Source organism: Pseudomonas sp. SR18 (assembly GCF_023701505.1).
Taxonomy (GTDB): Bacteria; Pseudomonadota; Gammaproteobacteria; order Pseudomonadales; family Pseudomonadaceae; genus Aquipseudomonas; species Aquipseudomonas cyclaminis.
Genome location: NZ_JAMQAU010000020.1, coordinates 57672 through 109114, shown reverse-complemented (window position 1 = coordinate 109114; position 51443 = coordinate 57672). Strand labels below are relative to the sequence as shown.

Here is a 51443-nt window from a genome sequence, read left to right as displayed (position 1 = left end):
CCGAACTCAGTAGTGAAACGATGCATCGCCGATGGTAGTGTGGGGTTTCCCCATGTGAGAGTAGGTCATCGTCAAGATTAAATTCCAGAACCCCATTTGCGAAAGCAGATGGGGTTTTGTTTTGGGCGGCCGAAAAGTTCGCAAATGTTCGCTCGCGCAAAACATGAACGAAGTGCTGTGTCGCCACGGCGTCGATATTCCACGCCAAACCTCGGCGCGCTGGGTGATCCACTGTGACGAAACGCGGGTCCAGATGATGATAGAACTGGGTCGAGAGTCGACCAGCCAATCCTGGATGTGGATGCAAGCCAACGGGCAGCCGAATCAGCCCGTTATCATGTTTGACTACTCGACTAACCGGGCGCACGAGGTTCCGTAGCGCTTGCTCGAAAGCTATCGTGGCTACCTGATGACCGAGAACGCCTTGGCTGTGTAATCCGGTGTCGAACGTTTAGGCTGTTGGGCACATGCGCGACGCAAGGTTGTCGAGGCGCAAAATATGCGTGGCTGCCGACAGCGTCTTCGGTTGAGGATTGCGAAGCTTTATTGTCCTGGAACGGCTCGCCGGTATCGCAACGTGCTGTCCATCTTGATGGTCGGCAGGGTTTACTTTGAATTCAAAGAACGAGCGGAGCAGCGATCATGAAGTACGACGATAAACTGATTGAAGAAGCCGTGCTTGCCCTGTTGGTAACCTGGTTCCGACTCGGATACCTGACTTCATACCACGGCAATACGGTAGGTGAGGTTGACCATATTCAAGTCAAGGTTCGCTCGTTTGCTTATGTGTGCTGATAGGGGTGAGAAGGGGAGGCTAAGTCATCACAAGACTCTCGCGGTTCCTAAGCGCGCTCACTGGCTTTTAAGGTTTGTAACTATCTTGGGGTTGGTTTCCGCCTGGTCCGGTCTTCTGAGCGCTTATGCGGCCCCCTGGCGACATGTTTTTACTTTTTTGCAGACGAAAAAAAAGACCTTGAAATTCAAGGTCTTTCTTTAAGATGGTGCCCCGAGGGAGACTCGAACTCCCACTCCTTTCGAAAACGGATTTTGAATCCGCCGCGTCTACCAATTCCGCCATCAGGGCTCAATGGCGGCGAAGTATAGAGATGAGATTACCGTTGGTCAATCACGTTTCATGGTCTATTTTCACTATTTCCGCTAGACTTCCGGGCCCTGCTAGACGAACCCCATCATGCGCGTTGCTGACTTTACTTTTGAACTGCCTGATTCGCTGATCGCTCGCCACCCTTTGGCCGAGCGTCGCGCCAGTCGACTGCTGACCCTGGACGGGGTCAGCGGTGCCCTCGCACACCGTCAATTCACTGATTTGCTTGAGCATTTACGCCCAGGTGACTTGATGGTGTTCAACAATACCCGGGTGATTCCGGCAAGGCTGTTTGGCCAGAAGGCTTCCGGCGGAAAGCTGGAGATTCTGGTGGAGCGTGTGCTCGACACTCATCGCGTCCTGGCCCATGTGCGCTCCAGTAAATCGCCGAAGCCAGGTTCAAGCATCCTCATCGACGGCGGTGGCGAAGCTGAAATGGTCGCGCGTCATGACGCACTGTTCGAACTCAAGTTCGCCGAAGAAGTGTTGCCCCTGTTGGAGCGTGTCGGCCATATGCCGTTGCCTCCGTACATCGACCGCCCTGATGAAGATTCGGACCGTGAGCGTTATCAGACGGTTTACTCCCAGCGCCTCGGTGCAGTAGCTGCGCCGACTGCCGGGCTGCATTTTGATCAGCCGTTGTTGGACGCGATTGCCGCCAAGGGCGTCGAGACCGCCTATGTGACCCTGCACGTGGGGGCCGGCACGTTTCAGCCGGTGCGTGTGGATAACATCGAAGACCATCATATGCACAGCGAATGGCTGGAAGTCAGTCAGGCTGTGGTCGATGCAGCCGCTGCGTGCAAGGCGCGTGGAGGGCGTGTGGTGGCGGTGGGCACCACCAGCGTGCGCTCCCTGGAAAGTGCGGCACGCGACGGCGTACTCAAGCCATTCAGTGGCGACACCGATATCTTTATTTTCCCAGGCCGGCCGTTCCATGTGGTCGACTGCCTGGTGACCAACTTCCATTTGCCGGAATCCACGCTATTGATGCTGGTGTCGGCATTTGCCGGTTATCCCGAAACCATGGCCGCTTACCAGGCTGCCATCGACAATGGATACCGTTTTTTCAGCTACGGTGATGCGATGTTTATCACCCGCAATCCGGAGCCACGCGGCCCAGAGGGAACCTTATGAGTCGTATGTCGTTTGAATTATTGGCCACCGACGGCAAGGCCCGTCGTGGTCGCCTGACCTTCCCGCGCGGCACCGTAGAGACCCCGGCGTTCATGCCGGTTGGCACCTACGGCACCGTCAAGGGCATGCTGCCTCGCGACATCGTCGCCACCGGTGCCGAAATCATCCTCGGCAACACCTTCCACCTATGGCTGCGCCCGGGCACGGAAGTGATCAAGAAGCATGGCGACCTGCATGACTTCATGAAGTGGCAAGGCCCGATCCTCACCGACTCCGGTGGTTTCCAGGTGTTCAGCCTGGGCGCCATGCGCAAGATCAAGGAAGAGGGCGTGACCTTCGCCTCGCCGGTGGACGGCTCCAAAGTATTCATGGGGCCCGAAGAGTCCATGCAGGTGCAGCGTGACCTGGGCTCCGACATTGTGATGATCTTCGACGAATGCACGCCGTACCCGGCCGACGAAGACGTCGCACGAATTTCCATGGAGCTGTCCCTGCGTTGGGCCCAGCGTTCGAAGAACGCCCACGGGGACAACACTGCCGCGCTGTTCGGTATCGTCCAGGGCGGCATGCACGAAAGCCTGCGTAAACGCTCGCTGGAAGGCCTCGACAAGATCGGCTTCGATGGTCTGGCCATCGGCGGTTTGTCGGTAGGCGAACCCAAGCACGAGATGATCAAGGTGCTGGACTACTTGCCAGGCCTGATGCCTGCTGACAAACCTCGTTACCTTATGGGCGTTGGCAAACCGGAAGATCTCGTAGAGGGTGTGCGCCGCGGTGTGGACATGTTCGATTGCGTGATGCCAACCCGTAATGCCCGCAATGGGCATCTGTTCATCGATACAGGCGTGCTGAAGATCCGTAACGCGTTCCATCGCCATGATGATTCGCCGCTGGATCCCACCTGTGATTGCTACACCTGCCAGAACTTCTCCCGTGCTTATCTGCACCATCTGGACAAATGCGGGGAAATGCTGGGTAGCATGTTGAATACCATCCACAATTTGCGTCATTACCAAGTCCTGATGGCTGGTTTGCGCGAGGCTATTCAACAGGGTACATTGGCCGCCTTCGTCGATGCCTTCTATGCCAAGCGCGGGCTCCCTGTGCCGCCCTTGGACTGAGTTTCCCGACCCTAAGATTCACTATTTGCAACTGGAGTGCTAAATGAGCTTTTTTATCTCTAACGCCATGGCTGACGCCGCTGCGCCTGCCGCTGCCGGTCCTATGGGCGGTGGTTTCGAGTGGATTTTCCTGGTCGGCTTCCTGGTCATCTTCTACCTGATGATCTGGCGTCCACAGGCCAAGCGCGCCAAAGAGCAGAAAAACCTGCTCGGCAGCCTGCAAAAAGGTGACGAAGTTGTGACCACTGGCGGCATCGCCGGCAAGATCACCAAGGTTTCCGACGCTTTCGTGGTTCTGGAAGTCTCCGACACCGTAGAAATGAAGTTCCAGAAAGGCGCCATCGCCGCCACGCTGCCAAAAGGCACGCTCAAAGCGATCTGAGTAACAACCTTTACCAATCGACGGGGCGCGCAAGGCGCCCCGCGTTATAAGCGGGCGGCGTGATGCTGAACAAATACCCTCTGTGGAAATACGTACTGATCCTGGCGGTGCTGGCGATCGGTTTTATTTATTCCGCTCCCAATCTCTATCCTGATGACCCGGCGATCCAGATCACTGGCGCCAGCACTTCGTTGCAGGTCAACCAGGCTGATCTGGACCGCGCGAGCAAAGCGCTCACCGATGCGGGTATCCAGGTTAAAGCGGCAACATTGGCAGCTGGTGCGAAGGGCGGCTTGTTGCGCCTGACCAAGCAAGAAGACCAATTGCCGGCAAAAGATGTCGTGCGCAAGGCCATGGGTGACGACTACGTCGTTGCACTGAACCTGGCACAGACCACGCCACAATGGCTGCGCAGCATTGGCGCGCACCCGATGAAGCTGGGTCTGGACTTGTCCGGTGGTGTGCACTTCCTGTTGGAAGTTGACATGGACAAAGCCCTCGACGCGCGCCTGAAAGTCTACGAAGGCGACGTGAAGAGCCTGCTGCGTAAAGAGAAGCTGCGTTATCGCAGCCTGCCGCAGCTTAACGGTGCCATCCAGCTGGGCTTCTCCGATGAAGCTTCCCGCGAACAGGCCCGTGCGCTGATCCGCAAGAACTTCAACGATTTCGACATCGTACCGGCTGACCTGAATGGTCAGGCTGTACTGCGTCTGGCGATGAGCCCGGCCAAGATCGCGGAAATCCGCGAGTACTCCATCAAGCAGAACTTGACCACGGTACGTAACCGCGTCAACGAGCTGGGTGTGGCTGAGCCGATCGTTCAGCGCCAGGGCGCAAACCGCATCGTGGTTGAGCTGCCAGGCGTGCAGGACACGGCTGAAGCCAAGCGTATCCTGGGTAAAACCGCCAACCTGGAATTCCGCCTTGCGGCTGAGCCAGGTGCTTCTCGCGCCACTTCCGAGGAATTCGAATTCCGCGAAGGCAACCGTCCACCGGCGCAGATCGAGCGTGGCTTGATCATCACCGGTGACCAGGTAACTGACGCCAAGGCCGGTTTCGGCGAGCACGGCACGCCTGAGGTGAACATCCGCCTGGATGGTCATGGCGGCGAACTGATGAGCCGCGCCACGCGCAGCAACGTCGGTCGCAGCATGGCGGTGATCTTCATCGAGCAGCGCCCTGTCACCACCTACACCAAGCAGGTCGTCAACGGCGTCGAGAAAGACGTGCCGGTGCAGACCTTCAAGGAAGAGAAGAAGATCATCAGCCTTGCGACTATTCAGTCGCCGCTGGGTGCTCAGTTCCGTATCACTGGCCTGAACGGCCAGGGTGAATCCTCGGAGCTGGCACTGCTGCTGCGTGCCGGTGGCCTGGCGGCACCGATGTACTTCGCTGAAGAACGTACCATCGGCCCGAGCCTGGGTGCGGACAACATCACCAAAGGCGTGGATGCTGCGCTGTGGGGCATGTTGTTCGTCTCGCTGTTCATCATCGCCATCTACCGCTTCTTCGGCGTCATCGCCACCGTCGCTTTGGCGGGCAACATGGTGATGCTGCTGGCTCTGATGTCGCTGCTGGGCGCAACACTGACCCTGCCGGGCATTGCCGGTATCGTGCTCACCATGGGTATGGCGGTTGACGCCAACGTACTGATCTTCTCGCGGATTCGTGAAGAGATCGCGGCGGGCATGACCGTACAGCGCGCAATCAACGAAGGCTTCGGCCGGGCATTTACTGCAATTCTCGACTCCAACTTGACCACTCTGTTGGTCGGCGGGATTCTCTTTGCGATGGGCACCGGCCCGGTCAAAGGTTTTGCGGTAACTATGTCCCTCGGTATCTTTACCTCGATGTTCACGGCCATCATGGTGACCCGCGCAATGGTCAACCTGATCTTTGGCGGGCGTGACTTCAAGAAGTTGTGGATTTAAGGGGCTGCCATGTTACGTACAATCAACTTCATGGGCGTTCGCAATATTGCGTTCGGCGCCACCGTGCTCCTTACCGTTCTGGCGTTGTTCAGCTGGTTCCATAAGGGCCTGAACTACGGTCTGGACTTTACCGGCGGTACGCTCATCGAGCTGACCTACGAGAAGCCGGCCGACGTTACCCTGGTGCGCAACGAACTGGTCAAGGCTGGTTATCACGAAGCCGTCGTGCAGAGCTTTGGTGCGACCACCGACCTGCTGGTGCGCATGCCAGGCGAAGACCCGCAATTGGGTCACCAGGTTGCCGAGGCCTTGCAGAAGGTTGGCGGCGATAACCCGGCATCGGTCAAGCGCGTCGAGTTCGTTGGTCCGCAAGTGGGTGAAGAACTGCGCGACCAGGGCGGCCTCGGCATGCTGATGGCGCTGGTCGGCATCATGATCTACCTGGCGTTCCGCTTTCAGTGGAAGTTCGGTGTCGGCGCCATTGTTTCGCTGATCCACGACGTGATCGTGACTGTGGGTATTCTGGCGTACTTCCAGATCACCTTCGACCTGACCGTACTGGCTGCTGTGCTGGCGATCATTGGTTACTCCCTCAACGACACCATCGTGGTATTCGACCGGGTTCGTGAGAACTTCCGAGTACTGCGCAAGGCGACGTTGATCGAGAACATCAACATCTCCACGACCCAGACGCTGCTGCGGACCATGGCGACTTCGATCTCCACCTTGTTGGCGATCGCTGCGCTGATGATCTTCGGTGGCGACAACCTGTGGGGCTTCTCCCTGGCGCTGTTCATTGGCGTTCTGGCGGGTACCTACTCGTCGATCTACATCGCCAACGTGGTGCTGATCTGGCTGAACCTCAACAGCGAAGACTTGATCCCTCCGGCCGCGACTGGCAAGGAGGTCGACGACCGCCCTTGATGGGTGCTTGTTGATCTGCTGTTACAAGAAAGGCACGAGTATTGAACTCGTGCCTTTTTTTTTGCTCCAAGGCTGGGTATAGCGCGGATCTTTCGGTCCGTTTGTGATGGTCAGGAGGTTCAACGTGAACAAGTCGTTACTGGTTGGTGCGGTATTGGGTGCTGTCGGTGTGACTGCCGGGGGTGCTGTCGCCACCTACAGCCTGGTAAAAAGCGGCCCTGAGTATGCGCAAGTGCTGGCAGTGCAGCCGGTAAAAACCCAGATCAAGACCCCTCGTGAAGTCTGCAAGGACGTCGCCGTGACGCGTCAGCGTCCGGTACAGGACCAGCATCAGATTGCCGGTACCGTGGTTGGCGCCCTGGCGGGTGGCTTGCTGGGTAACCAGATCGGTGGGGGTAACGGTAAGAAGCTGGCCACTGTAGCCGGTGCCGTCGGCGGTGGTTACGCCGGTAACAAGGTTCAGGAAGGCATGCAGAACCGTGATACCTACACCACCACGCAAACCCGTTGTAACACCGTCAACGATATCAGCGACAAGGTTGTTGGTTATGACGTGCGTTACAACCTTGACGGCAAGGAAGGTTCGGTGCGCATGGATCGTGATCCGGGTGGTCAGATTCCAGTGGACAAAGAGGGTCGTCTGATCCTCGGTCAGAACCAGCAGTAATCTGAGTCTGGCACAGGCCTCAACGCTTGTGAGCTTCAAAGTGTGGGAGGGGGCTTGCCCCCGATAGCGGTGGATCAGTCAGCCAGTTATTTGCTGACCCACTGCAATCGGGGGCAAGTCCCCTCCCACATTTGTTAAGTGTTGCTGCTGATGCATGGGTCTGGCTCAAATCCCGGGCATAAAAAAGCACCCCCTTGGGGTGCTTTTTTGTGCTCGCTCGCTTAGCGCTTCAGCGAAGCCGGTAGGTGCGGTTGGATCGCCGTCAGCACTGCCTTGAAGCATTTGGTGTTGCCGGCAACGACGTGGCCTTTTTCCAGGAAGTCGTGACCGCCGGTGAAGTCGCTCACCAAACCGCCGGCTTCCTGGATCAGCAGGGCGCCTGCAGCCATATCCCACTCGGACAGGCCCGACTCCCAGAACGCATCAAAACGACCGGCGGCAACATAAGCCAGATCCAGGCTTGCGGCGCCGGCGCGACGGATACCGGCGGTCTGGCCCACAAGGGCGCGGAACATGCCCAGGTAGTTTTCCAGGTTGTCCATTTGGTCGTCACGGAACGGGAAGCCGGTACCCAGGAGGGCGCCGTCCAGGCTGGTGCGGCCGCTGACACGCAGGCGGCGACCGTTCAACTGGGCGCCACGGCCACGGCTGGCGGTGAATTCTTCCTGGCGAACCGGGTCCAGGACGACGGCATGTTCCAGGCGACCACGGTATTTGCACGCGATGCTGACGGCAAAGTGCGGGATGCCGCGCAGGAAGTTGGTGGTGCCATCCAGTGGGTCGATGATCCACAGGTAGTCTTCGCCTTCGCCGCTGCCTTTGTGCAGGCCGGTTTCCTCGCCGAGGATGCCGTGGGTAGGGTAGGCCTTGCGCAACGCGTCGATGATTTTCTGTTCGGCGGCGCGGTCCACCTCGGATACATAATCCTTGGCGTCTTTTTCGTCGACCTTGATGGTATCCAGGCGCTCGATGGAGCGGAAGATCAATTCACTGGCGCTGCGGGCGGCGCGCAGCGCGATATTCAGCATGGGCTGCATGGATGTGTCACCTAAGGTTGTTAAAGAAAGCCGGGCATTCTAGCAGAAACTTTCTTCAGGTGAAGGACGACGTTAGCTTTCATGGCATAACCTTAGGCGGTTCTGTAAGATTTGCTCCCCTTTCCCGTGTCCGAGAGCGCCTCCCTTGCTGCAAAACATTCGTGTCGTCTTGGTCAATACCAGTCATCCCGGCAATATCGGTGGGGTGGCGCGAGCCATGAAAAACATGGGGCTGACGCGCCTGGTGCTGGTTGAGCCGCGCGTGTTTCCGCATCACGAGGCCGATGCCCGCGCATCCGGTGCCAATGACATCCTTGAAAAAGCCCAGGTCGTGGCCACCTTGGAGGATGCCTTGGTCGGCTGCAACCTGGTGCTCGGTACCAGCGCCCGTGACCGTCGTATCCCCTGGCCGCTGTTGGATCCCCGTGAGTGCGGCAACAAAGTGGTGGAAGAGGCGGCTGGTGGCGCAGAAATCGCTTTGGTGTTTGGTCGTGAAGACTCTGGCCTCACCAATGAGGAGCTGCAGCGATGTCACTACCACGTGCACATCCCATCAGACCCTGAGTTCAGTTCGCTGAACCTCGGGGCGGCGGTGCAGGTGCTGACTTACGAAGTGCGCATGGCGTGGCTGGCGGCTGCCGGCCAGCCAAGCAAAATGGAGAAGGAAGAGGTTGCTTCGACGAAGAGTGGCGAACTGGCCACCATGGACGAACTTGAGCGGTTCTATGAGCACCTGGAGCAAACCCTGGTGGCGATCGAATTCCTTGATCCTGAAAAACCACGGCACTTGATGGCGCGCCTGCGTCGGTTGTACGGACGCAGCTCGGTAAGTCGGGCGGAAATGAATATATTGCGTGGCATCCTCACGGAAACCCAGAAAGCGGCCCGTGGCGAGCTTCTTAAGCGGAAGGATTAAAAATGTTCGAGCGTTTGCGAGAAGATATCCAGAGTGTTTTCCACCGTGACCCGGCGGCGCGCAACGCCTTTGAAGTGCTGACCTGCTATCCGGGCATGCACGCTATCTGGATCCATCGCCTGTCCGGCGCCTTGTGGGGTATGGGCTGGAAATGGCTGGCGCGGCTGGTGTCGAACTTTGGTCGCTGGATGACCGGGATCGAGATTCACCCGGGGGCCACGGTGGGACGCCGCTTCTTTATCGACCATGGCATGGGCATTGTTATCGGCGAAACCGCTGAGATTGGTGACGACGTCACCCTGTACCAGGGCGTGACCCTGGGCGGCACCAGTTGGAACAAAGGTAAGCGCCACCCGACGCTCGAAGATGGCGTGGTGGTGGGGGCGGGGGCCAAGGTGCTGGGTCCTTTCACGGTGGGGGCTGGTGCCAAAGTCGGCTCCAACGCTGTGGTTACGAAGGCCGTGCCGGCCGGTGCCACCGTGGTGGGTATTCCCGGTCGGATCATTGTCAAGCCGGAAGTGGGCGATGAGCAGGAAGCCAAGCGCAAGGCCATGGCCGAGAAAATCGGCTTCGATGCCTACGGTGTCAGCGAAGACATGCCCGATCCGGTCGCTCGTGCCATTGGTCAGTTGCTCGACCATCTTCAAGCGGTGGACGGCAAGCTGGACGGTATGTGCGGCGCGCTGAAGGAGTTGGGCAGCCCGTACTGTGCCAAAGACTTGCCTTCACTGCGTGAAGAAGATTTTGCTGAAATCAAGGACGAAGCCGCTACCACCAAGGCAGGCTGAGCGCGGTCCCTTGTGGGAGCTGGCTTGCCTGCGATTGCGGTGGGCCAGCAGCCTATAAGTTAACTGACTAGGCTGCTATCGCTGGCAAGCCAGCTCCCACATTTGATCTCCATTGGCTCAGTGGTCTTGCAGCAGGCCTGGTTGCGCTGTTCGATCCCACCCCATCCTGCTATGATTCGCGCGCCCTTTTTACGGGTAATCCTGACTAAAGTACTAGGTCTTATAGTTGACTTAAATACTCGGGAATCGCATACTTGCCCACATTCTGAAACACCTTGGTAATTGTCCATGAGACTGACTACAAAAGGCCGATACGCGGTGACTGCCATGCTCGACCTGGCCTTGCACGCGCAAACTGGGCCGGTGTCCCTGGCTGATATCTCCGAGCGCCAAGGCATTTCCCTGTCCTATCTTGAGCAGCTGTTCGCCAAATTACGCCGTAGCAATCTGGTCTCCAGCGTGCGTGGGCCAGGTGGCGGCTATCAGCTGTCCCGCGATATGCAGGGCATCCAGGTGGCTCAGGTGATCGATGCGGTCAACGAATCCGTCGACGCGACCAAATGCCAAGGCTTGGGTGACTGCCACGCTGGCGACACCTGCCTGACACACCATCTGTGGTGTGACTTGAGCCTGCAGATCCATGAGTTTTTGAGTGGTATCAGCTTGGCTGATCTTGTGACTCGCCGTGAGGTGCAAGAAGTAGCCCAGCGTCAGGACCAGCGCCGTTGCAACACCAAGGCGCCGCGTCTGGACAAGATTGAAGCGTCCGCCGTCGAGTGACAGCCGAAGAGCTAACGGCACGCCAGCCAGCCTGATTTAGGAGAAAGTCCATGAAATTGCCGATTTACCTTGATTACTCAGCGACCACCCCGGTTGATCCGCGTGTCGCGCAAAAGATGAGTGAATGCCTGCTGGTTGACGGAAACTTCGGCAACCCGGCCTCCCGTTCCCACGTATTCGGCTGGAAAGCCGAGGAAGCGGTCGAGAACGCTCGTCGCCAGGTCGCTGACCTGGTCAATGCCGATCCGCGCGAAATCGTCTGGACTTCCGGTGCCACCGAGTCCGACAACCTGGCAATCAAGGGCGCGGCGCATTTCTATGCGACCAAAGGCAAGCACCTGATCACCACCAAGATTGAGCACAAGGCTGTCCTCGACACCATGCGCCAACTGGAGCGTGAAGGTTTCGAGGTTACCTACCTTGAGCCAACCACCGACGGTATCGTCACCCCGGCCATGATTGAAGCCGCGCTGCGTGAAGACACCATCCTGGTTTCCGTGATCCACGTGAACAACGAAATCGGCACCATCAACGACATCGCAGCCATCGGCGAACTGACCCGCTCCAAGGGCATTCTGCTGCATGTCGATGCTGCCCAGTCCACCGGCAAGGTCGACATCGACCTCTCCAAGCTTAAAGTCGACCTGATGTCGTTCTCGGCCCACAAGACCTACGGCCCTAAAGGCATCGGTGCCCTCTACGTAAGCCGCAAGCCGCGCGTACGTATCGAAGCCACCATGCACGGCGGCGGTCACGAGCGCGGCATGCGCTCGGGCACCCTGGCGACCCACCAGATCGTCGGCATGGGCGAAGCCTTCCGCGTGGCCAAGGAAGACATGGCTGCCGAAAACGTACGCATCAAGGCCCTGAGCGATCGCTTCTACAAGCAGGTCGAGAATCTTGAAGAGCTGTACATCAACGGCAGCATGACCGCCCGCGTACCGCACAACCTGAATTTGAGCTTCAACTACGTCGAAGGCGAGTCGCTGATCATGGCGCTCAAGGATCTGGCGGTTTCGTCCGGTTCGGCCTGCACCTCGGCCTCGCTTGAGCCTTCTTACGTACTGCGCGCCCTGGGCCGCAACGACGAGCTGGCACACAGCTCGATCCGCTTTACCTTCGGCCGCTTCACCACTGAAGAGCAAGTCGACTATGCCGCGCAGAAAGTCTGCGAAGCCGTCAACAAGCTGCGTGTTCTGTCGCCGCTGTGGGACATGTTCAAAGACGGTGTCGATATTTCCAAGATCGAGTGGGCGGCACACTAAATATAGAAGCCGCCACCCAAGCTCTGTAGGAACGTGGCGGTAAACGCAGACGTTTTTACAGGGTTCCAGAGCGGCCCTGATGAGTGAGGATTCAGTACCATGGCTTACAGCGAAAAGGTCATCGACCACTACGAAAACCCGCGCAACGTCGGCAAGATGAACGCGGAAGATCCTGATGTCGGCACCGGCATGGTCGGCGCCCCGGCGTGCGGCGATGTGATGCGCCTGCAGATCAAGGTCAACGAAGCTGGCGTTATCGAAGACGCCAAGTTCAAGACTTACGGCTGCGGCTCGGCCATCGCCTCCAGCTCCCTGGCGACCGAATGGATGAAAGGCAAGACCCTGGATGAGGCTGTGACTATCAGCAACACCCAGCTGGCCGAAGAACTGGCCCTGCCGCCAGTGAAAATCCACTGCTCCGTACTCGCTGAAGACGCCATCAAGGCGGCCGTTCGCGACTACAAGCAGAAGAAAGGCTTGATCTAAGCATTTGGCGACGAGTAAGGAGTCAACGATGGCTATCAGCATGACAGAAGCGGCAGCGCAGCACATTCGCCGCTCCCTGAATGGGCGCGGTAAAGGTGAGGGGATTCGTCTGGGTGTTCGCACCACGGGCTGTTCCGGCCTTGCCTACGTGCTGGAGTTTGTCGACGAGGTGGTAGAGGAAGACCAGGTGTTCGAAAGTCACGGCGAGAAAGTGATCATCGACCCTAAAAGCCTGACCTACCTGGACGGCACCGAACTCGATTTCGTCAAGGAAGGGTTGAACGAAGGTTTCAAGTTCAACAACCCCAACGTACGCGGTGAGTGTGGCTGCGGCGAAAGCTTCAACATCTGAGGCTACTCGTGGGTACTCCTTGTCATTTCGCTTTATTCGAGTTGCAGCCGAGTTTTCGGCTGGACCTTGAGCAGCTTGCCACGCGCTACCGAGAGTTGGCGCGTGGGGTGCACCCGGACCGCTTCGCTGACGCTTCCGAGCGTGAGCAACGCCAGGCCCTGGAACAGTCGGCCAGCCTCAACGAGGCCTATCAGACACTGAAAAACCCACCCAAGCGCGCGCGATACCTGCTTGCGATGAACGGTGGCGAGTTGCCGATTGAAGTCACGGTGCATGATCCTGACTTTCTGATGCAGCAGATGCAGTGGCGCGAAGAGCTCGAAGAACTGCACGACGAAGCCGACGTGGCCGGTGTCGCTGTCTTCAAGCGTCGTCTGAAAGTGGCCCAGGATGAGCTCAACGAAAGCTTCGCAGCCTGTTGGGATGATGCTGCGCAACGCGAGCAGGCCGAACGCCTGATGCGGCGCATGCAGTTCCTCGACAAGCTCACCTACGAAGTGCGCCAGCTAGAAGAGCGCCTCGACGATTAACCCAGTGCTGCCCGTGATGCACGCCTGATAGACAGATAAGACCTGATTACCATGGCATTACTGCAAATCGCCGAACCCGGCCAAAGCCCTCAGCCGCACCAGCGCCGCCTGGCGGTGGGGATTGACCTGGGCACCACCAATTCCCTGGTTGCTGCCTTGCGCAGTGGCCTGTCCGAACCGCTGCCCGACGCTGATGGCCAAGTCATCCTGCCCTCGGCCGTACGCTATCACGCGGATCGCACCGAAGTCGGTGAGTCGGCCAAGCTGGCGGCGTCTACCGATCCGCTTAACACCGTGCTGTCGGTCAAGCGCTTGATGGGTCGTGGATTGTCCGACGTCAAGCAGCTCGGCGACCAATTGCCGTACCGCTTTGTCGGTGGCGAATCGCACATGCCGTTCATCGACACCGTCCAGGGCCCAAAAAGCCCGGTGGAAGTGTCAGCCGATATCCTCAAGGTGCTGCGCCAGCGTGCAGAAACCACCTTGGGTGGCGAGCTGGTTGGCGCAGTGATCACGGTTCCCGCCTATTTCGATGACGCACAGCGCCAAGCCACCAAGGATGCGGCAAAACTCGCCGGCCTCAACGTGCTGCGCTTGCTCAACGAGCCGACTGCTGCGGCTGTGGCGTACGGTCTGGATCAGCACGCCGAAGGCCTGGTCGCCATTTACGATTTGGGCGGCGGCACGTTTGATATTTCGATCCTGCGCCTGACCGGCGGTGTGTTCGAAGTACTGGCCACCGGTGGCGACAGTGCCCTTGGCGGCGATGACTTTGACCATGCCATCGCAGGTTGGATCATTGCAAGTGCCGGCTTGTCCGCCGATCTGGATCCAGGCGCGCAGCGCAACCTGCTGCAAACCGCCTGTGCCGCTAAAGAAGCGCTGACTGACGCCTCCTCTGTTGACGTTTCCTACGGTAGCTGGTCGGCCCCGCTGACGCGGGATGCCTTTGACGCCTTGATCGAGCCAATGGTTGCTCGCAGCCTCAAGGCCTGTCGCCGCGCCGTACGTGATTCCGGTATCGAGCTGGAAGAGGTTGGTGCGGTGGTTATGGTTGGCGGTTCGACGCGTGTACCGCGTGTTCGTGACGCCGTGGCTGAAGCCTTTGGTCGCCAGCCGCTGACCGAAATCGACCCGGATCAAGTGGTCGCCATCGGCGCCGCGATCCAGGCCGATACCCTGGCCGGCAACAAACGCGAGGGTGGCGAACTGCTGCTCCTCGACGTGATTCCGTTGTCGTTGGGCCTGGAAACCATGGGCGGCCTGATGGAGAAGGTGATTCCACGTAACACCACCATTCCCGTCGCCCGCGCCCAGGACTTCACCACTTACAAAGACGGCCAGACGGCCATGATGATTCATGTGCTGCAAGGTGAGCGCGAACTGATCAGTGACTGCCGCTCCCTGGCGCGCTTTGAATTGCGTGGCATCCCGGCCATGGTTGCCGGGGCTGCGAAGATTCGCGTGACCTTCCAGGTCGACGCCGACGGCCTGCTCAGTGTTGCTGCCCGTGAACTGGGTTCGGGCGTTGAAGCCAGTATCCAGGTCAAGCCGTCCTACGGCCTCACCGACGGCGAAATCGCCAAAATGCTCAAGGACTCGTTCCAGTATGCCGGTGACGACAAGGTCGCCCGTGTGCTGCGCGAGCAGCAAGTGGACGCCCAGCGCCTGCTTGAAGCGGTGCAGGGCGCCCTTGAGGTCGACGGCGAGCGCTTGCTGGATGCCGAAGAACGCATGGTCATTGACCTGCAGATGCAAGAGCTGGCCGAATTGATGAAAGGCAACGATGGTTACGCCATCGAACAGCAGACCAAGCGCTTGTCGCAGGTCACTGATGCCTTTGCCGCCCGGCGCATGGACCAGACGGTGAAAGCCGCACTGGCCGGGCGCAACCTGAATGAAATCGAGGAATAATTAATGCCGAAGGTTACTTTTCTGCCGCACGCCGAGCATTGCCCTGAGGGCATGGTCGTGGAGGCTGAGACCGGCAAGTCCCTGCTCGACGTCGCGCATGACAACCATATCGAGATCGAAAGTGCCTGTGGCGGCGTGAATGCCTGCACCACTTGTCACTGCATCATTCGTGAAGGTTTCGACAGCCTCAATGAGGCTGATGACCTGGAAGAAGACTATCTTGATAGGGCGTGGGGCCTGGAGCCGACGTCGCGTCTGAGCTGTCAGGCAAAGGTCGGGACTGAAGACCTTACTGTCGAAATCCCGAAATATTCGCTCAACCATGCAGCCGAAGCGCCGCATTGATTCAAGGAACTGTCATGAGCCTGAAATGGGTTGATGTACAAGAAATCGCTATACAACTTGCGGAAGCTCACCCTGAGGTCAATCCTCTTACGGTGAACTTCGTCAAACTGCGTGACCTCGTAATGGCACTGCCGGATTTCGACGACATCCCTGATCGGGGTGGCGAGAAGGTCCTGGAGGCGATTCAAGGCCTGTGGATCGAAGAAGCAGACTGAACCGCCTTTTTACGCAGTTAGGCAATACCCAATAACCCGCGTATAATTCGCGGGTTTAATTTTTCGTAAATTACCGTTTCTGGAGTTACACCATGGCTGTTCAACGTACTTTCTCCATCATCAAGCCTGACGCTGTTGCAAAAAACGTCATCGGCGAGATCACCACTCGTTTCGAAAAAGCCGGCCTGAAGGTTGTAGCTTCGAAACTCAAGCAACTGTCCAAGGCTGAAGCTGAAGGCTTCTACGCTGAGCACAGCGCTCGTGGCTTCTTCGGCGACCTGGTTGCCTTCATGATCTCCGGTCCTGTTGTTGTTCAGGTTCTGGAAGGCGAAAACGCTATCGCTCTGAACCGTGAGCTGATGGGCGCTACCAACCCTAAAGAAGCTGCTGCCGGCACCATCCGTGCTGACTTCGCTGAATCCATCGACGCCAACGCTGTACACGGCTCGGACTCCGAAGCTGCCGCTGCTCGCGAAATCTCGTACTTTTTCGCTGCTACTGAAGTAACCGCTCGCTAAGCATTGGCTTAAAGAGTGAGGGTGAATCCATGACTACATCGACTGTTAAAACCAACCTGCTGGGTCTGACCCAGCCGGAAATGGAGAAATTCTTCGACTCAATCGGGGAGAAGCGCTTCCGTGCCGGTCAGGTAATGAAATGGATTCACCACTTTGGTGTCGACGATTTCGACGCCATGACGAACGTCAGCAAGGCCTTGCGCGACAAGCTCAAGAGCATTGCTGAGGTCCGTGGTCCCGAAGTGGTCAGCGAGGACATCTCCACCGACGGTACCCGTAAATGGGTAGTGCGCGTGGCGTCCGGCAGCTGCGTCGAGACCGTGTACATCCCCCAGGGCAAACGTGGCACCTTGTGCGTTTCGTCCCAGGCAGGCTGTGCCCTGGATTGCAGTTTCTGCTCCACCGGCAAGCAAGGCTTCAATAGCAACCTCACCGCCGCCGAAGTCATCGGCCAGGTGTGGATTGCCAACAAATCCTTTGGCAGCGTCCCGGCGACCGTCGACCGTGCCATCACCAACGTGGTGATGATGGGCATGGGTGAGCCGCTGCTGAACTTCGACAACGTGATTGCGGCCATGCACCTGATGATGGACGACCTGGGCTACGGCATTTCCAAGCGCCGTGTGACCCTGTCGACCTCCGGCGTGGTACCGATGATCGATGAGCTGGCCAAGCACATCGACGTCTCCCTGGCGTTGTCGCTGCACGCACCCAATGACGCATTGCGTAACCAATTGGTGCCGATCAACAAGAAGTATCCGCTTAAGATGCTGCTCGAATCCTGCCAGCGTTACATGGCGACCTTGGGCGAGAAGCGCGTGTTGACCATTGAGTACACCATGCTCAAGGACATCAACGACAAGGTCGAGCACGCGGTCGAGATGATCGAGTTGCTCAAGAACACCCCGTGCAAGATCAACCTGATCCCGTTTAACCCGTTTCCCCATTCTGGCTACGAGCGGCCGAGCAACAACGCCATCCGTCGTTTCCAGGATCAACTGCACCAGGCCGGCTACAACGTCACCGTACGCACCACCCGTGGTGAAGACATCGACGCCGCCTGTGGCCAATTGGTAGGACAGGTGCTGGATCGCACCCGTCGCAGCGAACGTTATATCGCCGTGCGTGAACTGAATGCCGCCGACGAGATGCCGCAAATCGCTGTGAATCGAATCTGAGAGAGGATCTCTATGCCCTTGCGCCTCGCGCTGCTTCTGCTTGTTACCAGCCTTGCGGCCGGTTGTGTTTCATCGGGTCATGAGAGCCCTTTGCAAACCGGTAAAGGCCGTGATGAGGCGCGAGTTGCCTATGTGCAATTGGGCTTGGGCTACCTGCAGCAGGGCATGAGCGAGCAGGCCAAGGTACCGTTGAAAAAAGCCCTTGAGCTGGACAGCAACGACGCCGATGCCAATGCCGCACTGGCCTTGGTGTTTCAGGCCCAGGCCGAGCCTGAACTGGCCGACCAGTATTTCAAAAAGGCACTGGCCTCCCGTCCTGCCGATCCTCGGCTGCTGAACAATTACGGCAGCTTCCTGTTCGAACAGAAACGTTATGACCAGGCTTCCCGTTATTTCCAGCAAGCCTCCGCTGACACACTCTATCCAGAGCGTTCGCGGGTGTTCGAGAACCTCGGGGTGACCTCAATGCGTCTTGGCCAGCGTGACAGCGCTCGTCAGCAGTTGGAAAAAGCCCTGCACCTGAACAGTCGCCAGCCACGGGCATTGCTCGAAATGGCTGAGTTGTCTTACGAAGACAGGCATTATGTGCCGGCACGTGACTATTACGCGCGTTTTAGCCTGCTCAGCGGGCAAAATGCACGTAGTCTATTGCTCGGTGTGCGCCTGGCGACCGTTCATGACGAACGCGACACGGCCGCACATTTTGGCCAGCAACTCGAACGACTCTATCCCGGTACGCCGGAATATCAGCAATACCTGTCGGAGCAATGATGAAAGCGGCGCACCCGGAAGTTGTAGCAGCTAATCGCGTAAACCCAGGCGACACCTTGCGTCAGGCCCGCGAAAGCAATGGTTGGTCGCTGGCGGAAGTGGCCCTCAAGCTCAATTTGACCACCACGTCCCTGGGCAATCTGGAAGCCGGCGCGTTCGATAAGTTGCCTGGGCACACGTTCGCCCGCGGCTATATCCGCGCATACGCCAAATTGCTGGGTATCGACCAGACCGTTCTGGTTCAGGAGTTCGACCAGTTCACGGGTACCGACTCCCAGGGTAGCAGTGTTCATGGCCTGGGTCGTATCGAAGAGCCGGTGCGCGTTTCCCATACCATTTTGCGAATCGTCAGCCTGTTGCTGCTGATTGCGGTGATCGGTGGCGGGTTTGTCTGGTGGCAAGACCAGACCTCCCAGCGCAGCAAGGACCTGACCAGTAACGCCATGGAGCACGTCGAAGTCGAAAGCGCCGACGGCACCACCCAGATCCATCCGTTGGACGAGCCGGAAGACCAGGCTGTTGCCGAGGGCCAGGCCACGTCTGAAGCCCCGCTCGCGACCGAACAGCCGACACCTGAGACCGCTCCTGCGGCAACTGCCGCTGTGCCCGCTCCTGTAACGCCGGCTACCCCGGCAGTACCAACTGCCCAGGCCCATACGCCGGTCGCACCTGCGCCAGCGACTCCCGCACCGGCTGCGCCCGCTATTTCACCGCCTACCACCCCAGCATTGATCGCTGGCGACGGGCGCGTACAAGTGACCTTCGTTGCCGACTGCTGGACGCAAGTCACCGATGGCAATGGCAAAGTGTTGTTCAGCGGTCTGAAGCGCAAGGGAGATACGCTTGACCAGGGCGGCAAGCCTCCTCTGACGCTGCGTCTGGGCTTCGCCCGTGGCGCGCAAGTGGCCTACAACGGCCAGCCTGTGGACGTGGCGCCGTTCACCAGTGGCGAGACAGCTCGCATCAAGTTGGGACAATAGTCATGCACGGCGAATCTCCAATCAAACGTCGCGTATCGCGCAAGATCTGGGTCGGCTCGGTGCCGGTGGGTGGCGACGCCCCCATCGCGGTACAGAGCATGACCAATAGCGACACCAATGATGTGGCCGCCACCGTGGCCCAGATCAACCGCCTGGAAGCTGCCGGCGTGGACATCGTGCGGGTTTCGGTACCGGACATGGACGCTGCAGAGGCTTTCGGCCGCATCAAGCAGCTGGTCAAGGTGCCGCTGGTTGCCGACATTCACTTCGACTACAAGATCGCGTTGCGCGTGGCCGAACTGGGTGTGGACTGCCTGCGTATCAACCCGGGCAACATCGGTCGGGAAGACCGTGTGCGCGCCGTGGTGGACGCTGCCCGTGATCGCGGCATTCCGATCCGCATCGGCGTCAACGCCGGTTCCCTGGAAAAAGACCTGCAAAAGAAATACGGCGAACCGACTCCGGCGGCGCTGGTTGAGTCGGCATTGCGCCACGTTGAGCACCTTGAGCGCCTGAATTTCCAGGACTTCAAGGTCAGCGTAAAGGCCTCCGACGTGTTCATGGCGGTTGAAGCCTACCGCCTGCTGGCCAAGGAAATCGTACAGCCGTTGCACCTGGGTATCACCGAAGCTGGCGGTTTGCGCTCAGGCACAGTGAAATCTGCGGTGGGTCTCGGTATGCTGCTCGCCGAAGGGATTGGCGATACTATCCGCATCTCGCTGGCGGCAGACCCTGTAGAGGAAGTGAAAGTCGGCTACGACATTCTCAAATCCCTGCGTTTGCGTTCCCGTGGCATCAACTTCATTGCCTGCCCGAGCTGCTCGCGGCAGAACTTCGACGTGGTGAAAACCATGAACGACCTGGAGTTGCGCCTTGAAGACCTGCTGGTGCCGCTGGATGTCGCAGTGATTGGCTGTGTGGTCAATGGGCCAGGTGAAGCCAAGGAGGCCCATGTGGGCTTGACCGGTGGTACACCGAACCTGATCTACATCGACGGCAAGCCGGCGCAGAAGTTAACGAATGACAATCTGGTGGATGAGCTCGAAAGACTGATCCGCGAGAAAGCGGCCGAAAAGGTCGCAGCTGACGCAGCGCTGATCGCTCGCGGCTGATTGAACGAATTTAAGGATTTGATGTGAGCAAGTCTCTGCAAGCCATTCGTGGCATGAACGACATCCTGCCGGAGCAGACGCCTCTGTGGCGCTATTTCGAGAATACTGTCGCACGTCTGCTGGATAACTACGGTTACAAGCAGATCCGCATGCCGATCGTCGAGTTCACCGAGCTGTTCAAGCGCTCCATCGGTGAAGTGACCGATATCGTCGAAAAAGAGATGTACACCTTTGAAGACCGCAACGGCGACTCCCTGACCCTGCGTCCGGAAGGCACTGCCGCGTGCGTGCGCGCCGTGCTTGAGCACGGACTCACCGGTGCAGGCCAGCCGCAGAAACTGTGGTACATCGGCCCGATGTTCCGTCACGAGCGTCCACAGAAAGGCCGTTATCGTCAGTTTCACCAGATCGGCCTTGAAGTGTTCAACATTGACGGCCCGGATATCGACGCCGAGCTGATCGTACTCACCTGGCGTCTGTGGGGCCTGCTCGGCATCCGCGACGCGGTCAAGCTTGAGCTCAACAGCCTGGGCACCAGTGAGTCCCGCGGCCGCTACAAAGTGGCCTTGGTCGAGTACCTCTCGGCTCATCTGGACAAGTTGGACGAAGACAGCCAGCGTCGTCTGAAAACCAACCCGCTGCGCGTGCTGGATACCAAGAACGCCGACACTCAGGCCGTGCTGGTCAACGCGCCGAAAATGGCCGATTACCTGGACGACGAGTCGCGCATTCACTTCGAAGGCCTCAAGGCTCGTCTGGATGCGGCCGGTATTCCGTTCGTGATCAACACCAAGCTGGTACGTGGCCTCGATTACTACAGCAAGACCGTATTTGAATGGGTCACCGACAAACTCGGCGCCCAGGGCACCGTGTGCGCGGGTGGTCGCTATGATGGCCTGGTCGAGCAGATGGGCGGCAAGCCGACCAGCGGTGTGGGTTTTGCCATGGGCATCGAGCGGCTGATCTTGCTGCTGGAAACCCTGGAACAAATCCCGGAAGAAATTTCCCGTCAGGTGGACGTGTACCTGTGCGCCTTTGGCGAGGCAGCCGAACTGGCGGCCCTGGCCCTGAGCGAAAAAGTACGCGACCAATTGCCGAACCTGCGCCTGCAGGTCAATGCTGGCGCTGGCAGCTTCAAGAGCCAGTTCAAGAAGGCCGACAAGAGCGGTGCGCTGTATGCACTGATCCTCGGCGATGACGAACTTGCCCAGCAAGTGATAGGTTTCAAACCCCTGCGTGGCCAGGGCGAGCAACAGAACATTGCCTTTGATGCGCTCGCTGCGCACTTGGCCACCTGCGTCGTGCAGGGTTGAAGCTGTCGAACAGCCGAATTTAGCGATTAAGGAGTATTGGGGTGTCGAGTACTGATGATGAGCAACTGGCCGAGTTCAAGGACTGGTGGCAGCGTAACGGCAAGCCCCTGGTTACTGGCGGTCTGCTGGCTTTAGTGGTGGTGTTCGGCTGGCAAGCCTGGACCAAATATCAGGCCAACCAATCCCAAGGCGCCTCTATCGTTTATCAGCAATTGCTGGAAACCACCCTGACGCCAAGCGGCAAGCCTGACCCTGCACAGGTTGCAGACCTGGCCGGCAAGCTGAAAAACGAATTCGGCGGTAGCACCTACGCCCAATACGGCAGCCTGTTCGTCGCGAAAGTCGCGGTCGACACCGGCAAGCTGGATGATGCAGCCGCCGAGCTGAAAGCAATCGCCGACAAACCGACCAACCCGACTCTGGGTGAAATCGCACGTCAGCGCCTGGCTCAGGTATTGGCGGCACAGAACAAGGCTGACGAAGCACTCAAACTGCTCGACGGCGATGCGGACAAGGCATTTGTAGCCACTCGCGAAGAGCTCAAGGGCGACCTGTTGGTCCAATTGGGTCGTACCGACGAAGCCAATGCTGCGTACAAGAAAGCCAAGGCGGCGCTGTCTGATGAAGCGGCGGTCGGTGGCTTACAAATCAAGCTCGACGACTTGGCCAAAGGGGATGCGTGACGTGATCCGTTGGAAACATGCAGCATTGCTGGCTCTGGCCGTTCTGGCCGCGGGTTGCAGCAGCAACAGTAAGAAAGAACTGCCTCCGGCCGAGCTGACCAGCTTCAAGGAAGAAGTCGTCCTGCAAAAGCAGTGGAGCCGTTCCATCGGTGACGGTCAGGGCGAAACCTACAACATGTTGGTGCCGGCTATCGACGGTGACAACATTGTGGCCGCTGACGTGACGGGCGTAGTGATCTCCATGGATCGCATGAACGGTGACGTGAAGTGGAAGAAAGACCTCGAATTGCCTGTCTCCGGCGCCGTAGGCGTGGGTTACGGCCTGGTGATGGTCGGCACGCTGAAGGGCGAAGTGGTTGCCCTGGATTCCAGCACCGGTGAAGAGAAATGGCGCGCTCGCGTGACCAGTGAAGTCCTCGCACCGCCTGCCACCAACGGCGACATCGTTGTGGTGCAGACCCAGGATGACCGTGTCATCGGTCTGGATGCCGCTACCGGCAACCAGCGCTGGTTGTACGACAGCACCCCTGCGGTGTTGACCCTGCGCGGTACCAGTGGTCCGGTTGTGACCAACAATCTGGCCGTCGCAGGCCTGTCGACCGGTAAAGTGGTCGCCCTGGACACCCAGAACGGCGTGCCGGCCTGGGAAACCCGTGTGGCCATCCCGCAGGGTCGTTCCGAGTTGGATCGCGTAGTGGACATCGACGGTGGCTTGCTGCTGTCGGGTGAAACCCTCTACGTCGCCACCTACCAGGGCCGCGTTGCTGCGCTGGACCTGCAGAGCGGCCGTGTTAACTGGCAGCGTGATGCTTCCAGCTACGCCGGTGTCGCCCAAGGGTTTGGCAGCGTCTACGTCAGCCTGGCGTCCGGCACCGTTGAAAGTGTCGACGAGCGTTCCACCACCGCGTTGTGGAGCAACGACTCCCTGGCTCGCCGTCAGCTGTCGGCACCGGAAGTGTTTTCCAGCTACGTAGCGGTCGGCGACTTCGAAGGCTACCTGCACCTGCTGAGCCAGGTGGACGGTCGCTTTGTAGGTCGTGAGCGTATCGACAGTGACGGCCTGCGTGCGCGTCCGCTGGTCGTGGGTAACATGCTTTATGTGTATGGCAACAGCGGCAAGCTGGAAGCCCTGACCATCAAGTAAGAACTATGCTTGGGGTAACACCCAGGCGGCCCCGCTTCGGCGGGGCATGCGGCATCTGACGATGCTGCCCCGAGCACCAGCCGCTGCCCTGCAGCGGCTTTTGTATTTTCTGAAATAACGAAGTGGAGAGCCGCATGGTTCCCGTAATCGCCCTGGTGGGCCGACCTAACGTCGGCAAGTCCACCTTGTTCAACCGCCTGACCAGGACTCGCGACGCCATTGTCGGCGACTTGTCCGGTCTGACCCGTGATCGCCAATACGGTGAGGCAAAGTGGCAAGGGCGCTCCTACATTATTGTCGACACCGGTGGTATCTCCGGTGATGAGCATGGCATGGACGAAAAAATGGCCGAGCAGTCGCTGCTGGCCATTGAAGAAGCCGATGTCGTGTTGTTCCTGGTGGACGCCCGCGCGGGCTACACCGCCGCCGACCAGATGATTGGCGAGCACCTGCGCAAGCGCAACAAGCGTTCCTACCTGGTCGCGAACAAGATCGATAACATCGATCCTGAGGCGGCCCGTGCCGAATTCAGCCCGATGGGCCTGGGCGATGCGATCCCGGTCGCCGGCGCCCACGGTCGCGGCATCACCCAGATGCTGGAAATCGCCCTCAGCACCTTTCCCAAGGATGACGCTGAGGAAGAGGAAGGTGAAGAAGAGATCGTTGCCGAAGGTGAGGAAGCCAAGCGCATTCCTGGCCCGAGCGAAAAAGACGGTATCAAGATCGCCATCATCGGTCGTCCTAACGTCGGCAAGTCGACCCTGGTCAACCGCATGCTCGGTGAAGACCGTGTAATCGTCTACGACGAACCCGGTACCACCCGCGACAGTATCTACATCCCGTTCGAGCGTAACGACGAGAAGTACACGCTGATCGACACCGCCGGTGTGCGCAAGCGCGGCAAGATCCACGAGGAAGTTGAAAAGTTCTCCGTGGTCAAAACCCTGCAAGCGATCAAAGACGCCAACGTGGTGATCTTCGTGATGGACGCCCGCGAAGGCGTGGTGGATCACGACCTCAACTTGCTGGGCTTTGCCCTGGAAGCCGGTCGTGCCCTGGTCATCGCGATCAACAAGTGGGACGGCATGACGCCGAGCGAGCGCGATTTCGTGAAGATCGAGCTGCAACGTCGGCTGTTCTTCGTTGAGTTCGCCGATATCCACTTTATCTCGGCACTGCACGGCACCGGCGTGGGCAACCTCTACGCGTCCGTACAGAACTCGTTCAAATCCGCGGTCACCCGCTGGCCGACCAACCGCCTCACCCAGATCCTGGAAGACGCGGTGGGCGAGCACGCGCCGCCGATGGTCAACAACCGCCGGATCAAACTGCGTTACGCCCACTTGGGTGGTGCCAACCCGCCGATTATCGTGATCCACGGTAACCAGATCGAGAAGGTGCCCAAGTCCTACGTGCGTTACCTGGAAAACACCTACCGCCGTGTCTTGAAACTGGTCGGTACGCCGATCCGTATCGAGTTCAAAGGTGGCGAGAACCCATACGAAGGCAACAAGAACACACTGACAGACCGTCAGGTGAACAAGAAGCGTCGTTTGATGACCCACCACAAGAAGGCCGACAAGAAGCGCCGCGATAAGAAATAAGCGCCGCTTTGCGTTGTAAGCTACACGCTGCGAGAGAGGGCTCCTTTGGAGCCCTTTTTTGTGGCCGGCGGTTTGTCGCTTGACCTGCTTGCGACTTGCAGCTTAAAACTTGCAGCTCACCTGCAGGGGCCTCCGATGATCACCAGCAAGCTGCCGAACGTCGGCACAACCATCTTTACCACCATGTCGCAACTCGCAGCCGAAACCGGCGCGCTCAACCTGTCCCAGGGCTTTCCCGATTTCAATGGCCCCCAGGCGTTACTCGATGCGGTGGGCAAGCACGTTGCCAGTGGGCACAACCAATATTCCCCGATGACCGGCCTGCCAGCCCTGCGCCAACAGGTCGCGGCCAAGATCGCCCGCAATTACGGCGCCGCGGTTAACCCTGACAGCGAAGTAACCATCACCCCAGGCGCAACGGCAGCGATCTTCTGCGCGATCCAGGCGGTGATTCGCAGCGGCGATGAAGTCATCGTGTTCGATCCCTGCTACGACAGCTACGAGCCCTCGGTCGAGCTGGCCGGTGGTCGCTGCGTGCATGTGCAACTGAGCCTGCAAGGCTTTGCGCTGGACTTCGAGAAGATCAAGGCCGCGTTGTCGCCGCGTACGCGCATGATTATCCTCAACACTCCACACAACCCCACCGGTGCCCTGATCAGCCGCGCCGAGCTGGACCAGTTGGCCGAATTGATCCGCGACCGCGATATCTACCTGGTCAGCGACGAGGTCTACGAGCATCTGGTCTTCGACGGCGTACCCCACGTCAGTGTGCTGGCCCACGAAGAGCTGTATCAACGTGCGTTCGTGGTCAGCTCTTTTGGCAAGACCTACCACGTGACGGGCTGGAAAACCGGCTACCTGGTCGCGCCACCGGCCCTGACGGCCGAGCTGCGCAAGGTGCACCAGTACGTCAACTTTTGCGGCGTGACGCCATTGCAGTTCGCGCTGGCTGACTTCATGGCCGACCACCCGGAGCACGTCGACGAATTGCCTGCGTTCTATCAGGCCAAGCGCGACCTGTTCTGTGACCTGCTGGCACCGTCACGTTTCAGTTTTAGCCGGGTGACCGGCACGTACTTCCAACTGGTGGATTACTCACAGATTCGCCCGGACCTGGATGACGTCGCCATGTCCCTGTGGATGACCCGCGAACACGGCGTCGCGACCATCCCGGTCTCGGTGTTCTACCAGAACCCACCCCAAGGCCAGCGCCTAGTGCGCCTGTGCTTTGCCAAACGCGAGGAGACGCTGCGCCAAGCAGCTGAAAAACTATGCGTGATCTGAGTGCGCTGCCCAACCTGTCTCTCGCCCTGGTCCAAACCACCCTCGCATGGCACGACCGTCAGGCCAACCTCGAACACTTCGACCTGCTGCTGGAGCAGGCCAGGGGCGCCGACCTGATCGTACTGCCGGAAATGTTCACCACCGGATTCTCCATGGCGTCGGCCACTCTCGCTGAACCGGAAAACGGTCCTACCCATCGATGGCTCCAGGCCCATGCGGTCAAATACAACGCCGTGATCACCGGCAGTGTGATCATCCAGGCCGCCGACGGCAGCCACCGCAACCGCCTGCTGTGGGCACGACCGGATGGCGAGGTGCTGCATTACGACAAGCGCCACCTGTTTCGTATGGCCGGCGAGCACGATCACTACACCCCCGGCGAACGGCAGGTGCAGTTTGAATTGAAGGGCTGGCGTATTCGGCCGCTGATTTGCTACGACCTGCGTTTTCCGGTGTGGAGCCGCGATGCCCAGGACACGGACCTGCTGTTGTACACCGCGAACTGGCCGGGAGCGCGGCGTCAGCACTGGAACCGTTTATTGCCGGCGCGTGCCATTGAAAACCTGTGCTACGTGGCGGCAGTCAATCGGGTGGGTACGGATGGCAAAGGTTTCGCTTACACCGGGGACAGCCAGGTGCTGGATTTCCAGGGTGAGACCCTGCTTAGCGCAGGGGAGGCCGATGGTGTGTTTCAGGTGTGCCTGGATGCAGCCGAGCTGGCGACCTATCGCAGCAAATTTCCGGCGAACCTGGATGCCGATAGTTTTCAGTTTGTCTGACCACAGGGAAACGCATTCCAAATGTGGGAGGGGGCTTGCCCCCGATGAGGACCTCACAGGCACCGCAAATATAAATCCCAACAAAAAGACCCCTGAGTTCTCACCCAGGGGCCTTTTGCGTTTCGGCGGTCAGTTACGCCGCTTTCGCTTCCAACTGGCTCAGCGAGCGATTCAGCGCGCTGAACACCGCCTTGAAGCTGGCGGTGGTGATGTTTTCATCAATGCCCACGCCATGCACCGGACGCTCGCCATTCACACGCAATTCAATGTAGGCGGCAGCCTTGGCGTTGGTACCCGCGCCGATCGCGTGTTCGTTGTAGTCCATGATCTCCACCTTGATCGGCAGGGCGGCGACAAGGGCTTCCAGGGTGCCATAGCCCTTACCGTGCCAGCGCAGGTTGGTTTCGCCCTGGCCTTTGCCCGAGACTTCCACTTCCACCGAGCTGTTACCGTTTTCTTCCTGCAGGCGATGGCTGACCAGCGCGTACGGAGTGTTGGCCTGCAAGTATTCGCGTTGCAGCAAGGCGTAGATCTGCGGGGCGGTCATCTCCAGGCCCACGCGGTCGGTTTCGGCCTGTACCACCTGGCTGAACTCGATCTGCATGCGACGCGGCAGGCTGATGTCGTATTCCTGTTCCAGAAGGTAGGCGATGCCGCCTTTGCCCGACTGGCTGTTCACACGGATCACCGCCTCGTAGCTGCGGCCAATGTCGGCCGGGTCGATCGGCAAGTACGGCACTTCCCACAGCGCATCGTCTTTCTGCTGGGTGAAGCCCTTGCGGATCGCGTCCTGGTGGGAGCCGGAGAACGCTGTGTGAACCAGGTCGCCTACGTACGGGTGACGTGGGTGCACCTGGATCTGGTTGCATTCTTCGACGACCTTGCGCACGCCGTCGATGTCGGAGAAGTCCAACTGCGGGTCGAGGCCTTGGGTGTACATGTTCAATGCCACAGTGACCAGGTCGACGTTACCGGTACGCTCGCCGTTGCCGAACAGGCAGCCTTCGACACGGTCGGCGCCGGCCATCAGGCCCAGCTCGGTCGCGGCCACGCCGGTGCCACGGTCGTTGTGGGTGTGCAGGCTGATGATCACGCTGTCACGGCGGTTGATATGGCGACCGAACCACTCGATCTGGTCGGCATAGATGTTCGGCGTGGCGCATTCCACGGTGGCCGGCAGGTTGAGGATCATCTTGTGTTCAGGCGTCGGGTTCCACACCTCGATCACGGCGTCACAGACTTCTTTGGCGAATTCCAGCTCAGTGGCGCTGAAGGTCTCCGGGGAGTATTCGAAGGTCCACTGGGTTTCCGGCTGCTGGGCCGCGTATTTGACGAACAGCTTGGCCGCGTTGACCGCGATGGCCTTGATACCGTCCTTGTCCTGGTTGAACACGATGCGGCGGAAGGACGGCGAGGTGGCGTTGTACAAGTGCACGATGGCTTTCTTGGCGCCGCGCAGGGATTCGAAGGTGCGTGCGATCAAGTCTTCACGGCCCTGGGTCAGCACCTGGATGGTGGTGTCCTCGGGGATGTGGTTGTCTTCGATCAGGGTACGTACGAAGTCAAAGTCGGTTTGCGATGCGGCGGGGAATGACGCTTCGATTTCCTTCACGCCCACGGCGACCAGCGTCTTCCAGAAGCGCAGTTTTTTCACCGCGTCCATCGGCTCGATCAGCGACTGGTTGCCATCACGCAGGTCGGAGCTGCACCAGATCGGCGCTTCGGTGATGGTCTTCGACGGCCAGGTGCGGTCCGGGATATCGATGGTCGGAAACGCGCGGTACTTCGAAGACGGGTCTTTGAGCATGCTCATCGGGAAATCCTTTGTTGTAGGGGCCGAGAAAAGGCGGCCTGCCGTGGAACTGTTTTTGGGGATAAGGCGTAGAGACGAGGCAGATCGATTCAGCCTGGCAGTCGTGCGCTGACGAGGCACAGGCTGCGGTGCTGGCGGAGCTGAATGAGGGTGTGAGAGGTTTTCATAAGCTCAACCCTAACCGCCGGGGTGAAAGATGGCAAGCAGTCGAAAAAAATTGAGAGAAGTTCTGCTATTTGCGTAGGAATCGAGATTTTATGCCTGGGAACTTTGCAAACACTGAATTAAGTTGCGCGCGCTTTACCGCGCGCGCAATCGAGTCACTCAGGGCTGGAACGCGCCGATAAAGATCGCCGGGTCCACCCGTGCATCGTTGAGGCTGATGTTCCAGTGCATATGTGGCCCGGTGGCGCGGCCCGTCGCGCCGACCTTGCCTACCACCGTCCCGCGCACCAGTTGCTGGCCGACTTTCACGTCGATCTTCGACATATGACAGAACATGCTGATAAAGCCCTGGCCGTGGTCGACGAACACGGTGTTGCCATTGAAGAAGTAGTTGCCGACCAGGATCACCTTGCCGTTCGCCGGCGTCTTGATCGGCGTACCGGCCGGCACGGCGAAATCCAGGCCCGAATGCGGGTTGCGTTCTTCACCGTTGAAGAAGCGACGCACGCCGAACTTGCTCGACAGCGGCCCGTTCACCGGTTTATCCAGCACCAGGTTGCTCGGCAGGTTGGGGCTGAAACTGCGGTAGGCCTTGAGTTGCACGGCCAGTTCGCCTTCGATGCGCTTGAGTTGGGCCGGGTCGGGGTTGACCTGGCTTTTGTTCTTCAGGGTGATGCGCTGTTCCGGGTATTTCTTGTAACCGACGATAAACGGCAGGCTGCGGCTACCGCTGCTGATGCGCTCGTTGCCCGGCTTGACGCTCAGCGGAATGCCGACAATCGCCAGCCAGTTGTCCTGTTCCTTGACCACCAGCACCGGCTTGCCTTGATAGGTCGCTTTCGGTGCAGCGGCCGAAGGGCCCAGGTCGACCACGGCCACGCCACCCGGCACCGGTTTGTTTAATGTACGGCTGATATAACTATCGGCGTGGGCATTAAAGGCAAGGCACAGCAGCATCAACAAGCTAAAGAGACGAGGCATCAATCAATCCAATAACGAAAGGGTGACGGGTGTCAGGTGGTTGTCTTCCACCCGCACTTGCAGCTGGCCTTCACCGAGACGCGCGGTGAGGCGTTGGCCGGTGTGGGTTTGCGCCGCGTTGCGAATGGCCTGGCCGCGCTCATCCAGCAAGATGCTGTAACCGCGAGCCAAGGTTGCCAGCGGGCTGACCACCTGCAACGTCTGTACCTGGCTTTGCAGTTGCAGGCGACGGGCCTTCAGGCCTTCGCGCATGGCGCGGGGCAGGCGTTCGGCAAGGCTGTCCAGGCGCTGGCGCAATAGGGCCAGTTGACGGCCGGGGTGCTGGCCGGCGAGGCGGGTTTCCAGGCGGATCAGGCGCTCGCGCCGGGTATGGAGGCTGCGTTCGAAGGCGCGGCGCAGGCGCATGTCCAGGTCATCCAGGCGCTGGGCCTGCTGGCGCAGACGTTCGCCCGGATGACGCAAGCGCCGGGCCATGCCTTCGAGGCGCAGGCGATCATGGGTCAGGCGATTGCGCATCAGCATCACCAGGCGCCGATGCAGGTTCTCGACCTGGCGCACCAGATGGCTGGCGTCCGGGGCGAGCAACTCAGCGGCGGCAGACGGCGTAGGGGCGCGCACGTCCGCCACGAAGTCGCTGATGGAGACATCGGTTTCATGGCCGACGGCGCTGACGATGGGCGTGACGCACGCATCCACTGCGCGGGCGACGGCTTCTTCGTTGAAGCACCAGAGGTCTTCCAGAGAGCCGCCGCCACGCGCCAGGATCAGTGCGTCAAAGCCACGGGCGTCGGCGAGTTTCAGCGCCCGCACAATCTGCGCGATCGCTTCACGACCTTGTACGGCGGTGGGGATCAAGGTCAGCTCAATGTTCGGCGCCCGGCGGCGGAACACGCTGATGATGTCGCGGATCACCGCGCCGGTGGGCGAGCTGATAATGCCAATGCGCCGAGGATGGGCCGGCAGCGGCACCTTGCGCTCGGCACTGAACAGGCCTTCGGCGCTGAGCTTTTCCTTCAGCGCATCGAACGCCAGGCGCAGCGCGCCGTCGCCGGCAGGCTCCACCGTGTCGAGGATCAACTGGTAGTCGCCACGGCCCTCGAACAGCGAGACCTTGCCACGCACCTTCACCGCCAGGCCATCCTTCAGCGCCTGGCGCACCCGTGCGGCATTGTTGCGAAACAAGGCGCAACGCACCTGGGCGCCGCTGTCCTTGAGGGTGAAATACACATGGCCGGAGGCCGGGCGGGCGAGGTTGGAGATCTCGCCTTCGACCCAGATATTGGTGAACACGTCTTCCAGCAACACCCGCGCACGGCCGTTGAGTTGGCTGACAGTCAGGACTTCACGGTCCAGGCCCAGACGGGCAAAGGGGTCTTTAATCATGGGCGGCAGTTTATAGGCATTCGTGCAAGGTTTGACAGAACTGCTCCACCAACCGGCTCGGCACCTGCGGGCAGGCCAGGGCCACGGTGCTCAGGCAATCCGGGTCAGCCAGGGCTAAAAAGTGCACATTGGCGGGGGCGATGTCCTGCATGGACTTTGGTAACAGGGCAATACCAAAGCCGGCCTGGATCAACTGTAGCTGAGTGGTCTTACGTGATATGACCCGCGCAGCCTTGGGGAAAAATCCGGCGCGCATGCAGAGTTCGGCTGACAGATAACTCAGTCCACCACGCTGTGGATGGGGGATCGAGATAAACGCTTCATCCTTGAGCTGCTCCAGGCCGACGGGCTCGTTGCTACTTGCCAGTCGGTGATTCGGCGGCACCGCCAGCAGCAATTGCTCCTTATATAAAGGCTCCACGCGTACCCCTTCACGCTGGCGCAGCACCGGCAGCCGTAACAGGCCGACGTCCAGGCGACCGTCGGCGATCTCCTCCAGTTGCGCTTCCGAGGACAGCTTGACGATGTCCATCGAAACGCCGGGGCAGCGCTCCAGCCACGTGCTGATGCCTTGCAATAAAACGCCGCTCATCGGCACGGTGCTCGAATGGCTCAGGCGCAGGGTGCCGAGTTGGCCGTTGCCGACCTGGGTCGCGGTTTCACTGGCCTTGAGCAGCTCGCTCAACAGGTTGCGGGCCCTTGGGTAGAACGCTTCACCGGCCGCGGTCAGGCGTGGCTGGCGCGCAGTGCGTTCGAACAACGGCGTTTGCAGCTGGTTTTCCAGCTCCTTGATCTGTCGGCTCAGGGCCGATTGCGCCACGAACAGGCGTTCGGCGGCGGCGCTGAAGCTGCCGCTGTCGGCAATTTCGACGAAGTAGCGCAATTGGCGAGTGGAAATCACACGTTATGCCTTTTCGAGATGGGTGGAGGGCTTTGACGATATTAGTCGCAACCCTCGCTGATGGCTAAAGTGATGGCTATCTCTTTCAAGGAATTCGCCATGAGCCCGGTTGAGCTGATGAGCCAGTGGTCGTTTAGCGGTGTGGAGTGGCTGGTGATCGGCCTGGGCGTGGTAGTGGCCTATATCGTGTTCGGCATTGCCGGCTTTGGTACGGCGTTGGTAGCGGGGCCGATACTGATTGTGTTTATGCCGCTGTCGAAGATCATCCCGTTGCTGGTGCTGCTGGATTTCGTCGCGGCTTTTGGCGGCCTTCTGCACACGCGACGGGACGTGAACAAGCCGGAGCTGCTGCGATTACTGCCGTGCATGGCGATTGGCTGCACCCTGGGCGTGGTGTTTTTGCTCAACTTGCATTCGGACCTGTTGCTGCTGTTGATGGGGCTGTTTATCAGCGCCTATGCGATTTACAGCCTGGCGGTAAAAGCCCGGCCCAGGCAACTGGCAGCGGGGTGGTCGATCCCGATGGGCACTGTGGGCGGGCTGTTTGGGGCGTTGTTCGGCAGTGGTGGCTTTTTATATGCCATCTACCTGAACAGCCGCTTGCCCAAGGACGCGGCACGCGCGACCCAAAGCGCGTTGATCAGTTGCAGTACGGTGGTGCGCCTGAGCCTGTTTTTGATCGCCGGGGTGTATGCTGATCTGCCGCTGCTGATGTTGGCACTCTGCCTGTTGCCCGCGATGGCCCTGGGGCTGTGGTGTGGGCGCAGGCTGACGATGCGCATGTCCCGTGAAGCGTTTGTGCGCTTGGTGACGTGGCTGGTGCTGGCCAGCGGCATTGCATTGATTGGGCGGTACTTGAGCACTTGACCTGATTTCTTCAGGGATTAAGCTGCCGTCCTCCCGGGCCTCATCGCGGGCAAGCCCACTCCCACCTTTGAAGGTGTTCACAATTCAAAATGTGGGAGGGGGCTTGCCCCCGATGGCGTCAGCAGCCACACCGCAGGCCTTTCATGAATTCCCAAAGCATCCTTGTCCCCAAAATCTCCACCTTGCCCGTCCACGAGCCCCGCGCCCGGGCCATCGTGCGCTGGCTGGTGCGCAAGAACATCATCAAGGAAGAACTCACTACCTGTGGCCGCACCGGTAACCGCATGGCCTACGCCCTGGCCGACGGCGCCCGCGCCGTGGTGCTGCACCCCGAGGCGCTGCCGTTCAACGAGCCGGTCAATGGCCTGGAGATCATCTACAAACGCTGCATCTATACGCCGGCCAAGGGCTTTCTCGAAGAAGCCGGTTGCCCGGAGTGCCGCAAGGAAGTCGGCGAGGCGCTGTTCGAAAGCCTGGAGGACTGGATGCCCGGCCATACCGACAACTTCACCTGCCCGCTGTGTGGGCATGAAGATGACATCAACGGGTTTCTGTTCCTGCAGGCGTGCGGGTTTTCCAACCTGGGATTCATCTTCAACAACTGGGCGGAGGCGGGGTTCAAGCAAAGCTTTATCGACGAATTTTCCGATTGGCTGGACCAGAAGATCAGTTGGGTCAAGGTCGAGCTTTAATCCATCTATCAGTATTACCAAGTTTGTCAGAGTTTTACATTGAGCCCGACAGGGTGCATGTATATAATGGCGCGCTTCCATTTTCCCGCTCGGGAGCCCCCGCGATGCTGCGTATCAGCCAAGAAGCTCTGACATTCGACGACATTCTCCTAGTGCCCGGTTATTCCGAGGTGCTTCCTAACGAAGTCAGTCTCAAGACCCGCCTAACCCGTGGCATCGAGCTGAATATTCCCCTGGTTTCCGCTGCGATGGACACCGTTACCGAAGCCCGCCTGGCCATTGCCATGGCGCAGGAAGGCGGTATCGGGATCATCCACAAGAACATGACCATCGAGCAGCAAGCTGCCGAAGTGCGCAAGGTCAAGCGTTACGAAGCCGGTGTGGTGAAAGATCCAATCACCATCGAAGCCGACGCCACCGTGCGTGACCTGTTCGACCTCACTCGTCTGCACAACATCTCCGGTGTTCCCGTGCTGCACGATGGCGACCTGGTCGGCATCGTCACTTCCCGTGACGTGCGTTTCGAAAACCGTCTTGAAGTCACCGTCCGCGAAGTGATGACGCCTAAAGAGCGCCTCGTCACTGTCAAGGAAGGCGCCGACAAGAACGACGTACGCGAACTGCTGCACAAGCACCGCATCGAGCGCGTGCTGATCGTCGACGACAAATTCGCCCTCAAAGGCATGATGACCGTCAACGACATCGAAAAAGCCAAGGCTTACCCGCTGGCCAGCAAGGATGACCAAGGTCGTCTGCGCGTAGGTGCTGCGGTCGGTACCGGTAAAGACACCGGCGATCGCGTTGCCGCCCTGGTTGCTGCCGGTGTGGACGTGGTGGTGGTCGACACCGCCCACGGTCACTCCAAAGGCGTGATCGACCGCGTACGTTGGGTCAAGCAGAACTTCCCTGAAGTCCAGGTAATCGGCGGCAACATCGCCACCGGCGCAGCGGCCAAGGCCCTGGCCGAAGCCGGCGCGGATGCCGTCAAGGTCGGTATCGGCCCTGGCTCGATCTGCACCACGCGTATCGTCGCCGGTGTGGGCGTGCCGCAAATCAGCGCCATCGCCAACGTCGCCGCAGCCCTTGAAGGCACCGGCGTACCGTTGATCGCCGACGGCGGCATCCGTTTCTCCGGTGACCTGTCCAAGGCCATCGTAGCCGGTGCTTCCTGCGTGATGATGGGCTCGATGTTCGCCGGTACCGAAGAGGCGCCAGGCGAGATCGAACTGTTCCAGGGGCGTTCGTACAAGGCTTACCGTGGCATGGGTTCGCTGGGCGCCATGTCCCAGGCTCAAGGCTCGTCCGACCGTTACTTCCAGGACTCCTCGGCAGGCGCCGAGAAGCTCGTACCGGAAGGTATCGAAGGCCGTGTGCCGTACAAAGGCACACTGAGCGCCATCATCCATCAACTGATGGGCGGCCTGCGTTCCTCGATGGGCTACACCGGCAGCGCCGACATCGAAGAAATGCGCACCAAGCCTGAGTTCGTGCGGATCACCGGTGCCGGTATGGCCGAGTCCCACGTCCACGACGTACAGATCACCAAAGAAGCGCCAAACTACCGCGTAGGTTGATGCTTCCTGCAAATAGTTAAGTAACCGGGGCTGTCTTATTCAGCCCCGAGTTGTTTCTGATTCATTAGACGAGACTGATCTCATGGCCCTCGACATTCACGCCCACCGCATCCTGATCCTCGACTTCGGTTCCCAGTACACCCAACTGATCGCCCGCCGCGTGCGTGAAATCGGCGTGTACTGCGAACTGCATCCGTTCGACATGGACGACGAAGCGATTCGCGAATTCGCACCGAAAGGCGTCATCCTCGCCGGTGGCCCCGAGTCCGTGCATGAAGCCAACAGCCCGCGCTGCCCGCAAGCCGTATTCGACCTGGGCGTGCCCGTCTTCGGTATCTGCTACGGCATGCAGACCATGGCCGAGCAGCTGGGCGGCAAGGTTGAAGGTTCCGAACTGCGTGAATTCGGTTATGCCCGTGTAGACGTGGTCGGCAAGAGCCGCCTGCTGGACGGCATCGAAGACCACGTCGACGCCGACGGCCTGTTCGGCCTCGACGTGTGGATGAGCCACGGTGACAAAGTCACCAAGATGCCGGAAGACTTCCACATCCTGGCCAGCACCCCGAGCTGCCCGATTGCTGGCATGTTCAGCGATGAGCGTCGCTACTACGGCGTGCAGTTCCACCCGGAAGTGACCCACACCAAGCAAGGCGGCCGCATCCTGTCGCGCTTCATCCTCGACATCTGCGAGTGTGAAGCCCTGTGGACCCCGTCGAAAATCGCTGAAGACGCCATCGCCAACGTGCGTGCCCAGGTCGGCACCGACAACGTGCTGCTCGGCCTGTCCGGCGGCGTTGACTCCTCCGTGGTTGCCGCGCTGCTGCACAAAGCCATCGGCGACCAACTGACCTGCGTCTTCGTCGACAACGGCCTGCTGCGCCTGCACGAAGGTGAGCAAGTGATGGCCATGTTCGCCGAGAACATGGGCGTCAAGGTGATCCGCGCCAACGCCGAGGACCAGTTCCTCAACAACCTGGCCGGCGAGTCCGACCCAGAGAAGAAGCGCAAGATCATCGGTCGTACCTTCATCGACGTCTTCGATGCCCAGGCCAAACACCTGGACAACATCAAGTACCTGGCCCAGGGCACCATCTACCCCGACGTGATCGAGTCGGCCGGCGCCAAGAGCGGCAAGGCACACGTGATCAAGTCCCACCACAACGTGGGTGGCCTGCCTGAGGAAATGAACCTCAAGTTGGTAGAACCGCTGCGCGAACTGTTCAAGGACGAAGTCCGCCGTCTGGGCCTGGAACTGGGCCTGCCGTACGACATGGTCTACCGCCACCCATTCCCAGGCCCGGGCCTGGGCGTGCGCATCCTCGGTGAAGTGAAGAAGGAATACGCCGACCTGCTGCGTCGCGCCGACCACATCTTCATCGAAGAACTGCGCAAGGCCGACTGGTACCACAAAGTCAGCCAGGCCTTCGTAGTGTTCCAGCCGGTGAAATCCGTCGGCGTTGTAGGCGATGGCCGTCGTTACGCCTGGGTCGTGGCCCTGCGTGCCGTAGAGACTATCGACTTCATGACGGCGCGCTGGGCGCATCTGCCGTACGAACTGCTTGAGACCGTTTCCGGTCGCATCATCAATGAGATCGAAGGCATCTCGCGCGTTACTTATGACGTGTCGAGCAAGCCGCCGGCGACGATTGAGTGGGAATGATCTTCAACAACCTGTTTTATAGGTAAGAGATCGCTTTACCATCAGCCTCAAACAACAAAACCCGCCTTGGCGGGTTTTGTTGTTTTTGGCGAAGACGTATCAGAAATCGTAACGCACATTCGCAGTAAAGGTGTCCGCGTCGAAACCACTGCTGGTCAGGTAGTTGTACATCCCGCCCACGGTCCACGCGCCCACGCGGTAGTTCGCGCCCAGTCCCAGCTCGTAACTGTCGCGCGCGGGTGTCGCGCCTGTGGTGGTAAACGGTGTACCGCCGAGTACGAAGGTGGAGGTAGTGCTGGCCTTGTCACCGATGAAATCGTGCCAGGCCATCAACTTGGCTTCGGGTTCCAGGCTGCCCGCGCCTACGTCAAAAGCGGCCGCCAGACGGGCGCCCAGGCCCATTTCGCCGGTTTCATAGCGCTGCTTGCCGACGTTGAGGGCCGCCGAGCTGCCTTTTTCACGGTACGAATCAATCGATACGTTGGCATAGCGCGCACCGATCTGTGGTTCCAGCAGCCACTGCTTGTCGAGTTGGAAGGTGTAGCCTGCCAGTGCGTTGACGCCGAAGATCTCACTGTCGTAGTTGGCCTTGGCGCGAGTACCGGCGATGTAGCGTTTGGACTCGTTGTCGTTCCAGCCGTACATCAGCGAGGTGTCGACAAAGAAATTGTCGCGGGCCCAGTTGCCGTACAAGGTCAGTGCATGGCCGCTGACGTCGGTCTTGCTGCCCAGGTCGGATTTGACGTCGCTGGTCAGGTAGCTGTAGGCCAGGCCCACGGTTGTCTCGGTGTTGAGCTTGCCGTCGGCACCCACGGCGATGCCATTGGTGTTGGCGTCGTAGCCATCGATACCGTGGCGGCTGTCTTGGTTGGCATCGCTGGACAGCGCTTGCAGCCATACGCCTTGTTCTGCCAGGACATCACCGGATGACAGACCGCTACGCGCTTTACTGGCCCGGCGGTTGATGGCGCCTGCGACCAGGTTCTGGCTGTTGGTCGCGGCGTTGATCGCCCCACGACTGACGTCCGGGGCCAAGCTTTCGGCCAGTTTGGCCAGCTCTTCGCTGGTGGCGGCGTTGGCGAATTGCTGGAATACCGGGTCGCTTTCGTCCATCTGGGCCATGACGGTGTTCTTGAGCGGCTTGATGGCGTTCACCGCGTTGCGCGAACCACGGGCACCCAGCAGGTCTTGCGTGATCACCTCATCACTGCGGGTGGCAACCAGTGCTTTGACGTCCTGACCGTCAATGCCGAAGTTCCTCACCTCAAGCAGCGCCGAGGAGGACACCACGGACAGGTTCTGCGGGTCTTCCCAAGTGCCGGAGTTGATAAGGGTGTAGCGGGTGCCCTGGGCCGGCGTGCGGAAGTCGTCGGAGCGAGCCTGCAGTTCGATTTGGCTGCCTGCAGAGAAGTAGGTATTGCCGGTGACTTTCAGGATCGGCGCGTTGGGCAGTGTGTTGTTGTCCAGCAACAGGCGCAGGCGCGCAGTGGCGCTGTCCAGGTCGAGGTCGCCCACAATCGTCGTCTGCGGGCGGAGCAGCGTCAGGCGGCCATCGCCGATATCGACGTACCCCGCGCGGATGGTCGAGCCATCGAACATCGCGTCTCCACGCACCAGTACGCCGCTCAAGCCCAGCACGTCACCTTTGACCTGACCACCTTCCCAGTAGAAATACGAAGATGAGGCATTGCCGTTGTCCACTGAAATGGCTGCCGTGCCGCCTTCGATCAGGCCGCCTGTTTGCATGATGGAGAGGCTGTTGGAACCGCCGGATGTGTCGAGACTGCGAAAGCGGATACCGATGCCTTCGGCGGAGATAGTCCCGCTGTTGTTGATATCGCTCTTGGCGGGAGCGCCTGCGATTTGACCGGTAAAGCGGGCATTCTCGATGTCGATACCCATAGAGTCGATGCCGCGCGCGGTGATAGTGCCCGAGTTATTGATGCGCGCTTGGGTCGAGGTAATCAGCATGCCTTCGGCTTGTTCGCCGGTCACAGTGATGTTGCCGTTGTTGTTTATTTCACCCGCGATGGTCGCCAGATATACATCCAGCCCGACGACGGCATTGCCGCTCACCGTAATGTCACCATTATTTACCAGGTCGCCTGCGACGTTGGAATTGAGGGTCATGGCGATACCGGATGGAAATTCGGTGGGGGTCGCGGCCGTCACATTGATTTTGCCTTGGTTGACCAGGTTGCCCGCCAGGTTCACGTTGGTCAGCATGACACCTGCGTTTTGCGACGTCCCGGTGAAGGTGGCGTTATTGAAAACATCGCCGGAGCTGCTGTATGCCCCTGTGCTCAGGTCGTAATTGAAGTCGGGTGCGGGGGCGGCATGTACGGCGGTAGTGGCAGTTGCGACGGACAGGGCCAACAACGAGCGGCGCAGGTGGGAAATGTTCAAGGCAGTATCCTTACAAGGTAGAAAGCTGACAGGGAACTACCTACGCGTCAGCGTCTTTTTTTGGCTTCCCTGCCAGCTTGTCAGTGAAATGCTGATTCAAGCGCGCCGAAATTTACACGATGCTTGTAGGAGAATTCATCATAAAAATGACCAATGACGAAAAAGAAACCAAAAAATGCGACGCTCCAGCTATTTTTTGAGTCCTTATTGGATTACCCGGCAATAATCGGAACTTAAGGGTGGTGTTGCGGTCGCGCTTGGTGAAGCCGCCCTCATTTAGGGACTCCGCCGATTATCAGATAAATCCAGGTCGCTTGGTTTGGGGCCGCTTCACGCACGGCGCGGGACAAGCCCCCTCACTACAGATGTAAGCAAGCCCATAAAAAAGTTGTGTGGAATACCTATTTTTTCTAGGAGGGAGGGCATCCGGGTGTTTTTGAACGGACCGGCGCGCCGTTGATTTCAGGAGGCTCATGCGCCAGCGGCGTTTTAACCCACCGGCTCCATGCCGCTTCCCACCCCCTGTCATGGCTTGCTCCGGCTACATGCACGCTTTGGGAGAGGGGCGAGCCCAGCGCCTGTTGGTAGCTGGCAGCTAAGCCAGCTGGAATAATCTGGTCCTCTTCCCCGATCAGATGACGCTGGGGTATTAAGACGAGTCGATCACGATAGTCCAGCGGATCCAGTGAACCGTCGAGTGGCGACAGCCCTTTCATCGTCGCCCACAGGCGAGGACTGAGATTGCCGGCAAGGGTTTGCACCTGGGTAACATCACTGCGCTGCGCCGCTAACAATAAGGCGAGAGCGGCGCCACCTGAATACCCCACCAATTCGAATTCGCAATTGCCGTATCGCCGTTTCAATTCGTCCAGCCCCTGGCTGAGGCGGGTGACCACTTCCTGGGAAAATCGTCGATGGGTCCAGAGTGCTGGTTGGCAGGCTGCGGTCATCAGGAACTGGCAGGGGCGTGCCAGGTAGGCATTCGGTGTTGGATCACTGACCGCCAGCCGGGGCACTAACAGATGGTGCGGGCTCGGATCCAGGCTGGGTTGAGTGGCCGTCGCCCACGCATGGCCATCGCCCTCCAGGTAGACACGCAGACGCGTCGTCCTTTCTGCAATGCGTGGCGCAAGTATGAGGAGGGGGAAGGCATGCCCCGGCAGGACCTCCAATTGCCGGCCGTGTTCGTCAGCCAGTTGTTGCAGTGCCTCGCGCGGCGACTGGCAGGCGATTAGAAGCGCGCTGACCATCACTATCGAGGCTTTATAGAAGCCGGTCAGTGTCCGGCAACGGGGAAAGTATCTGCTCGTCATATGCGACCTAGGCAATGGAGGCATCGCCATTGAAGGAAGAAAGAACTGCCATGTTCAATGAGCGCCGAAGGCTGATATCAAAGAAACCCTGATCGAATCAAATCCGTATCGAACGGTGTTACCCCTTGATCAGGCGCAAACACCGCCTGCGCATGCTGCGGTGAAGCCACGCGTTCTCCCCGTGCGCGAGCATGTAAATCGAATAGGGTCTCCAAATCTGGCCTAGGAGTATGTACCGTTGATAGACGTGACGACATAGCGGATACCTTTCTTGACGAGCACATCAAGGTCAAGGTCGATGAACTCCGAAGCCCCTTTGGGAGCGTCGACGATGTCGCCGCTGTGGTAGCCGCCGTAACCCTTAAGGTTGTAGTAAGCGACCGTTTCTTTGAACGTTCGCGGTGTGCCAGCCAGGGAAATGGGGTGGAGAATGACCTGAATTTGCACATAATCAAATTTGTGTAAGCTCGCGTATTTCTAATCGTTTTTAACGGAAGAAACTGTTGGTAATCGGTTTTGAGCAAGTCATATCCCACTTCAAGGAGATCACTATGTTTGACCTGCCAGCAGACCCCATCGGCGCAATTTGGTTATCCCAGCGTTACGGGGCGTTGGCGCTGGGCAAATTGCCAGTGATGAGCCAAGTGGGGTGGGGCGTCGCGCTACCCAGGTGAGTGAAGGTTTTCGTTTGGAAACCTACTCGGAATCCATGCGACCAGCACCGGAACCCGCCGCACATTTGCAGTTTCATCTGCGCCACGAAATTCCCCATCTGGAGTTCCTGTCTCGCCTGTTCGAGCTTGCCGGCTCAGAAATCGTCCAGTCTTGGGTTAACGCTGAGCCAACAGGCCAGTACGCAAGGCGAGCTGCTTTTCTGTATGAGTGGCACCCGACACTTCTGCCCCATGATCGCCAAGACAGGCGCGGTAGTCGCGGCGGCGAGTCTGGATGTTCCAGCCCTGTTCGGTGAATTGACTGCCGAATTTGGTGAGGACTTGCTGATGCGTGCTGCCGTATGGATGACCTTGCGTGAAAGCAAAGCCACTTTTGCCATTGAGGGTGAGGGTGACCGCCTCGGACGTGTCCATCGTTTTCTGATCAATGAAGTGCTTCGCCGTGATGGCGTCATTCCCGCCCCCGTGATCCTGCCAATATCCGCAGTGATTACCGATGACGCGGGCGAGCGTCGAGCTTATGACCAGGTTTTGGATGAGCTGTCTCAACCCTTGATGCGGGCCGTTCGTGAACAGGCTGTCTTTGAAGCCTCACCTCATTTTTCTGGCCAGGATTATTGGCCGTACGTTGACTGAGCAGATGCGTGAGGAATCCCGCTACCTGCGTAGCCATGGTCGCGCCCGTGCCGCGCTCAAGGACGTTGTCGAGATGCCCGATCAGCAAGCTGATCGAGTATTGCGTTCAATCGAACAGAATCAGGGAGAACTCAGCAATGTGCTGGCCAAGGAAATGCCGGTCCTGCGCGAGCCCGGTGTCTGGGACGAAATTGTGGAAGCTGTGTCGGCGGCGGTTCAGGAATAATTTCTGCTGAACGAGCCTCACCGCCGCGCAATATCCGAAAAGTAAAACTTATCCAACGTATGCCGCGACTCGGTGTACTCGAACTGCCGCCCATCCTGCAAAAACGTCTGGTTGCTCACCACGATCACATGGCTTTGGCCGTCGAGGTCGAGGTGTGCCTGGTCGTCCTTGCTGCGGGGCAGGGCTTCGATGGTGCGTTGCGCGTAGCTGATCTGCAACTGCAGCGTTTGCTCGATAAATGCGTAGATCGACTGCTCGGCAATCGCTTGGTCCAGACCGGGGATCAGGTCGGCGACAAAGTGGTTGATGTCGAGAATCACCCGTTTGCCGCCAATGCGCCGTACCCGTTTGATCCGCGTGATCAGGCTGCCGGGTTCGGCTTCGATGTGTTGCTGCAGGGGGCCTTCCAGCGGGAACTGGGTGAATTCGACGACATCAGTGTGTACGTCATCGCCCAGGTCGGCGTGGGTTTCGTGGAAGCTGACGATGCCGCCCAGTTGAAATTCAATCGGGTTGGGGGACAGCACGAACGTGCCCTTGCCGTGGATTTTTTGCGCAAAACCGCGTTCCTGCAACTGCTCGATGGCGCGACGCACGGTGCCACGGCTGGCCTGGTAGCTGTCCATCAATTCGGTTTCGGAAGGAAGGCGCGTACCGCGTTGCAGGCGTTCGGTGGTGATGCTGGCAAGCAGATCCGTGTAGATCTGGTTGTATTTGCTCATGGGGATGGCTCTGTGCCCGACTGTTTGTAAGTGAACTGTGCGTTCAAGGCAGGAACCTTAGTGGCAGCGGTGGGGTTTGTCCATTGACCCTTGGTAAACCCAAAAACGATATTTTCCAAACTCGTACAGACGAGTTGTTGCTTTAACTCGTACAGACGAGTACGTTTGGCGTCGGCGTGCTGCCAATGACTGCCCTCAAATAAAAAAATCAAAGTGGAAACCAAGCATGAGCCACGACTATTCGACGATCGCCCGCGAGATTCTTGAGAACCTCGGCGGGCGCGACAACCTTGAGCAAGCCGCCCACTGCGTCACCCGCCTGCGCCTGGCGCTCAAGGACCCCAGCCTGGTCAATAACAGCGCGTTGAACCAGGTCGATCTGGTCAAAGGCTCGTTTTTCACCGGTGGTCTGTTCCAGGTAGTGATCGGCCCCGGTGAGGTGGAAAAAGTCTACGCCGCCCTGCGCGAACAGACCGGCCTCGCCGCCTCGACCATTGCCGACGTGAAGAAAGCCGGCGGCGACAAGACCAACCCCATGCAGCGTCTGGTGCGGGTGTTCTCCGATGTCTTCATGCCGATCCTGCCCGCGCTGATCATTGCCGGCCTGTTGATGGGCATCAACAACCTGATGGGCGCCAAGGGCATGTTCATCGAGGGCAAGACGCTGCTGGAGGCCTATCCGAACCTGGATGGCCTGTGGAGCCTGATCAACCTGATGGCCAACACCTCGTTCGTGTTCCTGCCGGCGCTGGTGGGCTGGTCGGCGGCCAAGCGGTTTGGCGGCAGTGAAATCCTCGGCATCGTGCTCGGCCTGATGCTGGTGCACCCGGACCTGCTCAATGCCTGGAACTACGGCAAGGCCGTGGCGGGGCTCGACGGTCAAAGCCTGCCGTACTTCGATATTTTCGGCTGGTTCAAAATTGAAAAGGTCGGCTACCAGGGGCAGATCCTGCCGATCCTGATGGCCGCCTATGTGATGAGCGTGATCGAGAAATGGCTGCGCGCCCGTGTGCCGAATGCCATTCAATTGTTGGTGGTGCCGATCACCACCATCGTCGTCACCGGCGTGCTGGCGCTGGCGATCATCGGCCCGGTGACACGTCACCTCGGCATCCTGATCACCGAAGGCGTGGTCACCCTGTTTGACCTGGCGCCGATGCTCGGCGGGGCGATTTTCGGGCTTTTGTATGCACCGCTGGTGATCACCGGCATGCACCACATGTTCCTGGCCGTGGACCTGCAACTGATCTCGACCCAGGGCGGCACCTTTATCTGGCCGATGATCGTGATGTCCAACCTGGCCCAGGGCAGCGCTGCGCTTGCGGTGTTCTATATGACCCGCAACGCGCGGGACAAAAGCATGGCCTCGACCTCGGCGATTTCCGCGTACTTCGGCATCACGGAGCCGGCGATGTTCGGGGTGAACCTGCGCTTCAAGTTTCCGTTTTATGCGGCCCTGGTGGGCTCGGCGCTGGGCAGTATTTTCCTGTCGCTGAACAAGGTCCAGGCGTCGGCCATCGGCGTGGGTGGCTTGCCTGGATTTATCTCGATCGTGCCGCAATCCATCGCGATGTTTGTGATCGGGATGGTCATCGCGATGGTCGTGCCGTTTGTTCTGACCTGTGCGTTGAGCATGAAGATTGTTCGGCCTGGTTATCGGGTTGCCTGATCGATTGCTATTGGGGGCGAGCCCCCTCCCACAGGTTGGAATGCACTACCAACACCCAACCAACTGAAGGACCCCCCATGCACCAATCGGTGATCTACCAGATCTACCCCAAAAGCTTCCACAGCCACGCGGGTAACGCCACCGGTGACCTGCTGGGCATCGTGGACAAACTCGACTACCTCCAATGGCTGGGCGTGGATTGCCTGTGGATCACCCCGTTCCTGCGCTCGCCGCAACGGGACAACGGCTACGACATCAGCGACTACTACGCCATCGACCCCAGCTACGGGACCATGGCCGACTGCGACCTGCTGATCCACGAGGCGGCCAGGCGCGGTATCAAGTTGATGCTCGATATCGTGGTCAACCACACCTCCATTGAGCACGAGTGGTTCCAGCAGGCGCGCAGCAGCCTCGAAAACCCGTACCGCGACTTCTACATCTGGCGTGACCAGCCGAACAACTGGGAATCCAAGTTCGGCGGTTCGGCCTGGGAATACGAGGCGCAAACCGGCCAGTATTTCCTGCACCTGTTCGACCATACCCAGGCCGACCTCAACTGGGACAACCCCAAGGTCCGTGCCGAGGTGTTCAAGTTGATGCGCTTCTGGCGTGACAAGGGCGTGGGCGGCTTTCGCCTGGACGTGATCAACCTGATCTCCAAGCCTGCCGATTTTCCCGAAGACACCAGCGACGGCCGCCGCTTCTACACCGACGGCCCCCACGTGCATGAATACCTGCAAGAGATGCACCGCGAAGTCTTCGAAGGCCATGACCTGATCAACGTCGGCGAGATGTCGTCCACCAGCCTGGAACACTGCATTCGTTATTCAAATCCTGCGTCGAAAGAACTGTCGATGACCTTCAATTTTCATCACCTGAAAGTGGATTACCCGAACCTGCAAAAGTGGATAAAGGCCGACTTCGATTTCCTGCAACTCAAGCGGATTTTCTCCGACTGGCAACTGGGCATGCAGGCCGGTGGCGGCTGGAATGCGTTGTTCTGGTGTAACCACGACCAGCCGCGTGTGGTTTCGCGTTTTGGCGACGACGGCGAACACCGCGTGGTCTCGGCCAAGATGCTCGCTACGGCGCTGCATTTTCTCCAGGGCACACCGTTTGTGTACCAGGGCGAAGAGCTGGGCATGACCAATCCGGGTTTCGAGCAGATCGAGCAGTACCGCGATGTGGAGACCCTCAACATCTATCGCCTCAAGCGCGATGCCGGTGAATCCCAGGCGTCGAGCATGGCGGCGATCATGCAGAAGTCCCGCGATAACGGGCGCACGCCGATGCAGTGGAATGCACGCGCCAATGCCGGTTTCAGCACGGGCGAGCCATGGATCGGTCTCCCGGCGAATGCCGCGCAGATCAACGTTGAGCACCAGCTCGATGATCCCGATTCCGTGCTGCATCACTACCGCGCGCTGATTGCCTTGCGTCGTCACGAACCGCTGATCCAGGAAGGCGTCTACCGCGAACTGCTGCAGGACCATCCCCAGGTGTGGGCGTACTTGCGCGAGGGCCAGGGCGAGCGGCTGCTGGTGCTGAACAATTTCTATGGCAAGCCCTGCGCCATTCAGCTGCCTGACGACGTGATCGGCGCGGCAAGTGAGCAACGCCTGCTGATCAGCAACTACCCCGATTGCCCGCTGCGAACGGCCTCGGTCGTCCTGCGTCCCTACGAATCGTTCGTGCTGCATCTTAAGGACTAAACCCGGAACTCCCGTGGGGGCGCAGGGTGCTTCAAAAAACATAATAAAAATATCGGAGTGCTTCATGAAAACAACAATAAAGCTGGGCCTCGTTGCATCCTGCCTGAGCCTGCCTCTCGGCGCTCAGGCCCTGGAATTTGCCGGTTACTTGCGCAGCGGCGCAGGCACGTCGACCGGCAGTGGTCCGCAGCAATGTTTCCAACTGCCAGGGGCGCAATCCAAATACCGTCTGGGGAACGAATGCGAGCAATACGCCGAACTGGAACTGCGCCAGGACTTGCTGACCCTCGATGATGGTTCGGTGTTCAGCGTCGATGCGATGGCCTCGCTGTACAACAAGTACGACCGCGAGCTGAAATTCCAGGGCGAGAACAACGGCTCGGCGCGCATGCCACAGTTGTATGCGCAGTGGTCGAACGTGCCCGCCCTCAACGGCGGTTCGCTGTGGGCCGGTCGGCGTTACTACAAACGTAACGACATCCATATCTCCGATTTCTACTACTGGAACCAGAGCGCCACCGGCGGCGGTATCGAGGACGTGCTGATCGGCGACCTCAAGTACAGCTACGCCATTTCGCGCAAGGACAACCTCTACCAAAAGGAATACGCCACCCGTCACGACTTCAACGTCGCGGGCTTCAAGACCAATCCTGGCGGTGAGCTGGAACTGGGCTTGAGCTATATCGAGAAGGCCGGTGGCCGCGATACCAACAGCGGTTGGGCGTTGACGGCGCAGCATGTGCAAAAGCCTTTCCTGGGGGGCAAGAACAAGTTCGCGTTGCAGTACGGCGAAGGTCCTGGCACCGGCCTGGGTTACACCGGCAATACCTTCCTGGATAACAGCAGCAAAAGTTATCGCGCGGTGGAGTTTTTCGATTGGCAGGTCACGCCGCGTTTCGGCGGGCAGGTCGAGGCGGTGTACCAGAAAGATATCCGCCCCGGCGGCCAGGACCAGACCTGGATGTCCCTCGGCGTGCGCCCGGCGTATGCCATCAGCGAACAATTCAAACTCGTCACCGAACTGGGCCACGATCAAGTCGACGCCAGCGGCGGCACGCGCAAGCTGAGCAAATTCACCTTCGCCCCGACGTGGTCGCCCAAAGGCCCGGATTTCTGGGCACGGCCGGAAGTGCGCTTGTACTACACCTACGCCACCTGGAACGAAGCGGCCAAGCGCGCAGCGAATGAACTGGCGGCGGGGTCGGCATTGTCCGACACCGGGTCGTACGGCACCGCACGGCATGGGTCGAATTTTGGTGTGCAGGTCGAGTACTGGTGGAAGTAATCCTTCTTCTGCTCAATGATTTTTACCGAACAAAACAGCAGGTGACGTCATGATCCCATCGAAACCCTTGGAACTGCTGGCGCCCCTGTCCGGGGTGCTGCTGGCGCTGGATCAAGTGCCGGACCCGGTGTTCGCCAGCCGCATGATCGGCGACGGCCTGTGCATCGACCCCACGTCGCAGACCCTGTGCGCACCATTGGGCGGGGTGGTCAGCAATATTCAGGACACCGGGCATGCGGTCAGCATCACCGACGACAACGGCGTGCAGGTGTTGATGCATATCGGCCTGGACACCGTGAACCTGGCGGGCAAGGGCTTCACCCGATTGGTCGAGGAAGGCCAGCGGGTCGAGGCCGGCGAGGCGCTGATCGAATTTGATGCCGACTATGTGGCGCTCAATGCCCGTAGCTTGTTGACCCTCATGCTGGTGGTCAGCGGCGAACCATTCACCCTGCTGGCCAGTGGCGTGGTCGAAAGCGGCCAGCCGCTGCTGGCGTTATCCCCAGCGCAGGCGCTTGACGTGGCAAACGAGGAGGAGGGCGATGCGCTGTTCTCCAAACCGCTGAGCCTGCCCAACGCCAATGGCCTGCATGCACGCCCGGCGGCGGTGTTTGCCCAGGCGGCGAAGGGCTTTAACGCGAGCATTTACCTGCACAAGCAAACCCAGAGCGCCAACGCAAAATCCCTGGTGGCAATCATGGCGCTGCAAACTGTGCAGGGTGATACCTTGCAAGTGAGCGCGGCAGGGGACGATGCCGAGGTGGCGATCAAGGCCTTGGTGGAATTGTTGACGCAAGGCTGTGGCGAGACGGTCGCGGTACCGGCTGTGGTGGTTGAACCTGTGGTGTCGGCGACTGTGCTGCGGGGTATGTGCGCATCGCCGGGTTCGGCGTTTGGTCAGGTGGTGCAGGTGGCGGAGCCTGACCTGGATATCCCTGAAAAGGGCGCGGGCGAAGAGGCCGAATGTGCCACGTTGGCGCACGCTCTGCGGGCTGCCACCGAAGCGCTGCAAACCTTGCAGGCCAAGGCTGTCGGCAGTGCCCAGGCGGAGATTTTCCGCGCTCATCAGGAACTGCTCGAAGACCCGACCTTGTTGGAACACGCCCATGGCTTGCTCGCCGAGGGTAAGAGCGCGGCGTTTGCCTGGCATGGCGCCACTGCTGCCACGGTCAAGTTGTTCCAGGGATTGGGCAATGCGCTGATCGCTGAGCGGGCAGCGGACCTGGCCGATGTTGGCCAGCGTGTACTCAAACTGATCCTGGGCATTGAGGACCGCGCCTGGGATCTGCCCGAGCGCGCCATTCTGATCGCCGAGCAACTGACCCCGTCGCAAACCGCCAGCCTCGACAGCCGGAAGGTGCTGGGGTTTGTCACGGTCGGCGGCGGTGCGACCAGCCATGTGGCAATTCTCGCCCGTGCCCTGGGCCTGCCGGCGATCTGCGGTGTACCGGAGCAGGTGCTGGCGCTGGCGAACGGCAAGCAGGTCCTGCTGGATGCGGATAAAGGCGAGCTGCACCTGGCGCCGAATCTGGCCGAGATCGAACGGTTGGACCTGGCTCGTCAACAACAGGGGCTGCGGCATCAGCGCGATGTGGCGCAGGCTGCGTTGCCCGCCATCACCCGCGACGGTCATCACGTTGAGGTCACGGCCAACGTCGCTTCGTTGCAGGAGGTGGAGCAATCCCTGACCCTCGGCGGTGAAGGCGTCGGCCTGCTGCGTTCGGAATTCCTCTACCTCGACCGCAACCGTGCACCGAGCCCGGAGGAGCAGGCCAGCACCTACACGGCCATCGCCCGCGCCCTGGGTACTGAGCGCAATCTGGTGGTGCGCACCCTTGACGTGGGCGGCGACAAACCGCTGGCCTACGTGCCGATGGAGGCCGAAACCAACCCGTTCCTGGGCTTGCGCGGTATTCGCCTGTGCCTGGAGCGGCCGGCGCTGTTGCGCGAACAGTTGCGTGCGATCCTCGCCAGCGCCGGGCTGGCGCGGCTGCATATCATGTTGCCGATGGTCAGCCTGCTGTCGGAACTGCACCTGGCTCGCAGGATTCTCGAAGAGGAAGCGCTGGCATTGGGGCTGAGCGAACTGCCGAAGCTGGGGATCATGATCGAAGTGCCCTCGGCGGCGTTGATGGCCGACGTGTTTGCGCCCCATGTGGATTTCTTCTCCATCGGCACCAACGACCTGACCCAATACACCCTGGCCATGGACCGCGACCATCCACGGCTGGCCAGCCAGGCCGACAGCTTTCACCCGGCGGTATTGCGCTTGATCGCCACCACGGTAAAGGCCGCTCATGCCCACGGTAAATGGGTCGGCGTATGCGGCGCGTTGGCGTCCGAAGCGCTGGCGGTTCCGCTGTTGATCGGGCTGGGGGTGGATGAGTTGTCGGTCAGTGTGCCGTTGATCCCGACCATCAAGGCCACCGTGCGCGAGCTCGACCTTGCCGACTGCCAGAGCATCGCCCGCCAGGTGCTGAGCCTGGAAGAGGCCGCCCAGGTACGCGAAGCCTTGCGTGACTATCAAACAGCTACCGTTGTGCTGGAGAACTGAGCATGTTGGATAAATTGAAACAGGCGTTCTGGAAAGCCCTGACCCCGGACTTGATTGCCGAGACGGTCGAGGCACCGACGCAAAGTCTGTTGTCGGCCGACGTGCTGAGTGCATTGGGTGGCGTGGCTAACGTCAAGTCACAACAGCATGTGGCGCTGACGCGGGTAAGGGTGCAGTTGCAGGAGGCGGGGCGATTGGATGAGGCGGCGTTGAAGGCGACGGGTGTAGCGGGAGTGATGGTGTTATCGGACGGCGTGGTCCACCTGCTGACTGGGTTATAAGACGACGTCGATCAAGGTTGAGCCATTTGAATGAGGTGCAGTTGGTGTGTGGTGAGGGGGCCTTTGTGGTGATCGAGCCTCTCTGGTGAGCGGGCTTTTTGTGGTGAGCAGGCTTTTTGTGGTGAGCGGGCTTGCCCCGCGCTGGGTGGAGAAGCCGCCCCAAAACCAGGCGCTACGGTTTTCCTGAAAAATCGCGGCGGGCCTATGGGGGCTGCTTCGCAGCCCAGCGCGGGGCAAGCCCGCTCACCACAAAAGCCTCCCTCACCACAAAGGCACCACAAAGGCACCTTCACCAGAGAGGCCCGCTTGCCACAAAGGCCTGTCCCACTCGGGTACCTAGAGCTTCGGGTTGTCTTCCGGCGGCTTGGTCTTGTCCACACCCGGCACGTGCAGGTTGCCTTCGACCACTTGGTTGCCTTCCAGCTGCGGCTGCGTCACCCAGGTCAGAATGTCGTAGTAGCGCCGGATGTTCGCCACAAAGTGTACCGGCTCACCGCCACGCGCATAGCCGTAGCGGGTCTTGCTGTACCACTGCTTCTGCGACAGGCGCGGCAGCATTTTCTTCACGTCCAGCCACTTGTTCGGGTTCAGGCCTTCTTTCTTCGCCAGGGTGCGCGCGTCGTCCAGATGGCCGGTGCCGACGTTATAGGCGGCGAGGGCAAACC

Annotated in this window: 49 protein-coding genes, 1 tRNA gene, 1 rRNA gene and 1 pseudogene (1 of these 52 only partly in view); 41 read left to right on the top strand and 11 right to left on the bottom strand. The window is 59.5% G+C overall.

What is annotated here, in order from left to right:
* The 3 genes and pseudogenes from rrf to NDJ82_RS24255 form a co-directional block, all read left to right on the top strand.
* A 5S ribosomal RNA gene (rrf, locus tag NDJ82_RS27765) occupies window positions 1-77 on the top strand; the annotation flags it as partial.
* A 95-nt stretch (window positions 78-172) separates the two neighbouring features.
* A pseudogene (locus NDJ82_RS24260) lies at window positions 173-646 on the top strand (IS66 family transposase); the annotation flags it as partial.
* Window positions 643-795 carry a hypothetical protein gene (locus tag NDJ82_RS24255; RefSeq protein WP_191947275.1) on the top strand — a complete coding sequence of 51 codons (153 nt, stop codon included), beginning with the start codon at window positions 643-645 and terminating at the stop codon, window positions 793-795. The pseudogene NDJ82_RS24260 and the gene NDJ82_RS24255, both read left to right, overlap by 4 nt.
* Window positions 796-999: 204 nt before the next feature.
* Here NDJ82_RS24255 and NDJ82_RS24250 read toward each other — a convergent pair.
* Window positions 1000-1084: transfer RNA gene (locus NDJ82_RS24250), tRNA-Leu, on the bottom strand.
* A 108-nt stretch (window positions 1085-1192) separates the two neighbouring features.
* Here NDJ82_RS24250 and queA point away from each other — a divergent pair.
* From queA to NDJ82_RS24220, 6 genes are all read left to right on the top strand, one after another.
* Window positions 1193-2242 (top strand): tRNA preQ1(34) S-adenosylmethionine ribosyltransferase-isomerase QueA, encoded by a 1050-nt coding sequence (queA, locus tag NDJ82_RS24245; protein WP_250926442.1) that lies wholly within the window; start codon window positions 1193-1195, stop codon window positions 2240-2242.
* 5 nt (window positions 2243-2247) lie between these two features.
* Window positions 2248-3363, top strand: coding sequence for a tRNA guanosine(34) transglycosylase Tgt (gene tgt, locus NDJ82_RS24240; RefSeq protein WP_003175976.1), 1116 nt, complete (start codon window positions 2248-2250; stop codon window positions 3361-3363).
* Window positions 3364-3406: 43 nt separating this feature from the next.
* On the top strand, window positions 3407-3745 hold the full coding sequence (gene yajC, locus NDJ82_RS24235) for a preprotein translocase subunit YajC (RefSeq protein ID WP_003175975.1): 339 nt from the start codon (window positions 3407-3409) through the stop codon (window positions 3743-3745).
* Between the two features lie 62 nt (window positions 3746-3807).
* Entirely contained in the window at window positions 3808-5676 is a 1869-nt protein-coding gene (gene secD / locus NDJ82_RS24230; RefSeq protein ID WP_099585624.1) for a protein translocase subunit SecD, read from the top strand.
* Between the two features lie 9 nt (window positions 5677-5685).
* The gene (secF, locus tag NDJ82_RS24225) at window positions 5686-6600 is read left to right on the top strand and encodes a protein translocase subunit SecF (RefSeq protein WP_099585623.1); all 915 of its coding nucleotides are present in this window, start codon (window positions 5686-5688) and stop codon (window positions 6598-6600) included.
* Window positions 6601-6724: 124 nt separating this feature from the next.
* The gene (locus NDJ82_RS24220) at window positions 6725-7267 is read left to right on the top strand and encodes a glycine zipper 2TM domain-containing protein (RefSeq protein ID WP_003175972.1); all 543 of its coding nucleotides are present in this window, start codon (window positions 6725-6727) and stop codon (window positions 7265-7267) included.
* Between the two features lie 221 nt (window positions 7268-7488).
* Here the strand turns inward: NDJ82_RS24220 and suhB are convergent, their stop codons facing one another.
* Entirely contained in the window at window positions 7489-8304 is an 816-nt protein-coding gene (gene suhB / locus NDJ82_RS24215; RefSeq protein WP_003175971.1) for a type III secretion system regulator SuhB, read from the bottom strand.
* A gap of 145 nt (window positions 8305-8449) precedes the next feature.
* Between suhB and trmJ the strand changes: the two genes are divergently transcribed.
* The 21 genes from trmJ to NDJ82_RS24110 all read left to right on the top strand — a co-directional run bounded on the left by trmJ (window position 8450) and on the right by NDJ82_RS24110 (window position 27261).
* On the top strand, window positions 8450-9220 hold the full coding sequence (trmJ, locus tag NDJ82_RS24210) for a tRNA (cytosine(32)/uridine(32)-2'-O)-methyltransferase TrmJ (protein ID WP_099585622.1): 771 nt from the start codon (window positions 8450-8452) through the stop codon (window positions 9218-9220).
* A gap of 2 nt (window positions 9221-9222) precedes the next feature.
* The gene (gene cysE / locus NDJ82_RS24205) at window positions 9223-10008 is read left to right on the top strand and encodes a serine O-acetyltransferase (protein ID WP_250926441.1); all 786 of its coding nucleotides are present in this window, start codon (window positions 9223-9225) and stop codon (window positions 10006-10008) included.
* A gap of 288 nt (window positions 10009-10296) precedes the next feature.
* A complete protein-coding gene (iscR, locus tag NDJ82_RS24200; RefSeq protein WP_003194020.1) occupies window positions 10297-10788 on the top strand; it encodes a Fe-S cluster assembly transcriptional regulator IscR in 492 nt (163 codons plus the stop codon).
* A 50-nt stretch (window positions 10789-10838) separates the two neighbouring features.
* The gene (locus tag NDJ82_RS24195) at window positions 10839-12053 is read left to right on the top strand and encodes an IscS subfamily cysteine desulfurase (RefSeq protein WP_112196678.1); all 1215 of its coding nucleotides are present in this window, start codon (window positions 10839-10841) and stop codon (window positions 12051-12053) included.
* 99 nt (window positions 12054-12152) lie between these two features.
* A complete protein-coding gene (gene iscU / locus NDJ82_RS24190; protein WP_003209682.1) occupies window positions 12153-12539 on the top strand; it encodes a Fe-S cluster assembly scaffold IscU in 387 nt (128 codons plus the stop codon).
* 28 nt (window positions 12540-12567) lie between these two features.
* The gene (gene iscA / locus NDJ82_RS24185) at window positions 12568-12891 is read left to right on the top strand and encodes an iron-sulfur cluster assembly protein IscA (RefSeq protein ID WP_003209680.1); all 324 of its coding nucleotides are present in this window, start codon (window positions 12568-12570) and stop codon (window positions 12889-12891) included.
* An 8-nt stretch (window positions 12892-12899) separates the two neighbouring features.
* Entirely contained in the window at window positions 12900-13421 is a 522-nt protein-coding gene (hscB, locus tag NDJ82_RS24180; protein ID WP_099585619.1) for a co-chaperone HscB, read from the top strand.
* Between the two features lie 51 nt (window positions 13422-13472).
* A complete protein-coding gene (hscA, locus tag NDJ82_RS24175; RefSeq protein ID WP_158877218.1) occupies window positions 13473-15335 on the top strand; it encodes a Fe-S protein assembly chaperone HscA in 1863 nt (620 codons plus the stop codon).
* Window positions 15336-15338: 3 nt separating this feature from the next.
* Window positions 15339-15680 carry an ISC system 2Fe-2S type ferredoxin gene (fdx, locus tag NDJ82_RS24170; RefSeq protein WP_158877217.1) on the top strand — a complete coding sequence of 114 codons (342 nt, stop codon included), beginning with the start codon at window positions 15339-15341 and terminating at the stop codon, window positions 15678-15680.
* A 14-nt stretch (window positions 15681-15694) separates the two neighbouring features.
* Window positions 15695-15895 carry a Fe-S cluster assembly protein IscX gene (iscX, locus tag NDJ82_RS24165; RefSeq protein ID WP_034128025.1) on the top strand — a complete coding sequence of 67 codons (201 nt, stop codon included), beginning with the start codon at window positions 15695-15697 and terminating at the stop codon, window positions 15893-15895.
* A 92-nt stretch (window positions 15896-15987) separates the two neighbouring features.
* Window positions 15988-16413 carry a nucleoside-diphosphate kinase gene (gene ndk, locus NDJ82_RS24160; protein WP_003175956.1) on the top strand — a complete coding sequence of 142 codons (426 nt, stop codon included), beginning with the start codon at window positions 15988-15990 and terminating at the stop codon, window positions 16411-16413.
* 29 nt (window positions 16414-16442) lie between these two features.
* A complete protein-coding gene (gene rlmN / locus NDJ82_RS24155) occupies window positions 16443-17591 on the top strand; it encodes a dual-specificity RNA methyltransferase RlmN (RefSeq protein ID WP_112196677.1) in 1149 nt (382 codons plus the stop codon).
* Window positions 17592-17603: 12 nt separating this feature from the next.
* A complete protein-coding gene (pilW, locus tag NDJ82_RS24150) occupies window positions 17604-18362 on the top strand; it encodes a type IV pilus biogenesis/stability protein PilW (protein WP_099585615.1) in 759 nt (252 codons plus the stop codon).
* Window positions 18362-19342, top strand: coding sequence for a RodZ domain-containing protein (locus NDJ82_RS24145; protein ID WP_250926440.1), 981 nt, complete (start codon window positions 18362-18364; stop codon window positions 19340-19342). Before pilW ends, NDJ82_RS24145 begins: the two co-directional genes overlap by 1 nt.
* Before the next feature lie 2 nt (window positions 19343-19344).
* A complete protein-coding gene (gene ispG / locus NDJ82_RS24140; protein WP_099585613.1) occupies window positions 19345-20454 on the top strand; it encodes a flavodoxin-dependent (E)-4-hydroxy-3-methylbut-2-enyl-diphosphate synthase in 1110 nt (369 codons plus the stop codon).
* Window positions 20455-20477: 23 nt separating this feature from the next.
* Window positions 20478-21767 carry a histidine--tRNA ligase gene (gene hisS, locus NDJ82_RS24135; protein WP_099585612.1) on the top strand — a complete coding sequence of 430 codons (1290 nt, stop codon included), beginning with the start codon at window positions 20478-20480 and terminating at the stop codon, window positions 21765-21767.
* A 41-nt stretch (window positions 21768-21808) separates the two neighbouring features.
* Entirely contained in the window at window positions 21809-22450 is a 642-nt protein-coding gene (locus NDJ82_RS24130; protein WP_122308838.1) for a YfgM family protein, read from the top strand.
* Window positions 22443-23594 (top strand): outer membrane protein assembly factor BamB, encoded by a 1152-nt coding sequence (gene bamB, locus NDJ82_RS24125; RefSeq protein WP_099585610.1) that lies wholly within the window; start codon window positions 22443-22445, stop codon window positions 23592-23594. Before NDJ82_RS24130 ends, bamB begins: the two co-directional genes overlap by 8 nt.
* A gap of 134 nt (window positions 23595-23728) precedes the next feature.
* Window positions 23729-25198 (top strand): ribosome biogenesis GTPase Der, encoded by a 1470-nt coding sequence (gene der, locus NDJ82_RS24120; protein WP_112196675.1) that lies wholly within the window; start codon window positions 23729-23731, stop codon window positions 25196-25198.
* Between the two features lie 135 nt (window positions 25199-25333).
* A complete protein-coding gene (locus tag NDJ82_RS24115) occupies window positions 25334-26482 on the top strand; it encodes a pyridoxal phosphate-dependent aminotransferase (protein WP_250926439.1) in 1149 nt (382 codons plus the stop codon).
* The gene (locus tag NDJ82_RS24110) at window positions 26470-27261 is read left to right on the top strand and encodes an amidohydrolase (RefSeq protein WP_250926438.1); all 792 of its coding nucleotides are present in this window, start codon (window positions 26470-26472) and stop codon (window positions 27259-27261) included. The genes NDJ82_RS24115 and NDJ82_RS24110 overlap by 13 nt, the downstream gene beginning before the upstream one ends.
* A gap of 133 nt (window positions 27262-27394) precedes the next feature.
* Here NDJ82_RS24110 and leuA read toward each other — a convergent pair whose 3' ends face one another.
* The 4 genes from leuA to NDJ82_RS24090 form a co-directional block, all read right to left on the bottom strand.
* Window positions 27395-29074, bottom strand: a complete 1680-nt coding sequence (leuA, locus tag NDJ82_RS24105) for a 2-isopropylmalate synthase (protein ID WP_099585606.1) — start codon at window positions 29072-29074, stop codon at window positions 27395-27397.
* Between the two features lie 324 nt (window positions 29075-29398).
* Window positions 29399-30220, bottom strand: a complete 822-nt coding sequence (locus NDJ82_RS24100; RefSeq protein WP_112196671.1) for a M23 family metallopeptidase — start codon at window positions 30218-30220, stop codon at window positions 29399-29401.
* Window positions 30221-30223: 3 nt separating this feature from the next.
* A complete protein-coding gene (gene xseA / locus NDJ82_RS24095) occupies window positions 30224-31603 on the bottom strand; it encodes an exodeoxyribonuclease VII large subunit (RefSeq protein WP_191947285.1) in 1380 nt (459 codons plus the stop codon).
* Between the two features lie 10 nt (window positions 31604-31613).
* Complete coding sequence (locus NDJ82_RS24090) at window positions 31614-32504, bottom strand: LysR family transcriptional regulator (RefSeq protein ID WP_250926437.1); 891 nt, start codon at window positions 32502-32504, stop codon at window positions 31614-31616.
* Between the two features lie 99 nt (window positions 32505-32603).
* Here NDJ82_RS24090 and NDJ82_RS24085 point away from each other — a divergent pair, with 99 nt between their 5' ends.
* The 4 genes from NDJ82_RS24085 to guaA all read left to right on the top strand — a co-directional run bounded on the left by NDJ82_RS24085 (window position 32604) and on the right by guaA (window position 37297).
* Complete coding sequence (locus tag NDJ82_RS24085; RefSeq protein WP_250926443.1) at window positions 32604-33371, top strand: sulfite exporter TauE/SafE family protein; 768 nt, start codon at window positions 32604-32606, stop codon at window positions 33369-33371.
* Window positions 33372-33514: 143 nt separating this feature from the next.
* On the top strand, window positions 33515-34063 hold the full coding sequence (locus NDJ82_RS24080) for a sugar ABC transporter ATPase (protein ID WP_250926436.1): 549 nt from the start codon (window positions 33515-33517) through the stop codon (window positions 34061-34063).
* 104 nt (window positions 34064-34167) lie between these two features.
* Window positions 34168-35637 carry an IMP dehydrogenase gene (gene guaB / locus NDJ82_RS24075; RefSeq protein WP_017478674.1) on the top strand — a complete coding sequence of 490 codons (1470 nt, stop codon included), beginning with the start codon at window positions 34168-34170 and terminating at the stop codon, window positions 35635-35637.
* Window positions 35638-35719: 82 nt separating this feature from the next.
* On the top strand, window positions 35720-37297 hold the full coding sequence (gene guaA, locus NDJ82_RS24070; RefSeq protein WP_112196667.1) for a glutamine-hydrolyzing GMP synthase: 1578 nt from the start codon (window positions 35720-35722) through the stop codon (window positions 37295-37297).
* A 99-nt stretch (window positions 37298-37396) separates the two neighbouring features.
* Here the strand turns inward: guaA and NDJ82_RS24065 are convergent, their stop codons facing one another.
* The 3 genes from NDJ82_RS24065 to NDJ82_RS24055 all read right to left on the bottom strand — a co-directional run bounded on the left by NDJ82_RS24065 (window position 37397) and on the right by NDJ82_RS24055 (window position 41463).
* Window positions 37397-39703 carry an autotransporter family protein gene (locus NDJ82_RS24065; protein WP_250926435.1) on the bottom strand — a complete coding sequence of 769 codons (2307 nt, stop codon included), beginning with the start codon at window positions 39701-39703 and terminating at the stop codon, window positions 37397-37399.
* A 410-nt stretch (window positions 39704-40113) separates the two neighbouring features.
* Window positions 40114-40953 (bottom strand): alpha/beta hydrolase, encoded by an 840-nt coding sequence (locus NDJ82_RS24060; protein WP_191947396.1) that lies wholly within the window; start codon window positions 40951-40953, stop codon window positions 40114-40116.
* Between the two features lie 285 nt (window positions 40954-41238).
* Complete coding sequence (locus NDJ82_RS24055) at window positions 41239-41463, bottom strand: TerD family protein (RefSeq protein ID WP_250926434.1); 225 nt, start codon at window positions 41461-41463, stop codon at window positions 41239-41241.
* 458 nt (window positions 41464-41921) lie between these two features.
* Here NDJ82_RS24055 and NDJ82_RS24050 point away from each other — a divergent pair, with 458 nt between their 5' ends.
* A complete protein-coding gene (locus tag NDJ82_RS24050) occupies window positions 41922-42326 on the top strand; it encodes a hypothetical protein (protein WP_250926433.1) in 405 nt (134 codons plus the stop codon).
* Between the two features lie 4 nt (window positions 42327-42330).
* Complete coding sequence (locus tag NDJ82_RS24045) at window positions 42331-42552, top strand: hypothetical protein (RefSeq protein ID WP_250926432.1); 222 nt, start codon at window positions 42331-42333, stop codon at window positions 42550-42552.
* Window positions 42553-42569: 17 nt separating this feature from the next.
* Here NDJ82_RS24045 and treR read toward each other — a convergent pair whose 3' ends face one another.
* Complete coding sequence (treR, locus tag NDJ82_RS24040; protein WP_099585597.1) at window positions 42570-43274, bottom strand: trehalose operon repressor; 705 nt, start codon at window positions 43272-43274, stop codon at window positions 42570-42572.
* A 226-nt stretch (window positions 43275-43500) separates the two neighbouring features.
* On the opposite strand from treR, the gene treP reads away from it, so the two are divergent.
* From treP to NDJ82_RS24015, 5 genes are all read left to right on the top strand, one after another.
* Entirely contained in the window at window positions 43501-44943 is a 1443-nt protein-coding gene (gene treP, locus NDJ82_RS24035; RefSeq protein WP_158877189.1) for a PTS system trehalose-specific EIIBC component, read from the top strand.
* Between the two features lie 77 nt (window positions 44944-45020).
* Window positions 45021-46658: an alpha,alpha-phosphotrehalase gene (gene treC / locus NDJ82_RS24030; RefSeq protein ID WP_250926431.1), complete on the top strand. Its 1638-nt coding sequence runs from the start codon at window positions 45021-45023 to the stop codon at window positions 46656-46658.
* A 64-nt stretch (window positions 46659-46722) separates the two neighbouring features.
* Window positions 46723-47943: a maltoporin gene (locus NDJ82_RS24025; RefSeq protein ID WP_250926430.1), complete on the top strand. Its 1221-nt coding sequence runs from the start codon at window positions 46723-46725 to the stop codon at window positions 47941-47943.
* A gap of 49 nt (window positions 47944-47992) precedes the next feature.
* Window positions 47993-50497 carry a phosphoenolpyruvate--protein phosphotransferase gene (ptsP, locus tag NDJ82_RS24020; protein ID WP_250926429.1) on the top strand — a complete coding sequence of 835 codons (2505 nt, stop codon included), beginning with the start codon at window positions 47993-47995 and terminating at the stop codon, window positions 50495-50497.
* Between the two features lie 2 nt (window positions 50498-50499).
* Window positions 50500-50778 (top strand): PTS sugar transporter subunit IIB, encoded by a 279-nt coding sequence (locus NDJ82_RS24015; RefSeq protein WP_191947302.1) that lies wholly within the window; start codon window positions 50500-50502, stop codon window positions 50776-50778.
* A gap of 336 nt (window positions 50779-51114) precedes the next feature.
* Here NDJ82_RS24015 and mltF read toward each other — a convergent pair whose 3' ends face one another.
* On the bottom strand, window positions 51115-51443 hold the end of the coding sequence (gene mltF, locus NDJ82_RS24010; RefSeq protein ID WP_099585591.1) for a membrane-bound lytic murein transglycosylase MltF. It continues 1132 nt past the right edge of the window; 329 of the gene's 1461 nt are visible here — the last part of the coding sequence; its start codon lies off the right edge, out of view; it ends in the stop codon at window positions 51115-51117.

Bases quoted from the DNA above. Each gene is read 5' to 3' on its own strand.
- tgt (WP_003175976.1), top strand. From the start codon at position 2,248: ATGTCGTTTGAATTATTGGCCACCGACGGCAAGGCCCGTCGTGGTCGC.
- NDJ82_RS24255 (WP_191947275.1), top strand. From the start codon at position 643: ATGAAGTACGACGATAAACTGATTGAAGAAGCCGTGCTTGCCCTGTTG.
- fdx (WP_158877217.1), top strand. From the start codon at position 15,339: ATGCCGAAGGTTACTTTTCTGCCGCACGCCGAGCATTGCCCTGAGGGC.
- yajC (WP_003175975.1), top strand. From the start codon at position 3,407: ATGAGCTTTTTTATCTCTAACGCCATGGCTGACGCCGCTGCGCCTGCC.
- secF (WP_099585623.1), top strand. From the start codon at position 5,686: ATGTTACGTACAATCAACTTCATGGGCGTTCGCAATATTGCGTTCGGC.
- xseA (WP_191947285.1), bottom strand. From the start codon at position 31,603: ATGATTAAAGACCCCTTTGCCCGTCTGGGCCTGGACCGTGAAGTCCTG.
- cysE (WP_250926441.1), top strand. From the start codon at position 9,223: ATGTTCGAGCGTTTGCGAGAAGATATCCAGAGTGTTTTCCACCGTGAC.
- NDJ82_RS24085 (WP_250926443.1), top strand. From the start codon at position 32,604: ATGAGCCCGGTTGAGCTGATGAGCCAGTGGTCGTTTAGCGGTGTGGAG.
- iscX (WP_034128025.1), top strand. From the start codon at position 15,695: ATGAGCCTGAAATGGGTTGATGTACAAGAAATCGCTATACAACTTGCG.
- leuA (WP_099585606.1), bottom strand. From the start codon at position 29,074: ATGAGCATGCTCAAAGACCCGTCTTCGAAGTACCGCGCGTTTCCGACC.
- guaB (WP_017478674.1), top strand. From the start codon at position 34,168: ATGCTGCGTATCAGCCAAGAAGCTCTGACATTCGACGACATTCTCCTA.
- hscA (WP_158877218.1), top strand. From the start codon at position 13,473: ATGGCATTACTGCAAATCGCCGAACCCGGCCAAAGCCCTCAGCCGCAC.
- iscA (WP_003209680.1), top strand. From the start codon at position 12,568: ATGGCTATCAGCATGACAGAAGCGGCAGCGCAGCACATTCGCCGCTCC.
- suhB (WP_003175971.1), bottom strand. From the start codon at position 8,304: ATGCAGCCCATGCTGAATATCGCGCTGCGCGCCGCCCGCAGCGCCAGT.
- NDJ82_RS24015 (WP_191947302.1), top strand. From the start codon at position 50,500: ATGTTGGATAAATTGAAACAGGCGTTCTGGAAAGCCCTGACCCCGGAC.
- NDJ82_RS24110 (WP_250926438.1), top strand. From the start codon at position 26,470: ATGCGTGATCTGAGTGCGCTGCCCAACCTGTCTCTCGCCCTGGTCCAA.
- ptsP (WP_250926429.1), top strand. From the start codon at position 47,993: ATGATCCCATCGAAACCCTTGGAACTGCTGGCGCCCCTGTCCGGGGTG.
- NDJ82_RS24080 (WP_250926436.1), top strand. From the start codon at position 33,515: ATGAATTCCCAAAGCATCCTTGTCCCCAAAATCTCCACCTTGCCCGTC.
- rlmN (WP_112196677.1), top strand. From the start codon at position 16,443: ATGACTACATCGACTGTTAAAACCAACCTGCTGGGTCTGACCCAGCCG.
- queA (WP_250926442.1), top strand. From the start codon at position 1,193: ATGCGCGTTGCTGACTTTACTTTTGAACTGCCTGATTCGCTGATCGCT.
- NDJ82_RS24050 (WP_250926433.1), top strand. From the start codon at position 41,922: ATGATCGCCAAGACAGGCGCGGTAGTCGCGGCGGCGAGTCTGGATGTT.
- NDJ82_RS24195 (WP_112196678.1), top strand. From the start codon at position 10,839: ATGAAATTGCCGATTTACCTTGATTACTCAGCGACCACCCCGGTTGAT.
- NDJ82_RS24025 (WP_250926430.1), top strand. From the start codon at position 46,723: ATGAAAACAACAATAAAGCTGGGCCTCGTTGCATCCTGCCTGAGCCTG.
- pilW (WP_099585615.1), top strand. From the start codon at position 17,604: ATGCCCTTGCGCCTCGCGCTGCTTCTGCTTGTTACCAGCCTTGCGGCC.
- secD (WP_099585624.1), top strand. From the start codon at position 3,808: ATGCTGAACAAATACCCTCTGTGGAAATACGTACTGATCCTGGCGGTG.
- treR (WP_099585597.1), bottom strand. From the start codon at position 43,274: ATGAGCAAATACAACCAGATCTACACGGATCTGCTTGCCAGCATCACC.
- der (WP_112196675.1), top strand. From the start codon at position 23,729: ATGGTTCCCGTAATCGCCCTGGTGGGCCGACCTAACGTCGGCAAGTCC.
- NDJ82_RS24145 (WP_250926440.1), top strand. From the start codon at position 18,362: ATGAAAGCGGCGCACCCGGAAGTTGTAGCAGCTAATCGCGTAAACCCA.
- treC (WP_250926431.1), top strand. From the start codon at position 45,021: ATGCACCAATCGGTGATCTACCAGATCTACCCCAAAAGCTTCCACAGC.
- guaA (WP_112196667.1), top strand. From the start codon at position 35,720: ATGGCCCTCGACATTCACGCCCACCGCATCCTGATCCTCGACTTCGGT.
- NDJ82_RS24060 (WP_191947396.1), bottom strand. From the start codon at position 40,953: ATGGTCAGCGCGCTTCTAATCGCCTGCCAGTCGCCGCGCGAGGCACTG.
- iscU (WP_003209682.1), top strand. From the start codon at position 12,153: ATGGCTTACAGCGAAAAGGTCATCGACCACTACGAAAACCCGCGCAAC.
- treP (WP_158877189.1), top strand. From the start codon at position 43,501: ATGAGCCACGACTATTCGACGATCGCCCGCGAGATTCTTGAGAACCTC.
- ispG (WP_099585613.1), top strand. From the start codon at position 19,345: ATGCACGGCGAATCTCCAATCAAACGTCGCGTATCGCGCAAGATCTGG.
- bamB (WP_099585610.1), top strand. From the start codon at position 22,443: ATGCGTGACGTGATCCGTTGGAAACATGCAGCATTGCTGGCTCTGGCC.
- NDJ82_RS24045 (WP_250926432.1), top strand. From the start codon at position 42,331: ATGCGTGAGGAATCCCGCTACCTGCGTAGCCATGGTCGCGCCCGTGCC.
- NDJ82_RS24115 (WP_250926439.1), top strand. From the start codon at position 25,334: ATGATCACCAGCAAGCTGCCGAACGTCGGCACAACCATCTTTACCACC.
- ndk (WP_003175956.1), top strand. From the start codon at position 15,988: ATGGCTGTTCAACGTACTTTCTCCATCATCAAGCCTGACGCTGTTGCA.
- iscR (WP_003194020.1), top strand. From the start codon at position 10,297: ATGAGACTGACTACAAAAGGCCGATACGCGGTGACTGCCATGCTCGAC.
- NDJ82_RS24100 (WP_112196671.1), bottom strand. From the start codon at position 30,220: ATGCCTCGTCTCTTTAGCTTGTTGATGCTGCTGTGCCTTGCCTTTAAT.